This window comes from Peribacillus sp. NPDC097295, from assembly GCF_044761665.1.
GTDB lineage: Bacteria > Bacillota > Bacilli > Bacillales > DSM-1321 > Peribacillus.
The window spans coordinates 1-57,671 of record NZ_JBIWCW010000019.1; the positions used below are offsets into that span (position 1 = coordinate 1).

Annotated in this window: 52 protein-coding genes and 1 riboswitch (1 of these 53 running past the window's edge); of the genes, 36 read left to right on the top strand and 16 right to left on the bottom strand. The window is 38.8% G+C overall.

The window, feature by feature from the left end; all coding sequences use genetic code 11:
• Window positions 1-146: 146 nt before the first annotated feature.
• Window positions 147-1,100, bottom strand: coding sequence for a sensor domain-containing diguanylate cyclase (locus tag ACIQXN_RS18985; protein WP_402970254.1), 954 nt, complete (start codon window positions 1,098-1,100; stop codon window positions 147-149).
• A gap of 415 nt (window positions 1,101-1,515) precedes the next feature.
• On the opposite strand from ACIQXN_RS18985, the gene ACIQXN_RS18990 reads away from it, so the two are divergent.
• The gene (locus ACIQXN_RS18990; protein WP_402970257.1) at window positions 1,516-4,083 is read left to right on the top strand and encodes a DEAD/DEAH box helicase; all 2,568 of its coding nucleotides are present in this window, start codon (window positions 1,516-1,518) and stop codon (window positions 4,081-4,083) included.
• A 70-nt stretch (window positions 4,084-4,153) separates the two neighbouring features.
• On the opposite strand, the gene ACIQXN_RS18995 is transcribed toward ACIQXN_RS18990, so the two are convergent.
• The 3 genes from ACIQXN_RS18995 to ACIQXN_RS19005 form a co-directional block, all read right to left on the bottom strand.
• Window positions 4,154-4,354 carry a YqaE/Pmp3 family membrane protein gene (locus tag ACIQXN_RS18995; RefSeq protein WP_402970416.1) on the bottom strand — a complete coding sequence of 67 codons (201 nt, stop codon included), beginning with the start codon at window positions 4,352-4,354 and terminating at the stop codon, window positions 4,154-4,156.
• Window positions 4,355-4,480: 126 nt separating this feature from the next.
• Window positions 4,481-4,789: a hypothetical protein gene (locus tag ACIQXN_RS19000; RefSeq protein ID WP_402970258.1), complete on the bottom strand. Its 309-nt coding sequence runs from the start codon at window positions 4,787-4,789 to the stop codon at window positions 4,481-4,483.
• Between the two features lie 223 nt (window positions 4,790-5,012).
• The gene (locus tag ACIQXN_RS19005) at window positions 5,013-5,294 is read right to left on the bottom strand and encodes a four-helix bundle copper-binding protein (RefSeq protein WP_402970263.1); all 282 of its coding nucleotides are present in this window, start codon (window positions 5,292-5,294) and stop codon (window positions 5,013-5,015) included.
• Between the two features lie 245 nt (window positions 5,295-5,539).
• On the opposite strand from ACIQXN_RS19005, the gene ACIQXN_RS19010 reads away from it, so the two are divergent.
• Together ACIQXN_RS19010 and ACIQXN_RS19015 are read left to right on the top strand one after the other, a co-directional pair.
• Complete coding sequence (locus ACIQXN_RS19010) at window positions 5,540-5,914, top strand: DUF948 domain-containing protein (protein WP_402970268.1); 375 nt, start codon at window positions 5,540-5,542, stop codon at window positions 5,912-5,914.
• Window positions 5,915-6,011: 97 nt separating this feature from the next.
• Window positions 6,012-6,377 (top strand): DUF948 domain-containing protein, encoded by a 366-nt coding sequence (locus ACIQXN_RS19015; RefSeq protein WP_402970271.1) that lies wholly within the window; start codon window positions 6,012-6,014, stop codon window positions 6,375-6,377.
• A gap of 108 nt (window positions 6,378-6,485) precedes the next feature.
• On the opposite strand, the gene ACIQXN_RS19020 is transcribed toward ACIQXN_RS19015, so the two are convergent.
• Both ACIQXN_RS19020 and ACIQXN_RS19025 read right to left on the bottom strand, forming a co-directional pair.
• A complete protein-coding gene (locus tag ACIQXN_RS19020; protein ID WP_402970274.1) occupies window positions 6,486-6,677 on the bottom strand; it encodes a DUF3934 family protein in 192 nt (63 codons plus the stop codon).
• A gap of 196 nt (window positions 6,678-6,873) precedes the next feature.
• Window positions 6,874-8,202 (bottom strand): polysaccharide biosynthesis protein, encoded by a 1,329-nt coding sequence (locus ACIQXN_RS19025; RefSeq protein ID WP_402970277.1) that lies wholly within the window; start codon window positions 8,200-8,202, stop codon window positions 6,874-6,876.
• 257 nt (window positions 8,203-8,459) lie between these two features.
• Between ACIQXN_RS19025 and ACIQXN_RS19030 the strand changes: the two genes are divergently transcribed.
• Window positions 8,460-8,726 carry a hypothetical protein gene (locus ACIQXN_RS19030; protein ID WP_402970280.1) on the top strand — a complete coding sequence of 89 codons (267 nt, stop codon included), beginning with the start codon at window positions 8,460-8,462 and terminating at the stop codon, window positions 8,724-8,726.
• Window positions 8,727-8,881: 155 nt separating this feature from the next.
• Here ACIQXN_RS19030 and ACIQXN_RS19035 read toward each other — a convergent pair whose 3' ends face one another.
• Together ACIQXN_RS19035 and ACIQXN_RS19040 are read right to left on the bottom strand one after the other, a co-directional pair.
• Window positions 8,882-10,486, bottom strand: coding sequence for an MFS transporter (locus tag ACIQXN_RS19035; protein WP_402970283.1), 1,605 nt, complete (start codon window positions 10,484-10,486; stop codon window positions 8,882-8,884).
• A 289-nt stretch (window positions 10,487-10,775) separates the two neighbouring features.
• Window positions 10,776-11,375, bottom strand: coding sequence for a TetR/AcrR family transcriptional regulator (locus ACIQXN_RS19040; protein WP_402970286.1), 600 nt, complete (start codon window positions 11,373-11,375; stop codon window positions 10,776-10,778).
• Between the two features lie 242 nt (window positions 11,376-11,617).
• Here ACIQXN_RS19040 and ACIQXN_RS19045 point away from each other — a divergent pair, with 242 nt between their 5' ends.
• The 13 genes from ACIQXN_RS19045 (at window position 11,618) to ACIQXN_RS19105 (ending at window position 24,822) form a co-directional block, all read left to right on the top strand.
• Window positions 11,618-13,186, top strand: coding sequence for a class I adenylate-forming enzyme family protein (locus ACIQXN_RS19045; RefSeq protein WP_402970289.1), 1,569 nt, complete (start codon window positions 11,618-11,620; stop codon window positions 13,184-13,186).
• 82 nt (window positions 13,187-13,268) lie between these two features.
• Window positions 13,269-14,432, top strand: a complete 1,164-nt coding sequence (locus ACIQXN_RS19050; protein WP_402970291.1) for an acyl-CoA dehydrogenase family protein — start codon at window positions 13,269-13,271, stop codon at window positions 14,430-14,432.
• Between the two features lie 57 nt (window positions 14,433-14,489).
• Window positions 14,490-15,002, top strand: a complete 513-nt coding sequence (locus ACIQXN_RS19055; protein WP_402970294.1) for an FAS1-like dehydratase domain-containing protein — start codon at window positions 14,490-14,492, stop codon at window positions 15,000-15,002.
• A 14-nt stretch (window positions 15,003-15,016) separates the two neighbouring features.
• Window positions 15,017-15,463 (top strand): hotdog family protein, encoded by a 447-nt coding sequence (locus tag ACIQXN_RS19060; protein WP_402970297.1) that lies wholly within the window; start codon window positions 15,017-15,019, stop codon window positions 15,461-15,463.
• A 5-nt stretch (window positions 15,464-15,468) separates the two neighbouring features.
• Window positions 15,469-16,635 carry a thiolase C-terminal domain-containing protein gene (locus tag ACIQXN_RS19065; RefSeq protein WP_402970299.1) on the top strand — a complete coding sequence of 389 codons (1,167 nt, stop codon included), beginning with the start codon at window positions 15,469-15,471 and terminating at the stop codon, window positions 16,633-16,635.
• A 7-nt stretch (window positions 16,636-16,642) separates the two neighbouring features.
• A complete protein-coding gene (locus ACIQXN_RS19070) occupies window positions 16,643-17,065 on the top strand; it encodes a Zn-ribbon domain-containing OB-fold protein (protein ID WP_402970301.1) in 423 nt (140 codons plus the stop codon).
• Window positions 17,066-17,083: 18 nt separating this feature from the next.
• The gene (locus ACIQXN_RS19075; RefSeq protein ID WP_402970303.1) at window positions 17,084-18,256 is read left to right on the top strand and encodes an acyl-CoA dehydrogenase family protein; all 1,173 of its coding nucleotides are present in this window, start codon (window positions 17,084-17,086) and stop codon (window positions 18,254-18,256) included.
• Between the two features lie 104 nt (window positions 18,257-18,360).
• Entirely contained in the window at window positions 18,361-19,563 is a 1,203-nt protein-coding gene (locus tag ACIQXN_RS19080; protein ID WP_402970305.1) for a CaiB/BaiF CoA transferase family protein, read from the top strand.
• A gap of 35 nt (window positions 19,564-19,598) precedes the next feature.
• On the top strand, window positions 19,599-20,834 hold the full coding sequence (locus ACIQXN_RS19085; protein ID WP_402970307.1) for a CaiB/BaiF CoA transferase family protein: 1,236 nt from the start codon (window positions 19,599-19,601) through the stop codon (window positions 20,832-20,834).
• A 218-nt stretch (window positions 20,835-21,052) separates the two neighbouring features.
• The gene (locus ACIQXN_RS19090) at window positions 21,053-21,196 is read left to right on the top strand and encodes a hypothetical protein (protein WP_402970309.1); all 144 of its coding nucleotides are present in this window, start codon (window positions 21,053-21,055) and stop codon (window positions 21,194-21,196) included.
• A 118-nt stretch (window positions 21,197-21,314) separates the two neighbouring features.
• Entirely contained in the window at window positions 21,315-23,165 is a 1,851-nt protein-coding gene (locus ACIQXN_RS19095) for a CoA transferase (protein ID WP_402970311.1), read from the top strand.
• A 109-nt stretch (window positions 23,166-23,274) separates the two neighbouring features.
• Window positions 23,275-24,054 carry an enoyl-CoA hydratase/isomerase family protein gene (locus ACIQXN_RS19100; RefSeq protein ID WP_402970315.1) on the top strand — a complete coding sequence of 260 codons (780 nt, stop codon included), beginning with the start codon at window positions 23,275-23,277 and terminating at the stop codon, window positions 24,052-24,054.
• Between the two features lie 39 nt (window positions 24,055-24,093).
• On the top strand, window positions 24,094-24,822 hold the full coding sequence (locus ACIQXN_RS19105; protein ID WP_402970319.1) for an enoyl-CoA hydratase/isomerase family protein: 729 nt from the start codon (window positions 24,094-24,096) through the stop codon (window positions 24,820-24,822).
• A 37-nt stretch (window positions 24,823-24,859) separates the two neighbouring features.
• Here the strand turns inward: ACIQXN_RS19105 and ACIQXN_RS19110 are convergent, their stop codons facing one another.
• On the bottom strand, window positions 24,860-25,627 hold the full coding sequence (locus ACIQXN_RS19110) for an IclR family transcriptional regulator (RefSeq protein ID WP_402970322.1): 768 nt from the start codon (window positions 25,625-25,627) through the stop codon (window positions 24,860-24,862).
• Window positions 25,628-25,752: 125 nt separating this feature from the next.
• Complete coding sequence (locus ACIQXN_RS19115; RefSeq protein WP_402970325.1) at window positions 25,753-27,333, bottom strand: amidohydrolase; 1,581 nt, start codon at window positions 27,331-27,333, stop codon at window positions 25,753-25,755.
• Between the two features lie 149 nt (window positions 27,334-27,482).
• Between ACIQXN_RS19115 and ACIQXN_RS19120 the strand changes: the two genes are divergently transcribed.
• The 12 genes from ACIQXN_RS19120 to ACIQXN_RS19175 all read left to right on the top strand — a co-directional run bounded on the left by ACIQXN_RS19120 (window position 27,483) and on the right by ACIQXN_RS19175 (window position 41,918).
• Window positions 27,483-28,235: an SDR family NAD(P)-dependent oxidoreductase gene (locus ACIQXN_RS19120; protein ID WP_402970328.1), complete on the top strand. Its 753-nt coding sequence runs from the start codon at window positions 27,483-27,485 to the stop codon at window positions 28,233-28,235.
• Window positions 28,236-28,298: 63 nt separating this feature from the next.
• Window positions 28,299-29,246 carry an MBL fold metallo-hydrolase gene (locus tag ACIQXN_RS19125; RefSeq protein WP_402970331.1) on the top strand — a complete coding sequence of 316 codons (948 nt, stop codon included), beginning with the start codon at window positions 28,299-28,301 and terminating at the stop codon, window positions 29,244-29,246.
• Between the two features lie 258 nt (window positions 29,247-29,504).
• The gene (locus ACIQXN_RS19130; RefSeq protein ID WP_402970334.1) at window positions 29,505-31,568 is read left to right on the top strand and encodes a helix-turn-helix domain-containing protein; all 2,064 of its coding nucleotides are present in this window, start codon (window positions 29,505-29,507) and stop codon (window positions 31,566-31,568) included.
• A gap of 318 nt (window positions 31,569-31,886) precedes the next feature.
• Window positions 31,887-34,079 (top strand): acetate--CoA ligase family protein, encoded by a 2,193-nt coding sequence (locus ACIQXN_RS19135; RefSeq protein ID WP_402970337.1) that lies wholly within the window; start codon window positions 31,887-31,889, stop codon window positions 34,077-34,079.
• Window positions 34,080-34,085: 6 nt separating this feature from the next.
• Entirely contained in the window at window positions 34,086-34,544 is a 459-nt protein-coding gene (locus ACIQXN_RS19140; protein WP_402970340.1) for a MaoC family dehydratase N-terminal domain-containing protein, read from the top strand.
• A gap of 83 nt (window positions 34,545-34,627) precedes the next feature.
• Window positions 34,628-35,044: a MaoC/PaaZ C-terminal domain-containing protein gene (locus tag ACIQXN_RS19145; protein WP_402970343.1), complete on the top strand. Its 417-nt coding sequence runs from the start codon at window positions 34,628-34,630 to the stop codon at window positions 35,042-35,044.
• A gap of 34 nt (window positions 35,045-35,078) precedes the next feature.
• Window positions 35,079-36,242, top strand: coding sequence for a thiolase C-terminal domain-containing protein (locus ACIQXN_RS19150; protein ID WP_402970346.1), 1,164 nt, complete (start codon window positions 35,079-35,081; stop codon window positions 36,240-36,242).
• Between the two features lie 11 nt (window positions 36,243-36,253).
• On the top strand, window positions 36,254-36,670 hold the full coding sequence (locus ACIQXN_RS19155; protein WP_402970349.1) for a Zn-ribbon domain-containing OB-fold protein: 417 nt from the start codon (window positions 36,254-36,256) through the stop codon (window positions 36,668-36,670).
• Window positions 36,671-36,709: 39 nt separating this feature from the next.
• Window positions 36,710-37,906 carry an acyl-CoA dehydrogenase family protein gene (locus ACIQXN_RS19160; RefSeq protein WP_402970352.1) on the top strand — a complete coding sequence of 399 codons (1,197 nt, stop codon included), beginning with the start codon at window positions 36,710-36,712 and terminating at the stop codon, window positions 37,904-37,906.
• 22 nt (window positions 37,907-37,928) lie between these two features.
• Window positions 37,929-39,095 carry an acyl-CoA dehydrogenase family protein gene (locus tag ACIQXN_RS19165; protein ID WP_402970355.1) on the top strand — a complete coding sequence of 389 codons (1,167 nt, stop codon included), beginning with the start codon at window positions 37,929-37,931 and terminating at the stop codon, window positions 39,093-39,095.
• A gap of 36 nt (window positions 39,096-39,131) precedes the next feature.
• The gene (locus tag ACIQXN_RS19170; protein ID WP_402970358.1) at window positions 39,132-40,607 is read left to right on the top strand and encodes an aldehyde dehydrogenase family protein; all 1,476 of its coding nucleotides are present in this window, start codon (window positions 39,132-39,134) and stop codon (window positions 40,605-40,607) included.
• Window positions 40,608-40,643: 36 nt separating this feature from the next.
• Window positions 40,644-41,918: an MFS transporter gene (locus tag ACIQXN_RS19175; RefSeq protein WP_402970361.1), complete on the top strand. Its 1,275-nt coding sequence runs from the start codon at window positions 40,644-40,646 to the stop codon at window positions 41,916-41,918.
• 89 nt (window positions 41,919-42,007) lie between these two features.
• Here ACIQXN_RS19175 and ACIQXN_RS19180 read toward each other — a convergent pair whose 3' ends face one another.
• Window positions 42,008-42,739 carry a hypothetical protein gene (locus tag ACIQXN_RS19180; RefSeq protein ID WP_402970364.1) on the bottom strand — a complete coding sequence of 244 codons (732 nt, stop codon included), beginning with the start codon at window positions 42,737-42,739 and terminating at the stop codon, window positions 42,008-42,010.
• A 193-nt stretch (window positions 42,740-42,932) separates the two neighbouring features.
• Here ACIQXN_RS19180 and ACIQXN_RS19185 point away from each other — a divergent pair, with 193 nt between their 5' ends.
• From ACIQXN_RS19185 to ACIQXN_RS19195, 3 genes are all read left to right on the top strand, one after another.
• Window positions 42,933-43,814, top strand: a complete 882-nt coding sequence (locus ACIQXN_RS19185) for a hypothetical protein (RefSeq protein ID WP_402970367.1) — start codon at window positions 42,933-42,935, stop codon at window positions 43,812-43,814.
• Between the two features lie 225 nt (window positions 43,815-44,039).
• Window positions 44,040-45,272: a Zn-dependent hydrolase gene (locus ACIQXN_RS19190; protein WP_402970370.1), complete on the top strand. Its 1,233-nt coding sequence runs from the start codon at window positions 44,040-44,042 to the stop codon at window positions 45,270-45,272.
• 319 nt (window positions 45,273-45,591) lie between these two features.
• Window positions 45,592-46,629: a serine hydrolase domain-containing protein gene (locus tag ACIQXN_RS19195; RefSeq protein WP_402970373.1), complete on the top strand. Its 1,038-nt coding sequence runs from the start codon at window positions 45,592-45,594 to the stop codon at window positions 46,627-46,629.
• 378 nt (window positions 46,630-47,007) lie between these two features.
• Here the strand turns inward: ACIQXN_RS19195 and ACIQXN_RS19200 are convergent, their stop codons facing one another.
• A complete protein-coding gene (locus ACIQXN_RS19200) occupies window positions 47,008-47,718 on the bottom strand; it encodes a class I SAM-dependent methyltransferase (protein WP_402970376.1) in 711 nt (236 codons plus the stop codon).
• A 276-nt stretch (window positions 47,719-47,994) separates the two neighbouring features.
• Between ACIQXN_RS19200 and ACIQXN_RS19205 the strand changes: the two genes are divergently transcribed.
• Entirely contained in the window at window positions 47,995-48,153 is a 159-nt protein-coding gene (locus ACIQXN_RS19205) for a hypothetical protein (protein WP_402970379.1), read from the top strand.
• A 189-nt stretch (window positions 48,154-48,342) separates the two neighbouring features.
• Here ACIQXN_RS19205 and ACIQXN_RS19210 read toward each other — a convergent pair whose 3' ends face one another.
• Both ACIQXN_RS19210 and ACIQXN_RS19215 read right to left on the bottom strand, forming a co-directional pair.
• Complete coding sequence (locus ACIQXN_RS19210; protein WP_402970382.1) at window positions 48,343-50,034, bottom strand: methyl-accepting chemotaxis protein; 1,692 nt, start codon at window positions 50,032-50,034, stop codon at window positions 48,343-48,345.
• Entirely contained in the window at window positions 50,024-51,667 is a 1,644-nt protein-coding gene (locus ACIQXN_RS19215; protein ID WP_402970419.1) for a pyridoxal phosphate-dependent decarboxylase family protein, read from the bottom strand. Before ACIQXN_RS19215 ends, ACIQXN_RS19210 begins: the two co-directional genes overlap by 11 nt.
• 186 nt (window positions 51,668-51,853) lie before the next feature.
• Window positions 51,854-51,943: riboswitch (cyclic di-GMP riboswitch) on the bottom strand.
• 434 nt (window positions 51,944-52,377) lie between these two features.
• Here ACIQXN_RS19215 and ACIQXN_RS19220 point away from each other — a divergent pair.
• Window positions 52,378-53,127 (top strand): sporulation protein, encoded by a 750-nt coding sequence (locus ACIQXN_RS19220; RefSeq protein WP_402970385.1) that lies wholly within the window; start codon window positions 52,378-52,380, stop codon window positions 53,125-53,127.
• Window positions 53,128-53,185: 58 nt separating this feature from the next.
• Here ACIQXN_RS19220 and ACIQXN_RS19225 read toward each other — a convergent pair whose 3' ends face one another.
• A complete protein-coding gene (locus ACIQXN_RS19225) occupies window positions 53,186-53,917 on the bottom strand; it encodes a class I SAM-dependent methyltransferase (RefSeq protein ID WP_402970388.1) in 732 nt (243 codons plus the stop codon).
• A gap of 238 nt (window positions 53,918-54,155) precedes the next feature.
• Between ACIQXN_RS19225 and ACIQXN_RS19230 the strand changes: the two genes are divergently transcribed.
• Window positions 54,156-56,120: a GTP-binding protein gene (locus tag ACIQXN_RS19230; protein ID WP_402970391.1), complete on the top strand. Its 1,965-nt coding sequence runs from the start codon at window positions 54,156-54,158 to the stop codon at window positions 56,118-56,120.
• 35 nt (window positions 56,121-56,155) lie between these two features.
• Here the strand turns inward: ACIQXN_RS19230 and ACIQXN_RS19235 are convergent, their stop codons facing one another.
• Window positions 56,156-56,821 (bottom strand): lysozyme family protein, encoded by a 666-nt coding sequence (locus tag ACIQXN_RS19235; RefSeq protein ID WP_402970393.1) that lies wholly within the window; start codon window positions 56,819-56,821, stop codon window positions 56,156-56,158.
• Window positions 56,822-57,114: 293 nt separating this feature from the next.
• Here ACIQXN_RS19235 and map point away from each other — a divergent pair, with 293 nt between their 5' ends.
• Window positions 57,115-57,671: the 5' portion of a type I methionyl aminopeptidase gene (gene map / locus ACIQXN_RS19240; protein ID WP_402970396.1), read on the top strand. The gene runs 190 nt beyond the window's last position; 557 of the gene's 747 nt are visible here — the first part of the coding sequence; it begins with the start codon at window positions 57,115-57,117; the stop codon falls past the right edge of the window.

The following is a 57,671-nucleotide window of genomic DNA, read 5'->3' on the forward strand; positions in this document are numbered from 1 at the left end:
GGGTTAGAAAGTTTATATGAACGATATACAAAACTACGTCAGACTTAAACTGAACCGCCGTATACCGAACGGTACGTACGGTGGTGTGAGAGGTCAGAGGCTAGGCGCCTCCTCCTACTCGATTATGTATTCCCCTAGGGAAAGCATCATGAAGAATAGTAATGAATCCGTTTTTTTCCTTCTTTTGCCGCATACATTGAATGGTCCGCTCTTTTCAGTAATGTGATCATCTCGTTCCCGTGTTCTGGATAGAAGCTCACTCCCATACTCGCTGAAACCTTATGTTCTTTACCACCAATTTGGATAGGCATGTTAGATAATTGCTCCAGTATGTTCTCGGCAATCTGTTTTGTACTTGTTGTAAAATCCTCTGCTTGAGATGAATGTAATAAAATGATAAATTCATCCCCACCAATCCGAGCAACATAACTATCCTCAGGGGCAGATTCCAATAGGCATTCTGCGGTCCGTTTGATAACGATATCCCCCATATCATGGCCAAAAGCATCATTGAAATATTTGAAATTGTCGAGATCGATATAAAGAAGGGACATATCATTTTGGATTTCTTCCTTATTATATTCGAAATAATTAAAAATGAAGTTCCGGTTATAGAGACCTGTTAGCGAATCCCTTATTATTCCATTCTCGATGATGACCGTTTGACTGATTAAGGATGCCAATGATTTTAAAAGCACCTCATCATATACTTTAAAATCATAAGGTTTATTATCGAATGCACACAGTGTACCGATGATCCGATCCTCATTAGTGATGGGGGCGCCCATATAACATCCATTGTGAAGCATTGTCAAAATGGGGTGATTACGGGTCAGGGGGTTATCTTTTATATTGTCAATAACAACTGGTTCCATATTATTTTCGATAACCATTTTACAAAGAATCTGATTAAAGGTTAGAGTATCCCCGCTATTAATTAAGCTTGCATTGCGGTTAAAGGACTTGACGATAAAACTTTGGGATTGATCAAAGATCGTGATAACGAATGTATTGACTTTAATCGTATGAGCTAATAATTCAAATACTTCTTTAGCAATGGAGTCAAAATTCTTGTAGTAATTAATATCATGGAAAATCATTTCTGAATCCCCTTTTCCTAAAGTTTATTGTACTGGATGCATTATGATTAAAGTACTTCAGGTCTGTTGTTTATTAATTGCATGAAGGTAACACTAATTCCGGGTTATTATGTTGAAAGGGACACAGGTTTGCTTAAAATTTGATAGTATAGGGGTAAACCTTCATTATTAACATGGAAATTACATAGCTTATGGTAAATGAGTCAAAATCCATACTATACGTATACCACTTTTTAAGAAATGGAAACAGTACCATCAATCTATCATACATGGTATATTTTATCACTATTTGCATTGTCGAACTTCTTTCTTGCTTTTAATCACATAGTTGATAAAAAAATGCTATGATATATGGCTGATTTATAAAATATTTTTGGAAAGGATAATAAATAAGAAGATTCAAAAGGGGATTATTATGGGAAAATTAGAAAGCGTATACCCAATTTCAATAGACCACACAAAGCAAAAAATTCTCCAGGATATCGATCGTTATATAGAAAATAAAGATATTATGCCGGTCTATGAGACATACCTTTCAGATCGTAAGTCTTATGTCGAACAGATTTGGTTGAATGTTTGGTTGAATAAAGCTTCAAATGATGTGCCAAGAAAAGAGAAAAAAGCTTTTTTAAAAGTACGTGGACACATTACGGAAGGGACCGATCATAAGCATATTAACAATTTATTTCGAAATGAGCTAAGGTCATATAAGCCGTTTGATACAATATCCTGGTTGGACAAAACATTTTTAGAAAACGAGCAAGGATGGGAACAGAGATATCTTAAAGCAAGGGAGGTTTACTTCAAACGGCAAGAGGAGCAAAAGCTCGCACATAAGCGATGGGTTGTTCAAGAAAAACTCGAAGATGAAGCGAACACTTTTTTTGAAAATCATTCCCTTCTTGTGTATTTGCATGTCCGTTATTATATGTCCGGAATAATAGCAACGGATATTCAAAATAAGCCGAAATTTCAATCTGTTGAACCATTTTTACTTGAAGAACGATTGGTGGAAGAGGGTTCGTTCGAGTCTAACGATTACCTTATGGTAACTGATTTTCTCGAAGAATTGACGGGGGATATTCATTCCACATTTGACTGGGCAAAGAGCCATTATGAATATGAAAATTATTACTATCGCTATGAACGGTTAGTTATGGAGTTTATCTTTGGATTTGTCCCTAAGAAGATTCTTGATTATTTATCTAAAGAAGTATTGGAGGATTTTTCAGAATCATATGGCGAAATAGTGACCTTGGAGACCCTTCAAGAATTGCTTCAAGATGATTTGTCAGATCTTTCACAAGCTTGTTTTGATGAACTACAAGAAGAGTACTTATCTGACTTACTCAATCTGGCTCAAATTCCGTTTGATGAAGCTTTGCATCAAGAGATTTTTGAAAAGGACGAGGAAAACAGGGAGCGGAAAAAAGCAGAAATACTGGCAGAAGAAGAGCGCAAGAAAGAAGAAGAGAGAAGAATTCTTGATGATATTTTTGGTAAGGCTTATACTCCTTCGTTAGGAAAACAGGCTAAGTATATTTTGCATATCGGAGATACGAATACAGGTAAGACACATCAAGCCTTAGAGAAAATGAAAAAAGCAGAGAGTGGATTATATCTTGCCCCCCTTAGACTCCTTGCTCTTGAAGTGTTTGATAAGTTAAATGCGGATGGGGTGCTTTGCTCATTAAAAACAGGTGAAGAAGAAAAGCCAGTAATGGGAGCAAAGCATATTTCCTGTACGGTTGAGATGTTTCATGAAAAGGACTACTATGATGTGATTGTCATTGATGAGGCTCAAATGATAGCCGACAAAGACCGTGGATTTTCTTGGTATCGGGCAATCACGAAAGCGAATGCAAAAGAGGTACACATTATCGGTAGCCGAAATATTCAAAAATTGCTACTCAACTTACTTGATGAAGTTGATCTGGAACTGTATGAATATCGGCGGGACATTCCATTAGAGATAGAAGCAAAAGAGTTCGAGTCAAAACACACCAAAAAAGGAGATGCCCTCATTTGTTTTTCAAGGAGGCAGGTTCTTGAAACGGCCTCGCGTGTACAAGCGGGTGGCCATAGGGTTAGCATGATTTATGGGAGCATGCCTCCTGAAAACAGAAAAAGGCAAATCGAACTATTCAATCGTGGTGAGACATCAGTCGTCGTTTCTACCGATGCAATTGGAATGGGGTTGAATTTACCAATCCGACGCATAGTCTTTCTTGAAAATGAAAAATTCGACGGGACAAGAAGAAGAAGGCTGACTTCCCAAGAAGTTAAACAAATAGCAGGCCGTGCTGGGAGAAAAGGGATCTATGACACGGGTAAAGTTGCGTTTACAGCTGACATAAAAATCATGCGAAAATTACTTGAACAGGTAGATGAACCCGTACAAACTTTCACGATTGCCCCGACATCTACAGTATTTGAACGGTTTCAAAAGTACTACAGGAACCTTGGAACATTTTTTGAAATGTGGGAGAAGTTCAGTCCACCAAATGGAACAAAAAAAGCATCACTTTCAGAGGAACGTGAGCTTTATGAACTGATTCGAGATACCGAAATCGAAGCTCGTTTTTCATTAATGGACTTATATGGCTTTCTTCATCTTCCTTTTTCAGCTAAAGAGCCTCGGCTCATACGCCAATGGCTTGAAACTGTCGAGGCAATTGCTGAAAGCAGCGAACTTCCTGATCCCCTTATCAGGACCAGGAACCTAGAAGAGTTGGAGCTTTCATATAAGGCAATAGGACTCCATCTTCTCTTTCTATATAGAATGGGAAAGAGAACTGAAGCTGTATATTGGGAGCGGGTACGGGAAGAAATCAGTAATGGTGTTCATGATCAATTAAAAGATGAAATCATCAATTATCAAAAAAAGTGTAAGCGTTGTGGAAAACAGCTTCCAGATGACTCGCGATTTCAAATTTGCGACGCTTGTTATCATAGTGGACATCGAAAAAACCGCAAATACTAAAAAGATATTAGTAAAAGGAAACCCCCGGATATCAGCCAATTCCTGATATCCGGGGGTTTTAAGGTAGTATTCATTTTTTTCTTTTGGCAATCAGGGCAGCTTGCTGCTTCATGCGATTATCCGCTTTTTTGTCATGAACAACCAAGAGAGCATGAATCAGACCTGGAATGTAGAAAAACAATGTGAGAATTAGATTAAGTAGGGCTTGAATGGGTTTACCGGCAAATAAAACGGCTAATGGGGGGAATAGAATGGCGATTAAATAAAGAATATTGATCACTCTCCAAGTTTAAAGGATACAGCTAATATAACATGTATGCTATTGCTGGGCTATTTAGTCATTTGGCTCGTTACTAAAAAAGAGAATCGGATCCACTTTAAGATGTAATGAGTAGGCTCAATCCACTTTATTCCGTATCTGTTCCAGGATTAATTCCAGATCTTCGACAGGTAGCTCACCAAGGGAATTTTTGATTTGGTCTTCAATCCGTTTCCGGTCAAGCTCCCGGTATTGATCCCACCATTCCCTTAGACCATCCGTATTCTCCAATAAGTATTCAATGTCTATTTCTTCTTGATTATCATCAGATAAGTACCTCATTACCTCACCCAATAAACTGTTGAGACGGCCTACTTCATTTTCATCCCCTTTCTTATCTAATGTCGATCCCTTTTTATTCATAGCGGTAACTTTTTGATTGGCCATCTGCTTAAGCCTCCTATTTTTAAGGATAGTATTCCTTGAATTGCTAAATTCAATAAATAATAAAATGAAGATTTTAGAATACAGAATGGTAATTTTATCAATAACCTCGATAGAATATATTTAAATTCCACAACTCCTTATCTAGATTAAATAAATAATAGCATTATTAATAAGGTATCTAAAAACAAAAAAAGAAGGAACCAGAAATCTACCCTTCATCAAACTATGCTACTAATTTTCTACATTCTACCGCACATGTCAAACAAGCACCGGCACATTTTTGACAATGTTCATGATCATGTTTTTTACATTCATTCCCACAGCTTTCGCATATCTTAACACAAGCAGCTGCTAATTCGGAAACGAATGGTGTATTTCTACTTAACGCCTGTTCCAAGTATGAACACATCTCCGCACATTCTAGGTCCAAGCGAATGCATTCGGCCATCATCTTTACATTCTCTTCTTTTAAGCAAGCATCAAAACAATGGTTACATGCTGTCATGCATTCGTGTAAGGTTTAAATGACTGACTGATAATTTTCGTGTGACATGGGGATTCCTCCTTAATTGTTATCTCTAGATTATCCCTTACTATAAAAACTAATTTTAAAACAGTAAATCCCAGATTCAATAAGACATTATCATACATAGTAAAAAAACAGATCAAGAAGATCGGGACAAGCCAGTCTTTTACGGAATGAAAGGGGGAACCCATGCATAAATTTAAAGAAAAGGAGTGGTTGCATGCATGTATATTAAATTAAGCGTGGCTAGTGTTTCCGGAGCAGTCATTTATTTGATTTATAATTTAAACCAGACGCTTCGAAAAGGGATGGGTACTCTTGAAGAAACCAATAAAACTCTTGAAGAGGTGAGAAAAGCGGTACATGGGCTTACAGATGAATCTAAACAATTAATCCATACTGCAAATCAAATTACAGTCGATGTGAAAGGGAAAATGAGTAATGTAGATCCTTTGCTGGAATCTGCACAAGATGTAGGAGAAATGATTCATAATGTCACACACACAATCAAAGAAGCAAGCAGGAATGACTCGGAAATTCCACCAAATCCTACAGCTCCAAATAATCAGCCAGAGGGAGTACATATCAAAATTAAATAATAATCATTCAGCCGTCCACCCCGAGATCAACTAACATATGCAACGATTGAAAGCCATATGAAGGAACGAATTTTTCAAGTTTAAGGGGGATTATTTCATGGTTATGGAATACAGCGTCGCGGCAATCGCATTAGCTTTTATTTGGTTGGTGGTTTTCTTGATTAGTACACTGCAGAAAGTGATGGTGACGTTAGGGGAGGCCAATAAAACATTGGTGGATGTGAGAGGTGCTATCCAAGATCTTTCTTCCGAATCTAAACAGCTAATCCATACAGCGAATGATATCACCGTGGACGTGAAAGGTAAAATCAAAACAGTGGAACCGTTATTCGATTCAGCTCAAGACGTCGGAGAAGCCATTCATTCTGTGACGGATACGGTAAAGAAAGCCACAACCAATTATAATACGAAGATCTCTCCTAAAAAAATCAATCCGGCTAAACCCAAAAGTAATATTAGATAAAAAAGCACTTCTCTGGATTTTTACATACATTGCATTAACCTCATTGAACAAAAAAGACACTTCCGACTTGGGGAGTGTCTTTCCTTTGGTCTATTATCAGTAGTAGTATTATTTCTCGTTATTATTGCTACTATCGTTCCCTGAGGTTTTGGGCTCGTTGCCATGTTTAACACCTTTGCTTACATATGGCTTGGCACTCTTTTTCTTATTGGCTCCCGTTTTCCAACGATTCCAACCTTTCTTTCCCGTACCTGTCCCTGTTCCCTTGCCTGTTCCAGTTTTAGCTTTAGCCTTGCTCATGAAATCACTCCATTAATGTTGTATGCTTAGTTTAAACCACGTTGCTTGATTAATACCCAAGTATGTTGAAATATACATCAAATAGAGGAATAAGTACAGGGAAAGGAACATTTCTTTTTAAAAACCCTTATATAAATCAATAAAAGTTTAGTGAATACAAGCAAGGTGGTACGGTTTAAAGCGAAAGTAGGATCGATTAATAAACGTTTTGCTTGGATTTTGTCAATGTGAGGCTTATGCCTATTTTTTTGCATATCGTTAAGTAATGCATGAATGTGATTAAGACGGCACCTGTATTCATACCTAAAATAATGCCTTCCATGTTAAGAATCGATTGGGAACCTAAAATATACATGAGTGAAAATGACACAATATGTGCCCAAACTGTATGGATAAACGCATCTTTCACTAATCCTAAACCAATGAGGTAGGCTTGCATCGGTATGATAAAAAAGTGAAAAAGGAAGTAAGGACAAAGCATTTTCAAATAAAGGGAAGCAGCTGTAGAAGAAAAGAATAATGCTGTAAGAGGTTCCGCAAATAAGTAGATGATGAGTACGGCTGGGACTCCATACATCCCCGTAAACCACATTGACTTTTGCAACAAGATTCTAAGCTTTTCTTTATCCTGTTTCTTATGAGCTTCCGATACAGTTGGAATGAGCATAATCATTAAAGAGTGAGCGATAAAAGCCGGAAAAAATCCGATAGTCATCGCAACACCTGTCAACATTCCAAAATGCTCAGTTGCAAGCACTGTGCCAAAGCCTGCTGAAAGAAGGGCAGCATGAATCAAGAAAGGCTGGATTGCATTTGTTACGGCATGAAAAATTCTTAGTCCCATAGTAGGCAGGGATACTTCCATTAGTTTTTGACGGGCATGTTTGCCCGTAGTTCTTAGATTCGTACCACGACCCATGATCCGAACATGTAGAATCAGTATACTGATCAAGTATAAGAATACAAGGAACTCACTTCCTACTAATACGAAAAAAGCCATCAACAATGATTTTTCCTGGTTGAATTGGAAAAGGTTGAAGATGACGAGAAGCAACCCGAACTGAAAGATTTTCTTTAAAAAGTTGGAAATCGCAATCTTCCCCATTTGCTGTACACCCATAAAATATCCTCTTGCAATCGAGGAAAATGCCACAATGGGAATCAAGCCGATCAGCAACCATTTTATATACGGATGAAATCCATCCATAATCGAAGAAAATGAAAGAATCAAAGGCATGATGATACACATGATCAATACGACAACTGTAGCCAATTTAAAGGCATGTAGCAATAGATTATAATGTAAAGTAGGTTTATTTTCTGCGACAAACTTGGCAATTGAAACATGTAATTCAAAACTGGCAATTACATATATCAAAAAGAATACCGGTAAAATGGACATATAAAGTCCCATACCTTCTTCTTGTAGTTCCCTGGCCAGAATCATATTTACGAAGAACTCGATACATTCACCAAAAAACGCTGCGATAATCAAGATGAGCGTTCCTTTATAAAAAGACTGCATGCTGTCACACTCCTCAAAAGGTGTTTGTATAAACATATGAGACAGGCACCGGAATATTCATAATGAATGATAGCGAGTAAGATAAGGAAGTTTAACGTCTAATGGGGCAAGTCAACTACTTATCGTTGACTACTTCAATTAATTCCCTCTCGGTAGATACCCTCAGACAAAAAAGGATTATGGCAAATAAAACTTTGATATGCACTTTGTATTCAAATAAATATTTTGCTATCCTGTATTCAGAGGAGATGAAAAAAATGAAATTTTCAACTATTGATCAATCCAATTTAGACGAATTATGTATTGCATTTGAAAGCTGTTTAACTCAAAATCATATTTCATTTAAATATGTAGACATGACAGAAGAAGATGGAATAATCTCGTTTATATTCTGTAACAACCCCGAGTATGCCAGATCTGTTGAATTAGACGGAAAACAGTTCATAGGGTTAGACACAGATTACATAGCAAATGAAATATTAGTACCAATCTTACCTAGATTAAAAGAATTTGCAGATGAATGAACTCCTCTTAATCTAGGAGCTTTTATTGGTTAAATGGTTAGATTGTTGAAAATCAGTTACCAGCCAAAAATTTAGAATAACAAATAGCACGGCATGAGTTATATCAGGCCATGCTATTTGTTATGGAGTCTTTATGGTGTACTCTGTCAAAGGGATTAGATAGAAGTTTTTGAATCTAAGTTGTCTATTTCCAACTCGATTTTTTGTATCCGTTCGACCTTTTCAACCTTAGTGCCTGGTATGAATAAACTGAGTATAAATGTGATGATGAATAATCCAATTACGATATATGAAATATTCTGTATAGCAAAAGAAAGACCCTCTCCTGAAGCCGTTGACAATAAATCTTCAATCTTTATCCCTAGCGATTGAAGTTCGGTCACAAGTCCTTGATCCGTTACTTTCCCTTCTGATAATCTAGCTTGTTCCACGGCTCCCATGAAATTAGAATCAATACCAGCCTGTTTAGCCTGACTGAGAAGAGATGACTTTGTAAAAAAGTCTGTAAAGGTTGAAAAAATAAGTATTCCTGTAACAGAACCGAAAGGAGCTCCAAAATCACGTATGGTTGAAAAAAGACCTGAGCCGGCTCCATACTGTGCTGGTGGAATCTCGCTTAAAGCATACTTGATGAAAATCGGCGTAATCGCACCTTGACTAAAGCCTAAGATAAAGGCAAACATGGAAATATAAGAAAAAGGGGTTTGGGTATCAATAAATGAAAAGATGAAAATCGTAAGAATAGGAATCAGTAAGATGGATAGGACAAGTTTTTTGTTATTTATTTTATCCGCTAGTTTTCCAAAAATCAGCCCTCCAACAGCGGAGCCCCCATAGATGACCATGTAAAACAATCCTACCTCGACCACATCTCCACCAGGTTTTGTAGAAATAAAAAAGTTCATAGAATAGATGAATGCCTGAAATGCTGCAATGACCAATAGATTAATGATCACAACCATGGCGAATAACCGTCGTTTTAACAGTGACAGCTCAACTATAGGGTTGGCCATTTTATTTTCGGCTACCCAAAGTGAAATAGCAGCTACAACACCTAAACCGAGAGTTCCAAGGGTATAGGGAGAAGAAATGCCAAAGCTTTTCACCAATGTAGAGACCGATAACATGCACCCTGTAGTTATAATTAATAACAAAACACCCAGAAAATCAAAGGAACGTGTTCCATTCCCTTTCGCTTCTTCAACAAACACTTTTACTACTACAAAACCAATTATTGAAAGTGCACCACTAATCCAATAAATGATAGGCCAGCCATATTGCTGTACCAAGTACCCTGCAATGACGGCTCCGGTCATGGAGGCTACGGCCTGAACTGCTGATAATATTCCTGTAGCCATTCCTCTTTTTTCAGGAGGGAAAATTGTTCCGATATAAGCAATGGCTACAGGTAAGATACATGCAACTGCAAAACCTTGTATAACACGGGCACCTAAAAAGAAGGAGAAACTAGGACTTAAAGCGGCTGCGAATTCAGAAATTGCGAAAATCGACATCCCGAATAATAGAACCCGTTTTCTTCCCAATTGGTCAGCAACCCTTCCCATTACGGGGTAGAGGGCTGTGGAAGCAATATAAAATGACAAGATGATCAAGCCTGCCAAGTATGTCGGGAGTTGAAAATGTTCAGAGATGCTTGGAATTGCAGGAGCTTGAAAAACCATTGCTTCAATTGCTATAAACGATCCAAACACTAATGCAGCAAACTGACCCCATTGAGACCTTTGTTTTCCATCCTTCATCATATTCCCCCAGTTTTAATATAGTCATAATCGTACATACTGATTAAGAAAAACACATGATGTAAACGCTTACAAATTGAAGCCCTGATTTTTTCTTCGCGAAATCACGTGGATGAAAATGTACTTGCTCGTTACCTGAATTATAGATTGTTCATGTATGGATTATCAATCATTAAAAATGCCGAAAATGTTGGTAAAACAATTAAAAGGGGGATTCTTTCTGATAAGAACAAATTACACAACAAAATAAGCTTAATTTTCCATAAACTCTCAAGTGAGTTAGGATGATCTATTCATTGCGAGTAAACAGGGGTAGGAAGGGTTTCATGGTAAGAATCTTCGTGAATTCGTGAGCTATATAAGTAGACGAATACTTCATATCAGTATGGACTATCCAGTGATAAATGAATCCTCCGAGAACTGAAGAGAGGTAGCTAGCAAAAAAACCTGGATTAAGTTGTTCTTCACATTCTAGGGCCTTAATTTCCTTTAAGTAAAAGTTATACATAGTTTGAGAGAGTTGAATTATAAACTGTGGTACCCTTTCATGATTCATCAAGGTTTTAAAATAAGCGGAGTGATTCTCTATATAGATGAAAAGCTGAAGTGTTTCAATGGAGGGACCACTTATTGGATTTACATCCGGGTAGTTTTGAAGGGAAGTTTCACGCATGCATTGAATCATCCCATCTAGAAGTTCATCAATTATACAAGCGAGTAATTCCTCCCTGTCTCGAAAATGAGCATAAAAGGTAGATCGATTTACATCAGATCGATTAACAATATCAGTAATGCTGATAGCTGACAGTTCTTTTTCTTCAATCAATGAAATAAGAGCATCTTTTAATGATTGTCTTGTTCGTCTAATTCTACGGTCCACTTTTTTCATATCAAGCTCCTCTTTAAAAAATATTTTATACTTTAAATTTCTTTGAAGGGATTCTTTGAATTCAAAATACAAGGATTGACTATATCCTAAAAAAGTATGATTCCAGGGAATTTTATTTTCCGAATATTTAATTTTTAATACATTGCTATTTTAGCAATTTTATATTATTATTAACGCAATGGCAATAAAAGGTAAAAAATAAAAAAGAAAGCGGTTACAAAATTGTGAGGGAGGAACTAGTATTGAATGCTTATTTGTTATTAAATATTGCCGCAAGCATAGCACCTGAGCAGGAAATCATAAGTTTTGGGGAGAAAAGGAAAACCTACTCTCAATTAATTGACCGCACAGGCCGTTTAGCTTCAGCCTTAGAATCATTAGGGGTAGGGCGTGGTGATCGAGTTGGTATCATTGCGACTAGCAGTCCTGAAATGATTGAGGCTTTTTTTGCTAGCTTCCAATTAGGTGCTGTAATCGTCCCCATTAATTATCGTTCAAAAGCAGATGAGTTGGAGTTTATGATTTCTGACGCAGGTATAAAAGTTCTCCTGATTGAAGGTCGTTATACGAAATTGATTGCTCCATTGTTACCTTCAAGTGGAATTGAAACAACAATTTGCTTGGACGGGGATCAGGGTATAGGACTGAATTATGAAGAAATAATCAACAGTGTGACTCACCCGTATTTGGATTTTGCAGATGTGGAGAGACATGATTTGGCAATTCTTTTATATACGAGTGGCACCACGAGTAGACCAAAGGGGGTCATGATTACAAATGGCCAGTTAACTACTTATGTAATGGGACATTCAGAAGCAGCTGATGGAACGGATAGAGGGTCAACTATAATTTCCGTACCGAGCTATCATGTTGCTGGTGCGACTAGTATTTGCAATGCCGTATATACGGGGCGACGCTTGATTTTATTAAGGCAATTTGATGCTGGTGAGTGGCTTCGTGCTGTAGAGGATGAAAAAGCAACGCAGGCATTTTTAGTGCCGACCATGCTTAGTTGGGTGCTGAATCATCCAGATTTCAACACGACTGATCTAAGTTCACTTGAAAGTCTTTCTTATGGTGCTGCTCCCATGCCATATCCAGTCATAAGACGTGCAATCGATTCTTTTCCTCCAAGTGTGAATTTTGCGAATGCATTTGGAATGACCGAGACCACTTCTACAGTCTGTGTACTAAACCCTGAAGATCATAGGCTAAGTGGAACGAAGGAAGAAATCGATAAAAAGATTCGACGGCTTTCCTCAGTAGGTAAACCCTTGCCAGGAGTGGATGTAAAGATTTTAAACGATGAGGGTATGCCTGCGGAAGTAAATAGAATCGGACATGTATATGTTCGAACGGGAAGGACAATGAAGGGCTACTGGAAACGGCCTGATGCCTCGAGTGAAACACTTGTAGATGGATGGGTCAATACGAAGGACATGGGGTGGTTGGACGAAGATGGTTACCTTTTCTTAAGTGGACGCAGTTCAGATATGATTATTCGTGGCGGTGAAAATATTTCTCCCTCCGAAATTGAAAACGTATTTTTTGAACATCCTGAAGTAGCTGATGTCGCTGTGATTGGTATCCCCAGTCTGGAATGGGGAGAAGAGATAATGGCAGTCGTCATCCCAAACAATCCAGAATCTCCACCGACAACCGAAGAACTCATCCTTTATTGCAAGAACCATTTAGCCAGCTTTAAACGACCGACAAAAATTACATTTGCAAGAGAACTCCCCAGAACATCAACTGGTAAAATCCTAAAAAGAAATCTAAGGGAACAGTTTATTACCAATCCTATCAACTAAGGCACACCCTCATATAATCCATTCTAAGAATGCTCGCTATCTAGAACTTTATGTTGTGAAAAATTGTAAAGAGGTGATCGATATGCGTTTTGATTTAACCGAGGAACAAGATCAACTAAAACAGGAAATCCGTTCATATTTAGACAATCAAATAACACCACAACTACTGGATGAATTAAAAGAGAATCCAGATGGGGGTCCACTCTGGCATCAATATATTCGTAATCTAGGTCAAGATGGATGGCTTGGTATCGGATGGCCAGCTGAATTTGGAGGGCAAGGAAGGACTCCTCTGGAACAATATATATTCTTGGAGGAAATTAACCGAACAGGTGTTAATATTCCATTTATTACCTTAGAGACAGTCGGACCAACTCTGATGAAACTCGGGACAAAAGAACAAAAAGAATATTTCTTACCTAAGATTTTGAAAGGTGAAGTCGAAATCTCAGTTGGTTATTCTGAACCACAAGCTGGGACAGACCTTGCATCCCTAGAGACGAGAGCAGTAAAAGAAGGAGATTCTTACGTTATTAATGGCCAAAAGGTATTCACCACTAATGCGCATGTAGCCGATTACATTTGGTTGGCGGCCCGTACTGATCCGGACGCTCCAAAACATAAAGGAATATCGATATTTTTAGTACCTACAAATACTCCAGGTTTCTCAGTCACACCCATGAACCTGATGGGAGAAAGAACGAATGTCACTTACTATGATAATGTCCGGGTTCCTCTCGAGGCTCTTGTAGGGGAGGAAAACAAAGGGTGGCAATATATCACAACACAGCTTTCCTTAGAAAGGCTAATGCTGTCAACTTATTCGAAGATGGAACGGATGATTGAGGAAACGACAGAATGGGCAAGTGATACCATGATAGATGGGACACGCGTCATTGACAATCCGTGGGTAAGTGACCGCCTTGCTGAATTGACCGTCGAAATAGAGGTTCTTAGATTACTTAATTACCGTGCTGCATGGTCTCACTCCAATGAAAAGAACGCAACTTTTCGTCCATCGATGAACAAAGTGTTCGCAGCAGAGCTCAACCAGAAAGTATATGATACCTGCATGCAAATCATGGGAATGTTTGGCCAGTTAGAAACAGGATCAAGTCATGCAGTTTTAGACGGAAAAGCTGAATCGTATGCTAAAAGCCATCTTGTTTTTCTTTTTGGCGGGGGTGCAAACGATTCTATGCGTGATCTTGTTGCAAGATTCGGTTTAGGCTTGCCTCGAACATGACGTGAATGATAAAGGAATGATATAGAATCATAAAGACAAAGAAGGAGGAAATACAAGATGCCATTGACTGAAGATATGATAAACGAGTTTGTTGGGGTGTATTCCGAAAGAATAGAGGGTCCAGATGAGGTTTGTAAACCAATGATTCGACATTGGTGTGAAGTGATGCAGGATACAAATCCATTATATGTGGATGAAGACTATGCTTCAAAAACAAAATTTGAAGGCATCATTGCTCCCCCAATGCAAGTGCAAGTTTTTACGATGAATCCACTCTGGCCAGAAGCCAAGCGGGAACCGCATTCGCAAGAACGATTACTTGCATTACTGGAAAAGGAAGGATATACGTCGATCGTTGCAACTGAACAGGGTCAAGAATATTTTGAACCGATCAAGTTAGGAGACCGAATATCCTATACCGTTTCAGTGAATAAGGTATCAGCAGAAAAGCAAACGGTTCGTGGACCAGGTTATTTTGTTACCTTTCTCTATACATTCGTCAACCAACGTGACGAACTAGTATGTAAACAGACTTTCACTATTTTAGTTTATAATGCAATTTCTAAATAATAGGAGGAAAATGAATGTCTATAACAAGTGCATCATCAATTAGTTGGAATGAAGTTGAGGTTGGGTATGAGTTACCGGTGCAAAAAAGGGAAATAACAGCGGCATTGGTAGTGGCAGGAGCTATTTCGGCAACACACGATTATACAGACGTACATCATGATTATCATGCAGCACGTAAAGCTGGTGCTGACGATGTATTTATGAATATTCTTACAACTAATGGATTGATTGGAAAGTACTTAACGGATTGGTGCGGACCAACCGGAGAACTCAAGAAAATTACAGTGAGGCTGGCTGTTCCCAATTATCCCGGTGATGTGATGTCAATTAGTGGCCGTATAATCAAAAAATATGAATCTGATAATAAGAAACTAGTAGAAGTAGAGTTTATCGGTAAAAATAAGCTGGGGAATCATGCCGTGGGCACTGCTGTCCTAGCACTAGATCATGTGAGGGGGTAATATTTGTGGAGAGTGTATCGGATAAAACTGCGATAGTCGGCATTGGAGCTACAGAATTTAGCCGTAACTGCGGTCGAAGTGAACTTCAAATGGCTTTAGAAGCCATTTTAGATGCAGTTGAGGATGCTGGACTTAAGGTTGAAGATATTGATGGAATGGTCAATTATACCCTAGATACTGCTGCTGAACAGGTTGAAATCGTTCGAGCATTAAGGATACCGAACCTAAGCTTTTTCAGTAAGACCCCTTATGGTGGTGGTGGAAGTTGTGGAACAGTTGCGCATGCGGTCGCTGCAGTTTCGGCAGGTTTAGCGAATTATGTGGTATGTGTACGATCGATTAGGGATGCTTCAGGGATAAAGTTTGGCGATTTTGAACCTACAAGAGTCTCAACTGATGTGTATATGGGGATGTATCACCCTTATGGACTATTAACCCCCGTTTCGTGGGATGGTATGTTTGCTCAGCGTTATATCCATAAATATGGGATAAAGGATGGGCAATTCGGTTCTATTGCATTGGTTAACCGCGAACATGCGAATCGTAATCCACATGCGATGTTCTATGACCGTCCTTTAACCATGGAAGAATATCTCGATTCACCAATGAATGTGGCTCCTTTACGCCGTCATGATTGTTGCTTAAGTACAGATGGGGCCGTTGCGGTAATAGTCACAACTGCTGAACGGGCAAAACACCTGAAGCAACGCCCAGCCTATATTTCTGGTGCAATCCAAGGGACTTCAACTAACGGGGAAGTCATGACTAGTTTCTATCGTCCTGATATAGCGGAGTTCCCTGAAATAGCGCAATATGGAAAAGACTTGTTTAAGATGGCTGGTGTAACGCCGCAAGATATCGATGTAGCTCAATTTTATGATGCTTTCAGCCCTTTGGTTCCTATGCAATTAGAGGCACTTGGCTTTGTGGGACCGGGAGAAGGAGTAGGGTTTTGTGAGGGAGGCGACCGAATTAGACTCGGAGGCGAGCTTCCCATCAATACAGCTGGCGGTCTAATGTCCGAAGGCTATCTTCATGGTATGAATCTTATCACGGAAGGTGTTCGCCAGATTCGCGGAACTTCAACCACACAAGTAGAGGATGCGGAGCTTACCTTGGTGACAAGCGGTCCAGGTGTTCCTTCAAGCGGTCTAATTTTAAAAAGGAGGTAGAGAGTATATGGTTCGTTACAATAAGGAATACCCAATCCCTAAACCTATGATGAGTGAGGATACAAAAGAGTTTTGGAAGATTCTCCTTGAAAAAAAAGAACTTCATATCCAAAGATGTAAGCGTTGCCAAATTTATATGCACCCACCGAGACCTATTTGTTACAACTGTAAAAAATTCGATATGGAGTGGGTACCTTCAAGTGGAAAAGGGACTATTTACAGTTACGTCGTTTACCACCGACCTGTACACCCAGGTTTTGAAGTTCCTTATGAATGTATTCTTGTTGAATTAGAGGAAGGGGTCCGCATCGTTTCTAATATGGTAGATTGTGAGCCTGATGAGATATATATAGGTATGCCTGTAGAAGCAGTGGTTGAACAAATTTCCGATGATCTTGTATTACCCAAGTTCAAACGTCAAAATACATGATAAAAGAGGTGGGATTTGATGGAGTTTGCTTTAAGTGAAGTTCAAGAGGTGTTCAAAAGCACAGCACAAAAATTCTTTAAAGAGAAATGTACGGTTTCTACTCTAAAGGAGTTTGAAGAAAGTAATAATGGTTATTCTATATCTCTTTATAAAGAAATGGCCGATTTGGGATTACTCGGATTAATAATCCCCGAAGAATATGGTGGAGCTGGTGGTAATTTAATGGATTTAGCCCTTGTGATAGAAGAAGCAGGGTATGCTACCCTGCCAGCCCCTTTTCTATCAACTATCTCGTATGGAGTGCTTCCCATTATTAATCATGGTACAGAAGCGCAAAAGCGTGATTTGTTACCTAAAATCGCAAATGGAGAGCTTATTTTCACAAGTGCTTTATCGGAGTCCCAAGCCCATTACAATCTTAAGCATATAACTTCCTTTGCAGACAAGAGGGGAGGAGAATATAGCCTTTCTGGGTCAAAATTGTTTGTTCCATTTGCAGATTCTGCTGATTATCTCCTAACTCTAGCCAGAACGAAAAAGAATTCGGGCGGAAGTAGTGAAGGATTAAGTCTCTTTCTAGTCAAAGGAAGCCAATCTGGAGTTCAAACTTCCTTATTGCCATCCATTGGATCTGATCGATTATTCGAAGTAGGCCTTCAGGAAGTGAATGTCTCAACCGGAGACATTCTTGGTGAAATAGACAATGGATGGATATTGACACAAAAAACAATACAGATGGCAACTGCTCTTCAATGCGTTGAAATGGCTGGCGTACTCCGTAGGGCCTTGGAAGTGACAAGAGATTATGTGAAAGAACGTATGCAATTTGGACGCACAATTGGTAGTTTTCAATCAGTCCAACACCGGTTGGCTGATATGTATACGATGGTTGAGGGAGGACAATTAGCTGCTTACCAAGCTATATGGAAATTGGAAGAAGGTGCTTCTGCAGAAAGAGAAATATCCATCGCCAAGACATGGCTTAGTATGAAAGGACAAGATGTTTTGGTGGGTGCCCATCAATTACACGGTGGAATGGGGCTCGACGTGGACTATCCCTTACAATTCTGTTTCCGTCGTTTTAAAAGTATGCAATTGAATCTTGGACCTGCTTCCATGCATTTGAAGAAGATCGGTCAATCTCTTACACAAAAATCAGTTACCGATGCATCACTTCAATATCTTAAATGAAAATGTTTGTACTCAATGATGAATATATGGTGTACAGCTCTAGTTGCAAACTAGAGCTGTGAATTTAATAATGTTTCCCTATGAAGATGAAGGGTGTGAAAAATATGAGGGAGCAAGCCCTTTCTGGCCTCAAAGTTTTAGACCTATCAAGAAATATTGCGGGACCATATTGTACTAAGATGTTGGCAGACTTAGGTGCCGAAGTAATAAAAATTGAACAGCCAGGAAAAGGTGACCCATCAAGAAAAGAAGGTCCTTTCCCCAATGATGAACCTAACCATGATGCAAGTGGGTTATTCGGGTATCTTAACAACAATAAAATAGGAATCACATTGGATTTAAAAAGTGAACGTGGAGTGGAAATCATTAAAACTCTAGTTAGGGATGCTGATGTTTTGGTGGAGAACTTCAGCCCCAGGGTCATGCCAAGTTTGGGGTTAAGTTACGACGTGCTTAAGGAAATAAATCCAAACCTAGTCATGACATCCATTTCAAATTTTGGACAGCAAGGAGATTATCGTGATTTTAAAGGTACGGAACTTATAACCCAGGCAATGAGTGGATTTGCGTATCAAATTGGAGATGAATCAAGAGAACCACTTAGGGCTGGAGGGGCATTAAGGATGATGGAGTACATTTCAGGAGCATTTGCAAGTATGTCAACACTCGCAGCAATTGCCGGAAGACGGAATGGAAACAAAGGAAAACATGTAGATGTTTCGATTACAGAATGCGCAGTATTACAAACTCCCTATCGTACAGTCCAAAATTCCTTTCCAAGTAGCCCGTCCATATTTACAAAGCGATATGTTACGTTACCAAGCATTGAAAAATGTAAGGATGGATATATTGGCATTAGCATCCTGACAGGCAAGCAGTGGCAAGATTTCTGTTGTATGACGGAAATGTATGATTGGGTTGAAGATCCGAGATTCATGGAATTATTCAATCGAATTAAACATAGGGACGAATTTCGCGGAAGAGTAGATAAATGGCTAATGGAACATACAAAGGAAGAAATCTTCAAACTAGGTGTTGAATGGAGAGTGCCAATCACTGCCATTCCGACATTTGGTGAGATGCTTGATTTTCCACAATATAAAGAGCGTGAATTCTTTGTTTCCGTCAATCATCCTATCATGGGTGAGGTGGTCCAGCCAGGGGCACCTTACCGCTTGTCTGAAACTCCATGGGAAATAAGAAAACCAGCTCCATTATTAGGAGAAGATAATGCATATCTCTTTGGTGAAATATTAGGATTTACAGAAGAGGAAATCCAACTGCTGGACAGAGAAGGAGTTATATAAGTAAATCATGTTGGATAAAAGGAGGAACTGAATCTATGTCATCCTTACCTTTGGAAGGAGTTCGAATATTAGACTTGACCATGTGGTGGTCGGGTCCGATCTGCACCTCGTATCTTGGTGCATTGGGTGCAGAAGTGATTAAAATCGAATCGGTGCAGCTCCCAGATGGATTCAGGTATTCCATGTCTACGCCAGGAGAAGATTGGTGGGAGTTGGGGCCTCAGTTTAATGGCGCAAATATGAATAAAGTGGGCATCACACTTAATTTAAATGACCCAGAAGGGATTACGCTATTCAAAGATCTAGTCACTAAAAGCGATGTGGTGATTGAAAATTTTACACCACGTGTCATGGAGAATTTCGGCCTCTCCTATGAAACCCTTTGTGAAGTCAATCCACAAATCATTATGATGTCTATGCCTGCATACGGTAAAACTGGACCTTATCGAGACCAACCAGGCTTCGCTTTCACTTTTGAAATATTGTCTGGTATCGCTCAAGTGAATGGTTACCGTGACGATAATCCCATGATTGTAGCAGGTGTAGCTGACGTAATCTCAGGTTTCCATGCTTCTAATGCGCTTTTAGCTGCATTGGAGTACAAAGCAAGAACAGGTAAGGGGCAATCAGTGGAAGTTGCGCAAGTTGAGGGTTGTGCTAACTTAATGGGTCAGCCAATAGCGGATTTCTCCATGAATGGACGAAATTGGGGGCGTATGGGGAATAGACAACCGAATATGTCACCCCACGGAATATATCGTAGCAAGGGGGATGATGCATGGGTGGCGCTTGCTGTCACTACAGAAGACGAGTGGCAAAGCTTCTGTGATGTCATAGGAAACCCTTCTTGGACAAACGATGCACGATTTCAAACTATGGAGGGAAGGTGCGAACACCAATCAGATTTGGATAGATTGGTAGAAAACTGGACAAAGGAATTAAATAATGAAGAGATAACAAATCTTCTGCAAAATTCTGGAGTGAGTGCAGGTCCTGTACTACATGTAGACGAGATAGTCGAAGCCCCATACCTAAAAGATATGTTTCAAACGGTTAGCCGGGAATTCACGGGTACACAAGATTTCCCGACATGGCCAGTTAAGTTTTCTGGACGACGCCTTGATCATCATACTCCGGCCCCCACACTTGGGCAACATAATGAGTACGTGTTAAAGGGTATTTTGGAATTAACGGAAGAACATATCGTTTCATTGAGAGAGAAGGATATTATCGGAGAGAAGCCGTTGACTGCAAGAAAAAAAATTAAATAAGAATTTTCCCTAAACGGGTAAAAGTAGGAGGTGGAGGATTTGTCACTTAAAATTGGAAGCAAATATGTTTGTGTAACATGCCAAAGCGAATTCATCGTAATTAAGGCAGCACCTGCAGATATGAAATGTTGTGGAAAAACTCTGGATAGTAAATAAACTAATTAAATCAACTAATATAGTCGGAAAATAAATACTATCATAAGTAGAGGTGAGTATCAGTGGCAAACCAACTTGGCAAAAGGATGGAATGTAAGCAATGCGGAGTTGAGATTCTATGTATAAAGGCAGGAGAAGGAACTATTCAATGCTGCAATAAAAATATGGATATGAAAAACCCGGTTGCCTTACCCACAGCTGATTAAAAAAATCTGAATGCTATTTTTAAAAAATGTAAAACGAAAAATCAATGGGTAAAAAAGCGAAATAATAATAGTAGACAATCATCGGATATTGGAAATTGAAGAAAGGCGTGTAAAGGCGATGTTTCAAAAATTGGAAAACGAGCTCTTGACAGGAATCCGGATTCTTGAACTTACAGAAGGTCCTTCTGGTGGATACGCAGGCCGGATGCTTGCAGTGAGTGGAGCACAAGTTACCAAGTTGTCGATGAAATCACAAGCGATTTCTTCTTTTCGGGATACCGACAAAAAAGTTTTGCAAGCTATGAATTATCAAGACCTGGATAAAATATTGGATCGTCTTCTTTGCGAATCGTGGGATATCATATTGTGGGATAGCCATGGATGTAATATGTTGGATCAAAAACTAACTACCTTCCTATCTGATTCAGAGTTCTGTAGTATTGGTGTTCGAATAGATTTTCCACAAGATATAGAGCAGGACGAAGAGCATGCTCTTCAAGCCATGGGAGGATGGATGGATTTAACTGGTGAACCATCCAGAACTCCTTTGGTTATTGGGGGATTTCCTGCTTCTTATCTTGTTGGAGCCCATGCTGCAACTGCTGGATTGCTTGCCTTTTTGGAGAAAAAGTGGACAGCTCGGGGACGCTTAGTTAAGGTGCAAGCGCTCACCATTGTCGTTAGTGCTCTAGAAGGAGCTTATTCTAATTACATTTCAACAGGGGCATCTAGAAGCAAATCAGGGAACCGACACCATTCATTATGTCCAATGGCTATCTTACCTGCCGCAAATGGCTGGGCGTTTGTGGGAGCCCCAGTGGATGAGAAGTGGGAATTGTTAGAGGAGTGGGCAGGAATATCCCATCGCTTAGAATGGTCTGATGCAAAAGGGAGAATTGCAGACTGTGATTGTTTGGAAGATTCTTTATCGAAGTGGACTTGCACAATGACTCAGGAGGAATTGTTCTTTACAGGACAAACATTCCGGATGCCTTTTGCTAAAGTCCAATCTCTTGAAGATGTGAAAAACTGTACCCAGCTAGCAGCCCGTCAATTCTGGTCGAATTCAAAGAGGATTAGTCTACCTTGGAAAATCAACTCCAACCCCAAACCATTTAAAAACGAGATTGGTAATGCTAAGAAGATATCATCTTGGAAAGAATTAAGAATCTTGGATTTAACAGGAATGTGGTCTGGTCCATATTGCACGCGATTGTTTGCAGATTTAGGTGCGGAGGTTATTAAAGTCGAGGCACCCCACCGTCCGGACGGTATTCGGTCAAATAAAGGTGCATCGTCCCCTTTTTTTAGAGAACTGAATCGGAATAAAACTGGGATTCAATTGGATTTACGATTAGAGTCAGATTATCAACTATTTCTAGATTTAGTTGCTACAAGCGATATCCTCATAGAAAATTTCAGCCCACGCGTTATGGCCAACTTTGGATTAACTAAGGAGAAATTATGGAGGTATAAACCTGACTTGGCAATTGTATCTCTGTCTGCTTTTGGCCAGACTGGTCCATATCGAGATTTTGTAGGATATGGCCCTACCCTGGAAGCCATGTCTGGGCTGGCGTCAATGACTTCTTATTCTAATGGCATTCCTTTTCTCCCTGGATTTTCCTTAACGGATTTAGGAGCAGGTATCCATGGTGCATTCGCCCTTGTTGCTTCCCTGATAAGGAAGGAAAACGAATGTACTGGATTACAAATAGATCTTTCTCAATATGAGGTAGCATGTCAGTTTACAGCTGATTATCTGATTAATGGTGAAATCCCCGCCAAGCAGAAAGAGCCTGTACATGTGAACAGTATTATAGATATAGTCAATTCAGGTCTATTAACCCCTTTTTCTTTATCTGGTGGAGATCCTGTACTTGGTTTACCTTGGGAGAGTAAAGGTTGGAATGCTTCGAAGTGTCCGCCCCCAGAACTTAATTCACGTGTCAGTGAATTGTTCGGTTAGCTTGTTCATTCATTTCATTAACTTGAAATAAACGAAAGGCAATACATGTGTCAATGTATTCGTTGTGGATGTTACATGATAGCGCATTCATATGGAGGAGGTTGAAACTTTGAAATATCATTATCTTAAGGTCTGGATTGAAGATCATATCGTGTACGTGATATTGAATGACGCTGAAAGGCAAAATCAATTCAATTCACAGCTGTCACAAGAATTAAAAAGCATTGCGCGTGAAATTATTGAAATGAATGACATTAAAGTCATTGTTCTCGGTTCCAGTGGTTCCGACTTTTCGATAGGGTTAGAGGCTCCATTTGAAACGGTGGTGCCAGAAAATGAATCCTATGGGACTGTTACTCTAGCAAGTGCAGCGATTGAAGAGTGGTCTCGTTTACCCTACCCAATCATTGCCGCTCTTGATGGTCAATGTTCTTCACTTGGTTTAAGTTTGGCTTGTGTTGCAGATATCAGGTATGCATCGGACAATGCTTTTTTTTCAGTTCCAGAAGTAACTTGGGGGTGCGTTCCGGCTGGAGGCATTACTCAACGTTTGCCGCGATTGATTGGTAAAGGTCCGGCAATGTCTATGTTACTTGGTGGAGAAAGGATAGAAGCATCCCAGGCACTAACACTTGGTCTAGTAAACAAAGTGATAAGCAGTGCCTCTTTGTGGGAAGAAACATGTAACGAAGCAAAGCGGCTAGCCAAACTATCCACTCTGTCGATGCAATTTACAAAGGAATGTCTCTTAAGAGGCAGTGAATTGCCATTGGAACAAGCTCTCCGTTTGGAACTTGACATTTATATGTTGCTCCAAACAAGCCATGACCGAATGGAAGGTGTCCAAGCTTTTTTAGAAAAGCGCCCGCTTCAATTTAAAGGAGAATGATAAAAATCAACCAATTGAATTTAGTAAAAGGGGTGGCTTATGGAATCTATCGATTCAGTAGTCCGTTTAGAAAAAGAAGGACCCATAGCTCTAATTACATTAAATCGTCCTGATCGTTTAAATGCATTCAATGTGGCAATGAGGGACCAATTATACGAAATAATTATGGCTATTCGAGATGACCCGACAATAGATGCTGCTGTATTATGCGGAGCGGGAAAGGGGTTTTGTGCGGGTGCAGATTTAACTGAATTCGGGACCCATCCTCCTGTATTAAGAAAACGGCAAGTTAGGCTACAAAGGGATTTATGGGAGGAAATTCGTCGTATGACCAAGCCGATTGCAGCGGCCTTGCATGGATTTTCAGTGGGATCGGGTTTAGAAATGGCTATGCTTTGTGATTTTCGTTTTGCAGCTCCTGGCACAAAATTGGCTTTACCTGAAGCACAATTGGGGATGATACCTGCAGCAGGAGGCACCCAGAGCCTTCCTAGACTACTACATCAAGGCTTAGCTTTGGATTTTGCCATGGGTGGTCATCGAATTACGGCAGAAGAAGGATATCTTAAGAAAATGATCAGCCGTATTGTGCCTAAGGATGAATTAATACAGTTCACTGTAGACTATATGCGGAAAGTTGTTGAACATAAAGCAAATTCATCAAGGGTAATTAAGTCCTTAGTTACTAATGGCTTGGATATGTCATTAGCTGAGGGACTGGCAAGGGAAAAAGTACTTATAGCGCGTACCTGGAATAAACACAAGTAGGAGATTAAAACACAAATCTCCTACTTGTGTTTATTGATTAATGCTTCCTGAATTCCATTGAAATCTTGTTTGCGGTATCGAGAACTAGATTGATCAATTCTTCTCTTCTTTCAGGTGTCATGCGTGTCATAGGTAGATATATTCCTAATGTGGCGGCGGGTTCATCAGCAAGTCCCCAAATAGGTGCAACTATACCCGCAGTTTCAGAATCGTATTCTCCAAAACTGGTGGAGTAACCTGCGTTTCGGATTTTTGTCAATTCAGTTTTCAATTGTTCAGGATACACCGTATTTTCAGGTGTGGAATTATGTAAAAAGGTCCTTTTGAAATAGTTATCAATATCATCCGGGGACATGAATGCCATAAGTAATTTACCAGTAGCGCTATAATATAAATCCATTTCATCATTTAAGGGAATTGTAACCTTCATGGGATGGGAGCTATTGACCCCTAATAAGAAGATGTTCTTATTTCCTGATCGAATAGATAAATAGATGGACTCAGTTGTATGTTTAGCCAGCTCCTGAATGAACGGCTGAGAAACGGTAATAATATCGTTCACTTGAAATTTTCGAATCAATTGAAAGAGGATAGGACCTGGATAATATCGCTTTGTTTTCGAATCCTTGACCAAAAATCCCCGATCTGCCATTGTGGCAGCCAATCGGAAAGCAGCGGTTTTACTGATGCCAGTTTCCCTTTCCACATCTACGAGTCCTATAGAATCATATTTTAGAAACAAAGTGAGCAGTGATATTGCATTATCTACCGTACTTAATCGATGTATGGTCTTATTTGAAGACATGTATTCCTCCATTAATCTATTCTGTCTTATTTTCTTAGACGAGCATGTAACTGGCTTTAATTATTTTTATAAGCTAGAGATAGTTCAATTATACTATAGTCTAAATATTGTGACAAACTGATAAATCAGCGTTTATTCTTCTGCAGCAAGTTTTTATAAACTAATATCCCGCGTATCCAAGTGCAAAGAACATGTATGTCAACTAAACTATCAACCTTACAAGTAAGCGGATTTTGATCTAATGCTATTATATCGGCCTGAAAACCTGGCCGAATCATTCCCTTTTTTTTCTGCCAACCAGCAGCTAAGGCAGCTCCAGTCGTATACAATTTTAATGCTTGCCAACGTGAGGTTTTTTCACTCGTCCCTAATGTTTTCCCTGATGAAGTAGCACGGGTGCAAGCGGTTTGAATACCAATCCAAGGATTAAAAGTAGCGACCGGGGCATCCGAACCAGCTGCCATCGGGATTCCATTTGAAAGTAGGCTATTCATTCTGTATAGCCAACTATGTTCTGAAATCTCCACCTCGGAAAGATAACGGTCGCCATGGTCATGAACCAGGCTTGGATTTGTAACTACGATTATATCTAATTCTGAAATATCCGGTAAAAAAGCTTCAGGGCAAAGGCTGAGGTGCTCGAGTCTATGTTGGATTTTTTCTTGAGGAAATAGATCAGTCGCATGGCGAATTGCCTCTAAAGCAGACCAGACCATTTCAGGATCCACAACGTGTATGGCCAAAGGCACACCACGAAGAGTAGCCTCGATAGCCAGTCGTGAGAGTTCAAAGGAGTCTGGATACAGTTGTGGCAGAGATTCCATTACGACCTTGATTGGTCCCATTTCCAATGCATTGGAAGATTCAAGCGTTTTATTATTTTTAAGGAAATTTTTCATAATATCATAATTCTTCATTTCAGTCATCATTTGAATCGCGATTACCCAATCACTTTCCATTTGCCTAGACCAGAACTTTAAGTCAAATATACTGTTTGTCGGAGTAGCATCTTGTACCGACGTTATACCTTTACTAAGTAGTTTGGTTTGTAAATTCTGTGCCCCGATATGCAGTTCTTTGGAGGTGAGAGGGGGAATCACATCTTGGGATAACCAAGCATCCCCTCCATAAATAAGACCAGTGGGAGTTTTCGTATCAGGATCTCGTTCCACAGTGATTCCTATCGGTTCGGAAAATTCTGTCCCTATTCCCGCTAGTTCGAGAGCCTTACTATTCAGGATGGAAGCATGCCGGGTCACATGTCGTAAACGAACGGGATGATTTGTAGTAGCTTTATCTAAGTCCCAACGTGTCGGATACCGTTTATCTGTTTGGTGAAAAAAATCATATCCGGTTGCGCGAATCCATGATCCTACGGGAAGAGACTTAGAGCGTTCCCGAATGGTTAGAATGATGTCTTCGATGTTTGTTACATCTTCTCGCCCACAAGGAACGGAGAGATTTTGACTTATCTGAGCACGCAAATGGCAATGGGCATCAATGAGTCCTGGTAAAATTGACATTCCATTTCCATCGACTCGTTCACCGCCAGGAGCTAATGGCCAATTTTTATTATCATCGTGTCGGATAAGTTCTAGTATCTTGCCGTTTGATATGACAACTCCCTTGGCATAAGGACAAAGCGGATCCATTGTGATTACCGAAACATTTTCAATTATTAGGTCGGCGGGAACCATGTGAGACATAAATCAAAACCTCCGTCCTTTTATTAGTTTTATAAAAGATACCTGATCACATTAATATACCATATTTTAGAAGATTGATGAGGTTATCTTTGAAGAGTATCTTCAGCCAATAATATTAATACCATTTAGAACTATAGGAGGAGAAGAGTATGAGATTAAAAGATAAAGTGGCTTTAGTGACTGGTGGATCATCAGGTATTGGACGAGGAATCTGTCATGCTTTTGCGAAAGAAGGAGCATCTATATTATTTGTAGGTTTGAATGAACAAAAAGGAAAAAATACTGAGAGAGAATTATTAGAATTAGGTTGTGAGGCGAAATATATTCAAGCAGATTTAACAGATAGAACCGTTTTACCAAACTTAGTAGAGAAAACAATTGAATATTTCGGTAAATTGGATATATTAGTAAATAATGCTCATGCTTCAAAAAATGTGACTTTTGAAGAAACGACTGAGGAAATAATGGATTTATCATTTGATACAGGATTTTGGCCAACATATATTTTAATGAGGAGTGCCTTGCCCTATTTAAAAGAGTCTAAAGGGAAAATCATTAATTTTGCTTCTGGAGCAGGGCTTGAAGGATTAAGCAAACAAACATCATATGCGGCAGCTAAAGAAGCCATTCGTGCGATTTCTCGTGTGGCAGCTAATGAATGGGGAAGGTATGGCATCAATGTCAATATAATTTCCCCTTTAGCAAATTCACCCGGAATCGAACGCTGGCATGAAAACAACCTCAACTCTTATAACAAGATGATAGAAACCATTCCACTTAGGCGGCTGGGTGATTGTGAGAACGATATTGGCAGAACGGCAGTGTTTCTTGCAAGTAGCGATGCCGATTATATCACAGGTCAAACTCTTATGGTAGATGGTGGATCGGTCAAGGTTAGGTAAGCATAAATTAGACCAGTTGCCTTTGAAATAGAACCGCTTCAATTAGTTGAAGGGAGTGTAAGAATGATTAATAGGATGACTGACCAAATTTATCAATTAAAAGTACCCATTCCCTATGATATGGGGCATGTTAATTCCTATTTAATAAAAGGGGAGGATGGTTTAACAATAGTTGATACTGGGGATTACACGGAGGAAGCCATAATGTTATGGACTAAAGTGCTTTCAGAAGACATACCAGTAAAAAAGCTGGTATTGACACATTGTCACCCAGACCATGTTGGTTTAGCTGGATGGTTTCAGAAGCAATTCAACATGCCAGTATGGATGTCAGCAAATAGTTATGAAGAGTTGCTAAGGATAAGAACGTCCTTCGAAGAGCAAAAATCATCCACTTCGCATACATCCTTACTATATTTACATGGGCTACCTACTTCCACGAATCAGGATAATGAATTTAATAGGATGAAATCCTATGAATTCGAACCTAGTCATCTCTTTGAAGATCATGAGAAAATTAAACTTGGAGATACAATCTTTGAAACGATATGGACTCCAGGACATTCTCCAGATCATTTTTGCTTTTATAATCATCAAAATGGGATTCTCTTAGCAGGCGATCATATTTTGAATGATATAAATCCAATTGTTATGTCCCAAAGCATTGGAGATAATCCATTAAAGGATTATCTCCACTCCCTTGATAAAATCAAAGAATACCCTACCCGATTTGTACTTACAGGACATGGTGAACCAATAACAAACCTATCAAGACGAATTGAAGATATGAAGATACATTACCAGAAGAGATGGAAGCAGGTATATGAATCAATTCTTGAACAAGGAAGTAGCGCCTATCAAGTGTCTCAAATCATATACGGTAAAGAACTCTCACTTCACCGCTCTATGTCTGCTTTTATCCAAACTATTACAAATTTGGTTTATTTGGAGTCTATCGGGAATGTAAAGATGGAACAACATGGTGGAAGGGTATACTTTTATCAAAACTAAAACTGTATAAACAGAAACTCTTACAAAGTTTTCATGTCACTAAGTAAGAGTTTCCAGAGTATGATTTCTTACTAGTTCTGCTTACCTTTCCCTTTAGTATCCTAAAAGTTGTTGTGGTCTCAGGTGTAAGTTACATCGTTCAAATGAAGGAGAAAAAATATTTTTATGGAATATAAAGTGTAAGGTATAATTAGGATTTTTTATATGACTTCTTGTTATTAATAGTAAATAACGGCTTAAGTAAAATAGGAGGTCTTCATGCAGAAAAATATACACGGTATGGAAAACCTAACAATGGAATCATCTAGCCAATCGGATGGTACTATGCATCGTTTCCCCTGGTCAGATAAAATAAAGAACTTTTTGGTACTTTGCATTTATGAACCAAACAACCAATATTATGATTTTAATAAAACTTTCAAACTACATAAGCTAAAAGGTTCGACTGGTTTTCAAATGTTCAAAGAGGGCATGAATACATCTTTTGTAATTTGGGAAGAGGCGTATAAGGAAAATGAAGAACTGTTTTTCAAGTTAAGGGTTGCCGCACGAAATGAAACGATTTCGCAAATAGCCCAAAATATTGTTTTTTACCTTATAAGTAGATATGAAAAAATCGCTTCAAAAAGTGACACTATTTTATATGATAAACAATTAATTGAAGATGCCATTTATCAAATGGAAAATAAATTGAAAAAAGATACTTTCTTGGCTAAGGAGTCTGTTTGGCATGATTTTTACAGCTGGTTTAGGCTTCGAATAAAAGAATGGGTTCTTGAAGAAATACTCAATTTAATAGGCTTTAATGAGCTGGAAAGTCTTGATGATGATGAACTGAATAAATTATTCTATCATCATCTTACTAATAATTTTGCTAAAGAAACCGGTTTTGTATCGAAAATGATATATCTAGTAAATGGTTATGTACAAGAATGGGTTAAATTAATCATCATTCAGTTCAATTTAGAATCTTGTTCTATTGAAAGAATAGAGGAGCTTCTTTGTTTTAAAAAAGATTTCTGTCCTACAGCTGATTTATTATTAACTAATATCAGGGATTTCTCTTCAAGTTTTACTATCCATGATCATCTACTGGTGATGAATAATGCTCCGTATCAATCTGTCAGAGACGCCATTTATAAAAAGAACTTTCAAAAAGTCGGAAAGACCCCCTGGCCATCCACTCCTATCTTAAGAGGCAACACGGAAGGTTTTATACAAATTATACCTAAAGCCAGTCACTCCTTACATCTCAATCAGAGTCTAGTCGAGGAAGCATGGGACCAAGTACAGTTATTGTCGGACGCGGATGTGGATGTATTCGATGCACTTTGTAGCCTTTTTTTATCTAAGGCCAGGCATAACGAAGATATTATAGAAATTTATTTGAATGATTTACTTTCCATTAGAGGGTTAAAACCAAAACTTGGTGGAGATGGGCGAAGAGGGGGATATGAAGCAAAGCAACGAGAGCAAATCTTGAAATCGCTTACAAATATTCAAAGCATATGGATTAACATCCATAAATCCGTCGTCTATGAAAAAGGTAAACCTGTCCATACAATGTTACAAGGACGGACATTTATTTTTAAAAATCATATGGGTGAAGAATACTCTATTTCTGAAAAAACATGCAAAAAAAAGATAACGTTTACAATTGATGAAGTTTTCGCTAAATTCTTGAATGGTTCTGGAAGGCAAGTTGCACTTCTTTCAATTAAAGCGTTGCAATATAATCCGTATAAACAGCTTTGGGAGAAACGACTTACAAGATATTTAAGTTGGCGTTGGAGGACACAAGCTAGAAAAGGAACCTTCTTGCAACCGAATAAAACAAGTACATTATTGGAAGCAATCGGTGAAAAGCTGAATACCCGTACACCATCACGTACTAGGGAACGTTTCGAAAAGGCACTGGACATATTACTTGAAGATGGCGTCATCGCCTCATGGCATTATGAGAAGTGGGACGAATCTATTGCCGATTTTAAGGGGTGGGCAAATATATGGTTAAATTCTATGATATTAATAGAACCCCCTGAAATTATTAAGGATCAGTACCGTTCAATCGAGAAAAAACAAAAAGTTCAAATAGAAGGCAATCATGGGCAACTTAAATCTACTAACCAAAAGAAAAGTGAACAATTAGGTGAGCTCATAAGAATGACCAGAAAAAATCTTAATCTTACTTTATTTCAATTGGCAGAAGAACTGGAAGTTTCCGCTCCTTATGTGAGTAATATTGAGAGAGGAATAAAAATTCCATCCAATAAAATTCGGATGAAAATGCTTAAATGGTTGGAAAAACATGAAAAGCAGTAGGCTGGTAATATATAAAGATTTTTTAGGAGTCTCTTTTTAGGGGGTTCCTTTTTTTATTTTCCTGAAAAAAAGTTATGCGTTTATCTTGTTCAGTTGTCGGGGCTATCCACAAGGGATGTCGGGGTTATAAAGAACAATATTTTTTTTGAAAGATCTTGAATCCCTTGTTGTATAAAAGGTTTGCTAACTGTTTTAAATAAATTTACCTCCTAATGTTTATATGAATTTAGTAATAGTTAATTTTCTTATCATTTTTTCTCTACATGTAAGATAAAACCAGAGAAATACTTTATACATTACGAGGTTGGGGGAGAATATATGATTAATGAAAACCAATTAAATCTTTCAAATCAATCGCTCGATCCTTTATTTAATCCTAGGTCAGTAGCTATACTCGGTGCTTCTGCAACGAAATTCAAAATTGGAAATTTACAAGTCAAAACCCTTTTAGATGGTAAGTTTATCGGTGAGATTTACCCCATTAATCCTAAAGCAAAAGAAATCGAAGGCTTAAAGTGTTATCCATCTTTATCGGATGTCCCAAATGATATAGACTTGGCCATCTTTTGTTTGAGTGCTGAACAAGTTCAGCAAGGTTTAGAGGAATGTGGAAAAAAGAATGTTAAAGCGGCCATCATTTTTTCTGCCGGTTTTTCTGAAACTGGTAAAGAAGGAATAGAAAAACAAAAGGTTCTCACTGAGATTGCTAGGAATAATGGTATCCGAATAATTGGCCCTAACTGCGTTGGTTTAGTCAATTTGTCTAACGGGTTAATAGGAACGTTTTCACCAGCGATTTTATCAGTTCCTTTAGATGGTCAACGAGGTGTTGGATATGTCTCACAAAGCGGGGCGTTTGGTGTTTTAACCTATATGGCAGCTGCCCAGAATGATCTTAGTTTTAATTATTTTGTAAGTGTGGGAAATGAAATGGAAACCGAGTTTGCTGACGTAGTGGAATATATGGTTCATGATCCAAAGGTAAGTATAATCAGTGGATACTTAGAAGGGGCTAAAAATCCAGATAAATTAAGAGATTTGGCTAAGCAAGCATTGGACAAGAATAAACCGATCATTGTCATGAAAACAGGTCGCAGTACCGCTGGAAGCAGAGCTGCCGCCTCCCACACTGGCTCACTCGCTGGATCGGATAAAATATATGACGCTTTCTTTAAGCAATCAGGCATCGTAAGGGCTGATGATTATGAGGATATTATTTCTTTTTCTAAACTTTTTCTCTCTAATAAATTGCCGAGCGGGAGAAATACGGTAATCATCACGAGTTCTGGTGGGAGGGGAATAAACGAAGCAGACCGTTGTGAAGCAAATGGTCTCACTATCATCCCTCTAAGTGAAAGAACAAAGGAAAAAATCATGCTTAAAATCCCGACTTTTGCAAGCGCTTCCAACCCGGTCGATTTAACAGCTGCTGCCTCTGTTTCCAATCCGGAATTATTTATCGCCCCATTAAGGGCCCTTATTGAAGATCCTGAAGTGGATAATATTATCTTTACTGAATTCCCTAATTATTGGGATGCCGATCATCCCTTGTTGAAAGAGTTCATAGATCTTTGTAAAGCTTCAGACAAATTTATATTCATTACCTCTTTCCCGCTGGTAGGAATGTCAATCCCTCAAGGTATAGAAGAGCTTGTTAAAAATGGTATTCCCGTGGTGCCGGGTAATTTAAATCCTATCAGGGGGTTTGCTAAATTAGTCGAATACAGTGAATATTATCGAAAAAACAAGGAATTAAATGCATTTGAGCAGCTTGAGATACCTAAGTTGATAGAGAAGCAAGAGATAGAAAGACTATTGCCTGCTGGAAAGACACTGAGTGAAGCAGAAGCAACCGCTATATTGGATCATTATCAAATCCCAACTACTAAGAGGTTTTTAGCTAATACAGCTGAAGAAGCGTCTAATTATGCAACAAAAATAGGATTCCCAGTCGTTTTGAAAGTGGACTCCCCTGATATTCCGCATAAAACAGAGGCAGATGCCATTCGACTGAATGTGACAGACGAACAGGAAGTCATAGAAGCTTTCGCTGACATAACCCGTAATGCACTGAAGTATAAACCAGACGCTAGAATCAATGGAATTTCCGTACAGGAAATGCTCCCGAAAGGCGTGGAAGTAATCATAGGGGCTAATAATGACCCGGTTTTTGGCCCTGTTATCATGTTTGGTCTAGGAGGAATATTTGTAGAGGTCTTTAAAGATGTCTCGCTCAGAGTTGCACCGCTTTCGAGAAAAGATGCTCTTGAAATGATTGAAGAGATTAAGGGGAAAGCCATCCTCAAAGGAGCGCGTGGAAAAGAACCCGTTCATATCGAATCCATCATTGATGTACTACTAAAGGTTTCCGCCTTGGTTACTGATCATAAAGATTCCATCAAGGAGCTGGATATAAATCCTCTAATAGTTTATGGAGATGGAATTAAAGCAGCAGATGCGATGCTTGTTATCGGTAACGAAGCAGAAGTGAAAACAACGATTAGGGGGTAGCAAACAATGGAGTTGGATTATTTAAAGGGTTTAACTGGAAATCAATTTGTATTTGAAGTCGAAAAAAGGCATATACGTCAATTTGCAGAGGCAATCGGTGATTCCAATCCTTTATATGTGGATGAAGAGTATGCTACAAAAACGATATATGGAGGCATTATTGCCCCTCCCACTTTTCCTATAGCCATAGGGCAAGATAGTGGAGAGAGCTTGGACCTAAAGCTTGATCAAAGAAGAATGCTGCATGGTGAACAGGAATTCATCTATGAACGCCCGATTCGTCCGGGGGATAAACTTTATTGCCAGATGAAGGTCTCTGATGTGTATGAACGTGAAGGGAAAAAAGGACCGATGCAGTTCGTGGTCCTCGACACAGAAATGAAAGATGAATCGGGTAAGTTGGTTGTGATAAGCCGTACGAACATTATCTATAGGCCTTTAAAAGCCAAATCATCTACAGTTTAAGCGGGATTATAAGGTTTTTAATGAGTAGTCGTATTACAGTCGTCCAGGGAAAAGGAAGAGTTCCGATGAGGGAGGAAAAGGAAATGCTGAATTATGAAGGCTTACAAGTAGGACAAAGACTTAAGTCACTCACCAAGCCAAGTGTAACAAAAGTGCAATTAGTCAAATATGCAGGTGCTTCAGGTGATTTCAATCCGCTTCATACAGATGATGACTTTGCTAAAAAAGTAGGAATGCAAGGGGTGATTGCTCACGGAATGCTAGTCATGGGCTTTCTAGGAGAGTATGTAATGAACTTGGCAGGAGATATCGCAGTGCCATCTAACTTTAAAATGAGATTCGGTGCTATGACTTTACCAGGAGACCAAATTACCTGTTCAGCATTTGTGAACAACGTGTATGAAGAAGAGGGGAAACGCTTTGTAGAACTGGATCTTATTGCAGAAAAAGAACCAGAGCATGTTGTGGGATCAGGTCAAGTCATCTTGCAATTTCAATAGGATCAGTTTTTAACAATCAAAAGGAGGCTTTTTTATGGGAAGTATAAAAGATCGCTACGCCATTGTCGGAGTAGGGGAAAGTGAACGATCCAAGAATTCTGGAACAACGCCCCTTCATTTGGCATTGGATGCAGCACGGGCAGCGTTGAATGATGCTGGTCTTCAAGCGAAAGATATTGATGGATTCATGAGTTATTCCGAACATGATTCTTGCACTTCACATCAGTTAGCCACGTATTTAGGGGTTCGTCCGAAATATGTAAACGATATCATGGGTGGAGGAAGCAGTACGGAGATGTTAATTGCTGATGCTGTTGGTCTAATTGAAACAGGGCAATTAAATACGGTATTAATCTACCGCTCTATGAATGGGAGATCTGGCGTCCGAATGGGCGGGGGAGGTTGGGATGTGAATCTGCTCCAATCGGCCATTGAAGGTGGAAGCTTTATCATTCCTTACGGAGCGGGTAGCCCATCACAGTGGTTCGGACTTTTTGCCACTCGTCATATGCATGAAACCGGGTTGACCCAGGAGCATCTTGGTCATGTCTGTACGAGCTTTTATGAGCATGCCCAAAGAAATCCAAAGGCGTATTTTTACGGAAAACCTTTAACTATGGAAGAATATAAAAATACACCATATTTAAGTTATCCGTTTAATAAGCACGACTTCTGCATGGAATCAGACGAAGCAAATGCAATCATCGTCACTTCAGCAGAGCGAGCTAAAAATGGTAAATCTAAACCAGTCTACATCATGGGCTTATCTGCAAGGCAATGTGTGTCACATGCCCATTATTGGAACAACTTAGATGAAGTAGCTTCTGACTATGTTGCACCTGAAGTTTATAAAATGGCAGGGGTTAAACCCGAAGATATACAGGTTGCGTCCATTTATGACTGTTATAGCTGGGTGGTGCTACGTCAATTAGAGGCTTATGGATTCGCTCCACGAGGTGAAGTAGGGGATTTTGTAGCCGAAGGAAACTTGCGCATGGGTGGGAAATTACCATCGAATACTGCTGGAGGAATGTTATCAGAAGGCTATACACATGGGATGAATAACGTTTTGGAAATTGTTCGACAAGTCCGACATGAATATAAAGGGACAGATCGCCAGGTGGAAAATTGTGAAATAGGTATATGTACTGGCTGGGCTGGTCCTGATATCGCCGGCGCAATGATTCTTAGAAACTAGGAGGGAAAAAGATGGAATACCAAAAACCAATTCCGGTAAAAACCCAAGATAATACCCCATATTGGGATGGGGCAGATCGTCATGAACTCATTCTACAAAAGTGTAATAGCTGTCAGGAATATTCGCATCCTCCTGGACCAAGTTGTGCAAAATGCGGAAGTACGGAACTAAGCTGGGAAAGTCAAGGTAGTGACATAAACGGGAAAGTTTATTCGTATATCATTTCCTATCGTCCATTTCTACCAGGATTCCAAGATGATTTACCACTCATCATTGCGATTGTTGAATTGGATAAATTGCCTAATGTTAAATTAATCGGGAATATTCTACAGTGTCCAACCGAAGATGTTCAGATAGGAATGCCGGTCAAGATGATCTGGAAGGAAATGACCGAAGACCGTTCCTTGCCACAATGGATCCAAGCATAAAGAAACAAACGATGACTGCTAGAAGGGGAGGAAAGTACAATGGATTTTTCATTTTCAGCGAAGGAAGAAGAATTTCGCCATGAATTAAGAACTTGGCTTGAACAGAATTTACCTGAAGGTTGGTTAGAAGGATCTAATCAAGTTTCCAAGGATGAACGTGAATATGCCGCTTTCTTAAGGGATTGGCAAAGGAAATTATATGAAGGTGGCTGGGCTGGAATAGCTTGGCCGAAAAAATATGGTGGCCGGGAAGCTACATTGATGGAAGAAATTGTTTATCAACAGGAAATGGTTCGGGTTAAAGCACCGCCTCTTGTAAACTATGTAGGGCTTAATATGGTGGCACCAACTCTTATGCAAATTGGTACGGAAGAACAAAAAGAAAAGTATATCCAAAGAATCCTTACAGGAGAGGAAGTTTGGTGTCAAGGATACTCCGAGCCAAATGCTGGATCGGATTTATCAGCTCTCCAAACGAGTGCAGTAAAAGATGGAGACCGGTGGATCATTAATGGTCAAAAGGTATGGACAAGCTTTGGGCATCTAGCGGATCGCTGCTTTTTACTTGCTAGAACAAATCGTTTTGATAAGAAACATAAAGGGATTACGGTGTTCCTCTTGGATATGAAACAACCAGGAGTGGAAACCCGACCTATCATTCAAATGGATGGCCAGCATGATTTTAATGAAGTGTATTTAAATGATGCAATTGCATACGATGCTGAAATAGTTGGAGAAGTGGATGAAGGATGGAAGGTTTCAATTGCTCTTCTTATGCATGAGAGAACAGGTATTGGAGCACAGGTCTTCACTTTGGAACAGCAATTTAATGACCTTGTATCATTGACAAAAGAACTGAAAGAGGATGACAAGCCGTTAATGGAGGATCCGCTTGTTCGTAAAACAATGATAGATTTATATACTCGTTCCCGTGGTTCGCTATTAAACTATTATCGCAATTTGACCAAGACATTAAAGAATGGTCATCCAGGAGCAGAGGGTTCCATGGATAAGTTATTGGTAAGCGAACTTACCAAGGACTTGCTTTCTCAATCAATTTCCTTACAAGGTCATCAAGGCCTTCTCTGGAAAGAAGATGCCATTTCAGGTCAGTCTTATTGGCAAGATAATTACCTTTATTCATTCGGCCAGACAATTGGCGGTGGAACGAGTGAAATACAAAAAAATACAATTGCTGAAAGAATTCTAGGCTTACCAAAGGATATGGGACGCTAAGTCTAAATAGGGGTGATGAAAAATGGATTTTTCTTTAAATCAAGAACAAGAGATGTTTCGGGGATATGTCCGAAAGTATTTAGATGATGCAGGTCAAACAAAAACGGCTCGTGAATTCATCAAGGGTAGTTTGGCACCATTACAAGGTGTTCAAAGAGGGATGGCTGAACTAGGTTGTAGTAGCATTAATATTTCAGAAGAATATGAAGGAATGGGTTTAGGACCTTTGGATCTCATACCTGTACTTGAAGAATCCGGTCGTTCGTTATTACCTGGGCTATATTTAGAAACGAGTGCATTGGCTGTTCCCTTATTAGAAAAATTCGGTACGGATGAACAAAAAGAAAACTATCTACCTAATATAGCGAATGGGACTAAAACATTTTCTCTTGCATGGTTAGAGGAGGGTGGAAGTTACAGTCCTTCTGGAATTAACCTTTCTGCAAAAGTAGAAAATGATCAAGTGATAGTAAATGGGGTAAAATCGCTTGTTCCAGATGCCGAGTTAGCCGATCATTTTATCGTAATGGTACGTACAGATACTGGTAAAGGTACAGAAGGGATTTCGTTAGTTATTGTCGATCGCACTAATCCCAACCTCACCATCCAACGCCAAAGAAACATGGATGAGACGCGCAGCTTAGGAGAGCTTACATTTAGTAACGTTAAAATTCCAAGAAATCAAATGATCGGAACGCTCCACCAGGGCTGGGATATTCTCCAAGAGGGGTTACTTTCCTTCAATGCCGCTCTTTCGGCTGTTATTGTGGGAGCGATGGAGAAAGTAGTCGAGATGGCTACCGAGTATGCAAAAATTCGTGAACAATTTGGGCAGCCCATCGGAAGATTCCAAGCTATCAAACACAGAATAGTAGATATGAAAACGGACTTGGAGACAGCTCGGTCCCTGGCATATTATGCGAATTGGGCCCTGGAAAGTCAGGCAGCCGATCGTATCCAAGCTATTGCCTGTGCGCGAATATTTGCAACGGATGCCTTTATTCGTATCTCCGCTGACAATATACAAATTCATGGTGGCATTGGTTTTACTGAAGAAATGGATTGCCAGCTTTTCGTAAAGCGGGCCCGATTCTATGAAAATTACTTAGGCCGTTCAGAACAGTTTTATAAACAAGCGGCAACAGCTTTAGGTTGGTATGAAGAAAGTGAGTTTGTAATTCCAGTTTAAAGTGTTTCACCTAATAAGAAAGGGTGGCGATGAATCGTGAAAATAGCAAATGAAATTAGAGATTATCAAAATGTTATTAATGGGAATAAAACTCTTTCTTCTTCGGGGAATCGGATAGATAGTATCGATCCCTCGACTGGAAAGGTTTGGGCCACTATTCCTTGCAGTACGGTTGAGGATGCTGAAGCGGCAGTAATGGCAGCTCGAGACGCTTTCGAAGGGTGGTCCTCTCTATCTGCTATAGAGCGCGCAGATTATTTGAGGAAAATTGGTGATTTGATCGTTCAACATGGCGAAGAGTTGGCCGAGTTAGAAACAAGGGATAATGGTTGGGTGATTAGGGAAACGACCTATGGACTCATACCAAGCTTAGCGAGTTATTGGTACGATGCAGCAGGAGCGACAGCTGTTGGGAGTAAGGGAGAAACTGTTCAATTGGGATCAACAAGTGTTGGCTATACTTTACGTGAACCATATGGGGTCATAGTTGGAATCCTTCCTTGGAACTCACCTCTTTTTACTTTTACTGTTAAAGCAGCTTATGCGCTTGCTGCGGGAAATACCATCATAATAAAACCATCAGAACTGGCCTCTGTCTCTTCATTGAGGTACGGTGAAATAATTAATGAAATTCTTCCGCCTGGAACACTGAATGTGGTATCAGGGGATGGAGTGGAAGTTGGGAACACATTAGTTAGCCACCCACTTGTAAATAAAGTTAGTTTAACGGGATCTGGAGCTACAGCCCGAGCAATTGCCCAATCAACGGCAGGTAATCCAAAACCGATGACGTTTGAATTGGGTGGAAAATCCCCTAATATCGTATTCGAGGATGCTGATCTTGAAAAAGCGGCCCAAGGGGTTACACTCAACGGAATTTTCACTGGAAACGCTGGTCAATTATGCGTAGGTGGGTCGAGAATCCTTATACAGAAGTCGATTTTTGAAAAGATGATTACTAAAATGAAAGAAGTCATGACCGATTATAATAAACTAGGGGATCCTATGCATCCAGAAAGTGCGATGGGACCGATTGCTAATAGCATACATTATGAAAAGGTGTGCTCTTATATAGAGTTAGGAAAAAAAGAAGGTGGAGAAATTATCCTCGGCGGTCGTCATGGTGGACATCATCTTTTGCCGGATCTACCCCATTTAGCGGAAGGATACTGGGTTGAACCGACATTGATCAAGGTGACTAGCAATTCACTTCGAATTTGCCAAGAGGAAATATTCGGCCCAGTGGCAACGGTAATCCCTTTTGATACAGAAGAGGAAGCGATTGCTATGGCCAATGATACGTCTTATGGACTTGGAGCTGGAGTTTGGACGACAAATCTGAATCGAGCACACCGGATGATCCGTAAATTAGAGTCTGGAAATGTCTGGGTCAATACATACCGGACAGTAGGTCCTGAATTACCTTTTGGAGGGCAAAAAAGTAGCGGATACGGTGTGGATTCGATTTTAGAATTTACACGTGAGAAAACATGCTATATCGATATCGGGTAAGCTTGAAAGTCATAGGAAAAGAAAAGGCGGTCTTATATGGAACAAGGAGCTAAAGGTGTATTCTATGGTTGGTATATTGTATTATGTGGCTTCTTTATAATGTTTGCCGCATACTCCATAATAAATTCGTTACACAGCTTATTCATGGTTTCAGTCACTGAAGATTTAGGGATAAGCAGGACGACTTTTTCCATTGCCCTTTCGATTGCAGGTCTAGGCGTGGCAGTAGCTTCACCGTTCATGGGAAGGCTATTGGCTAAGGGGAATATGAGATTGATCATGTCCATTTGTGTAGTGGTGGCAGGCTTGGGATTCATGTCATACTCGTTAGCCAATTCGGCTTTATACTTTTGCATTGTTGGATTTATGATTGGTATCTGTGTGGCTGGTTTTTCGAATATCCCCATATCGATCATGGTAACGAACTGGTTTTATGAGAAAAAGGGAAAGGCCATGGGTTTTGCCTTTGCGGGTTCTGGAATAGGAGCTGCTGTGCTTAGCCCTGTCCTGACTACCATCATCACAAACTATGGGTGGAGGACCGCTTATGTTATAGCAGGACTTCTGCTCATTGTCTTAACACTGCCTTTTGTCTTACTCTTTGCCAAGAAAACCCCTTCTGAAAAAGGACTTGTTCCACTTGGTGCTGATAAAATGAAGTCCACGGAGAATATAGAAACAGAAAAGAGCGGCTTAACGATGGGCGAAGCGAAAAAGACAGCTATGTTTTGGATCTTTGTGCTAGGAATCGTTTGTTTCGCATTGGTAGCAGGCGGCGTACAGATGCATATTCCCGCTTATTTAATAGACATTGGTCATCCAGCCATCTTTGCCGGCACGATTTTTGGTCTGCTTTCTCTCGCAAACACAGTGGGAAAATTGATTCTAGGTGCTGTATTGGATAAGTTCGGAACTGCTGGAGGAGCAATCTATGTAGGAATATGCATGTCAATTGCTATGGTATCCCTTCTTTTGGCAAAGGGACAAGCTTTCGCTTATGTATTTGCCATTGCGTTTGGGTTCAGTGTGGTCATTTCAACATTAGGGCCGCCTTTCATGACAAATGATATTTTTGGAAGCAAAGATTTTGGTGCGATTTTTGGAATCGTACAGGTCTTCTTTGTCGCAGCAGGGTCATTGGGTGTCATTGTTTCTGGCTTGATCTATGATCTCACTGAAAGCTATCGGGTAGCTTGGTTCTTCTTCCTTGGTCTATTTATCTTCGGTATGTTATGCGTACTGGTTGCCAACAGCATGAAAGGAAAAACGAAAGATAAATTTGAATTGGTGTCAAATAAAGAGATTATATGATTCTTTGACTTTTCCTAAAAACGCATATAAAAAAGACACTGTTATCATATTAGTGTCTTTTCTTTCGTTACGGAATCATAAGGTTCAAATTAAAACGTCTTTCGCCATTCATCATCTTCCAAAGGCACACCATCCGTGCTGATATAACTTACAATAAGTTCACCATGCTTTAGGACATCATCGTTTTTAATCGAATGGATAATCTCTTTAAAATCATTTTCATCTGTATCCCGTTTTTTACGATGAATGGTAAATAGGACAGTTGGTGCTACGTCATACTCTTTATAGCTTATTGGGTTATTAGGGTCAATATTTAGCTCTTTTCCAATCTCCCTTTCATAGAGTACAACTAACTCATTAGAATTTCCTATTTTAGCTTTGATTTCATCATAGTTGTTACTATCGGTTATTTTTTTCATTTCTTTAGATAGCTTAAGATTTCCTAGTTTGTCTTCAAAATATGGTTTCAGTTCTTTTTCTGAATCGTCTCTCCATTTTGCTGAAATAAAGGAATCTGCCATTTTTCCTGTATGAACGTTAGAATACACAAGAAAGTCCGTACCGGACTTTGCCTCTCGAACTTTAGCTGCGTATTCAAACTCCTCAAAGTTGCCCATGTTATCATACAACACATCGTAAATTTTCGTTTCATTCTTAAATTTTCGCTCTAAATATTGTTCAGCTTGAACTCGGACTTTCTTTACTTCATCAGCGTCGCCTTTCATACCCTGTGTGAAAGAATACATCAAAATGACTATTCCGGCCAAAATAAATAGAAAAATTATAAGTAAAATCAATAAAATTTTCTTCGTCTTACTCACGGTATTCCTCCGTTTTCCATTTCTTTTATTTTCATTATATTCTAACATTGGTAAAACACAAAACTTAACTATATTTTATGAACCATCATGACACAGTGCTTAAAACACTTTTCTTCTGTTCTGAAACCTCTACAATAAAGCAATCTTTTGATACAATGACTTTATCAGTAGTACCTCATAAGGAGAGATAGTCTTGGAAACCTTTCAAAGGGAAATGAATCATAATCGGGAAGAATTTAGAAGAACTAAATGGGCCAAACATCGTGAACAGGTAACAGGATTATTCGATACCGTTTTTTCAAAACAAGCTTCGGTTGATAAGATTGGAATTATTGGAGCGGGCAATTGTGATGATTTGGATTTAGATCATCTGGCTACCAGATGTAACTCGATTTATTTATTCGATATAGATAAAGAAAGCATGATAAATGGAATCAAGAACTTCTCAGAAAGTACTCAATGCAAAATTCAACTAGTTGAATTTGATGTAACCGGGTTGGGGAAAGTGAATTTCGAACAAACCCTGACTTCTATGTTGTTGAACGGTGAAGGGATCGAGAATGTTTTAGAATACCTATTGAAAACGAATGAGCATTTATCAGAAATCATACATAAAGAATTCGCTGAATACATTGGTTCTTTTGATGTTTTCGCAACATCGGCAATTTATACCCAATTGTTTTATAATTGGGCGGTAGATACTCTTGAAAAAAATAAACACAACTATGAACAAATGGAACTAATCAGAATTAAAGATGGATTTTTGGATGTAAGAGATCAAATTGTCCTGAATTTACAGAATTTAGCTTTCAAATGTTGTACTACAAAAGGCTTCTATATCACATGGACCGATATTTTGAAGATGAAACCTGAATATACACAAACTACCAATCAAGGAATTAACGCTATTTTTTCATTAGCTTCCAATGTCGGGTATGGGGCCGCTTTACTTGCCATACAGGATTATATGGGAAAAGTGGATCGTCGAGAATTTTCCTTGTGCCATTGGTTATGGGAATTCAATGAAGATAAGCAGTATTTGACAATCGGTCTTCTGGGAAAAATGAAAAATTAGAAATTCTTGTTAAGAAAGAGAGAGCAGATTTATATCAGCTTTTTCTCTCTTTTATTTTCCTTTCATCCCTTAAACCAATGGAAATAGATAAAAGGTATAAAAAAAAGTGTAAACAATTAACCTTTTGTCTAATGAGTGTAACAGTTTGTGGAGTTATAATAGAAGGAATAATCCGAAAATAAAGATAAATAACAATCCGAGTTTTTCGAAGGGAGATATGGCACTATGAAAAAACAGAAGCTACTGATTAATGGTAAAAGGTTAAGTGATTCGCTTGAGAAATTTGCGGATTTCGGACGTACTGAAAATAATGGAGTTACGCGCCTGTCATTGACGGAAGAAGACCGTTTAGTTAGAGACTATTTTGTTTCATGCTGTGAAGAGTTGGGAATGTCGATTAAAGTTGATGACATGGGCAATATTTACGCGACTTTGGCAGGCGTGGAGAACAAGCCGCCAATCGTTATGGGTTCTCATATGGATACCGTGAAAAAAGGTGGACGATTCGATGGGATTCTAGGAGTGGCTGCTGGGGTGGAAGTGGTTCGTACCTTAGTCGATAATAATATCAAACCAGAAGTCCCAATTATGATTGTCAATTTCACTAATGAAGAGGGAGCAAGATTTGAACCTTCTATGATGGCTTCAGGCGTCCTTTCTGGGAAATTCGAAAAAACTGCGATGCTACAAAAAACGGATAGTAATGGGACTACTTTTGAAGAAGCGTTAAACTCAATTGGCTATGCAGGAGATATTGAGTCACGACTAAAAGAGGCCACAGCATTTTTAGAATTACATATCGAACAAGGACCTATACTTGAAAGAGAAGCGTTGAAAATTGGTGTAGTGGAATGTGTTCTTGGAATGGTCTGCTATGAAATAGAAGTGATTGGAGAATCAGATCATGCTGGAACCACTCCCATGAATATGAGAAAAGATGCCTTCTTTACTACCAATAGTCTTGTCACAGAAGCCATTCAAAAGTTGGGTCTTCTTGATGATGATTTAGTTTATACTATGGGTAGGCTAAATGTGTATCCTAATATTCATACGGTCATCCCAAATAAAGTGGTTTTTACGATTGAAGCGAGACATAAGAATCAACAAGTTATTGAACGGGTAGAAGATATAATAAAAGGACTTGTACAGTCAGGATCGAACGATGGCTGCGAAGTTAAGGCCACGAAGTTATGGGGTCGCGACACCGTTTGGTTTGATGAGTCACTTTGCGATTTGTTGGAACAATCCACTAATTCATTGGGATATTCCTACAAAAGGATGGTAAGTGGAGCTGGTCACGACGCTCAATTCATAGCTAGTTATATCCCCACTGCGATGGTTTTCGTTCCAAGTGTGAATGGGAAAAGCCATTGTGAAAACGAACTTACATCGTGGGAAGATTGTGAAAAAGGTGTGAATGTTATTTTAGAAACGGTTCTTGCGATATTAGCTAAATAAACAACCAATTGTTTTACTTCTATATCCTAAACAACAGGGCAGGTTTCATTTGAAATCTTGCCTTTTTTATTGTAATCAATCGTATGGAGAAATGTACCTTTAAAGTTACTAGGCAGTAGGAGTGTTTAATGAATATCAATAGGAAAATAATGGTTTTTGTATTAGACTATGTTAAAGCAAAAGGTTGATTTATCGTTAAGCGGTATGATGACTCCTGCCCTACATCTATTAAATTATCTTTATTTATTTTACAAAGATATAAAACAGAACATACATTCGTGTTATAATTTATTTGATAATACTAACAAGGGGGATAGATATGAAATTAAAAAACATCAATATTGAAGAACGAATGAAACACTATAATGTGCAAGGTTTAAGTATCACATTGCTTGAGGGCGGTGAAATCAGTGGAACAGAAGATTGCGGTATATTAGAAGTGGGGAGCAATAGAAAAACAAATGAAGATTCTATTTTTAGTGCATGTTCAATTAGTAAGTTCTTAACAGGAATACTTGCTATGAAGCTAGTAGAGGAAGGACTAATTGATTTAGATGGTGATGTGAATGAAAGTCTTATATCGTGGAAAGTACCAGAAAATGATTTTACTAAAAATAAAAAAGTGTCATTGAGGAACTTACTAAGTCATCAATCTGGAATTAAAGATCCTGAAGGTAGTTTTCCTGAACTAAATTCGAAAATAGGGGTTCCTTCGATGGTTGAATTATTAGAGGGGCAAACTCCTTATTGTAAAGCTCCTATTGACGTCAAGTGTGAACCAGAAAGTGAATTCCATTATTCGGATGCAGGTTTTTGTATCATTCAGCAACTTATAGAAGATGTTACGAAAAAACCGTTTCATCAAGTTATGAATGAGCAAATATTTGAACCATTAGGAATGGCAAATAGCCATTTAATTACAACAATGTTGGAAGGGGATAGACAAAATTTTTCTTGTGGTCACAACAAAAACGGTGAATTAGTAGATGGAAAATATCCTATATATCCTTATCCAGCGACTTCAGGTTTATGGACAACTTCTTTGAATTTAGCTGAATTAGTTCTTGAGTTAATGAATGCTGTAAAAGGTGAAAGCAAGGTTGGCATTTCGGAAAGTTTAGCAAAAGAAATGATAACCCCACAAAGAGGTAAAGGTTGGACTGGATTAGGTGTGTTTCTTGATGGTTCTGAAAAAGAACTAGAAATCTCATCACTTGGTTGGGGAGTGGGTTTTCAATGTATGATGGTGGCGTTTCCCTATATAGAGAAAGGTGCTGTCATCATGACAAATGCAGAACTGGGTGTTCATCAACTCGAAGGTATCATAGGAGAAATATATAAGTCTCTTTTGTCTTAAAATAAGGGGAGAAATATATAAGTCTCTTTTGTCTTAAAATAAGGGGAGAAATATGCAGATAGCCTTAGAAAATCCAACTCATATACCTGAAATTGTGTCGTTCTTCAACGAAAATTTAGATAGCAATAACAGTAAAAAACATGAGCTTGGTGATATATTTCCCAGCTCAATTTTTATTTTCTATAATTACGAATAATCTTGGCACTTAGAATGCAAAGTCTCTCAGTCTTAAAAAAAATCGTCCTTTCAAAATGTTGGTGTGGTAACTTTCATTTTACAAGAAAAGACGGTTTTTTTGTATGCCTATTTTTATATAAAAAGGGCTATCTCCAAAAGTCATTATCAATGACTTTTGGGACAGCCCCTTTACTTCATGCATTATTTTCTCACTCTGAACACGCGGTAACCTAAACTGTTGCCATAGGTAAGGGTCAGACGATAATGCTCTTCAAAGATCTGGTTAAAGTCTTCATTTGAGGGCAGGACCTTGGACTCAGATGCTTTAGAATTCTTTAATTCTTCTAAAACTGTATTGGATTTTAAGATGTTCACCTGTGCAAACCCTCCTTTATTAAAGGCACTTATCCATTCAGGTTGTGTCAAGATTGATTTAAGATTATAGAAATTCATGATTTCATTCCGTTGTTCCTCAGGTAAAATGACTTCTGCTGTCATATCTATAGAAATCAATGTTCCACTAGGTTTAAGTACACGATAGTATTCACGAATGGTTTTTTGAATGCTAGTGAACGATGTCGAGGATTCAGCTATAATAAAATCAAAATAATTTTCGGGGAATGGCATTTCTTCAATGGAATTCATATATACATGTACGGGTAAGTCAACTTGTTGGAATCTTTTCCTGGCTTGTTTCACCATATCGGGATGAAGATCCAGTGCATGAACCTGACAACCATAGGTCTCAGCCAAATATTGTGAAGTCTGGCCAAGTCCACAGCCAGCTTCAAGGATAGTATCATGTTCATCAATTTCTTCATTTTTCAAAAGACTTTTGGTCAGCTCGAAACCACCTGGATGAGCACCTTCCAATTCATAGAAGGCTAACGCGTCTTGATAAGAAAGGTTCATTTCTTTTGTCTCCTTTGCCATGTAATTGATTTATAGTATGTCATGGAAGCAAAAGAGGATAGAATAAATAAAAATGCTTTTAAAACTTAGTGGGTGTTTATCTACGCAAGCTAGTCCCCTTATGCATATCATGTAGAATCGAATATAAGGGGAGTGTTTTTAAAAAATATGGGATACAACAATCAAAACTATTTTAATAAGTGCAGCCAAGGAATCGGGAGACCGGTGGAAATCCGTACAAATAGAGGAACTGTTCATAGGGGAATCATTCATAGGGTGACACCAAACAGAGTTTACATCCGCCCACTTGATAACCGGGGCAACCTTGGAGGATTTGGTTATGGTGGATATTATGGAGGGTTTGGATGGGGAGCGGCTTCTGGATTCGCCTTTGGAGCAATAGCTTCGCTAATCTTTCTTGCATTTCTTTGGTGATTTACGAGATTTATCAAAAAACCTGATAGGCATTGGCCGCAGGTTTTTTCTTTTGAATTTACTTGTCGGAAAAAGAGGAGCTACAACTTTACAAGGGGTTCCTGAATTCCAATAATAAAATCCCTCCTAATAGTAGTATCAAACACACTATTATTAGGAGGGATCATTTCATTTGTAAAAGGTATTCTTTTATAGTCTGAATTTCTGAACAGCTTCACGTAAAACTCCAGCCATATTGGCAAGATTATTGGAAGATGCAGCAATTTCTTGTATTGTTGCAGTCTGCTCTTCTGAAGCGGCAGCGACATTTTGAACATTTCCTGAAGATTGAGTGGAGATAGCACTTAATTCTTCCATTGAGTTGGATATATTTTGCATACCCTTGTTCATGTCTTCTATCGAACTATTTATGGCTAGGATTTTATTACTTACACCGTCCACTGAGTTTAAAATATTTCCAAAAGCCTGACCAGCCTTCTCGAAAGTCGAGAGTCCTTCTTTCAGTGAGTCGTATCCTATAGACATAGATTCAACTGCATTGTTTGACTCAAGTTTAATCGTTTCAATCCTGCTACTAATTTCATTCGCAGCATTTTTCGATTGATCAGCTAGTTTACGAACTTCACCTGCAACAACAGCGAATCCTTTACCATGCTCCCCAGCTCTTGCAGCTTCAATGGACGCATTCAAAGCTAGCAGGTTCGTTTGATCGGTAATTTGAGTTATGAGTGTCACAATATCGCCAATTTCCTTCGTGTAATCACTTAATTGATGAACGATATCAGACGTTTTCTTAATCGTATGATACGTAACGTTCATTTTTTCGACAGATGATTCTATGATCTTATTGCCGTTTATTGCAATTTCAGAAGCACTTTCAGAGCTTTCTGTCGCGTCATTTACGCTTATGGTGATTTGTTGCATTCCATTTGATATATGGGAGACGCTTTTATTCATTTCCTCGATATGATGTGATTGATTTTCAGCTCCGGTTGCTACTTCTTGCATGGATTCGGTTACTTGAGAAACGGAAAGACTCGTTTCTTCCGAACTGGCCATTAATTCTTCTGAAGTAGCGGCCACCTGTTCAGCATTTTCTGCTATTTGGTTTATAAGCCCATTTAAATCAAAAACCATTTTTTGAATTCCTGTTGAGAGCTGGGCGATTTCATCTTTTCCATTGATATGCATTTCTTTGATGGATAGATCTCCATCCGCAACTTCATTCACGTAGTTTCTTATGGAGATTAGCGGGTTCGTGATTTTTTTACTGATAACGTAAGCAATCACAAAACCTAATCCGACAAAAATAAATGTTAAGGCAATGGAAATCGTGATAACCATCGACTTAAGGTCCTTAATAAAAGAAGCATCCATATCTATTCCAAAAATCATGTTCGTTCCTTCAAAAGGAATGAAAATCGACTTATGAGTGCCGAATTCATCATCATAAACCGAACTATATTCGATTGTTCCATTAGTTAGGGATTTCCTCATTTCATCTGAGAAGGGATACTCCGTACCATGGTCATCGCTATTACTTAAAGCGACAATATATTCTTTGCTATCAGTTTTTGCAAGTACATAAGTATTTTCAACGTTATGCTTTTGTTGATAGTTTTCTAAAATCGTTTTTAGTTGCGGGTATTTATCTTTTTCCTCGCTGTTTGCCCCTTCTACAAGTGTAGTATCAATGTCTTTCAAAGAATCTTCAGCAATCAGTTTTAAGCTCTTTTCAAACTGTACAATGACATGTTGATTGATGATGTTCATTGATAAAAAATACAAGGTAAGGCTAAAAAGGATTGAAAAGACAGCAATAGGAATGACAAAACTAAAAATATATTTAATAAGTATCGAGTTTTTCACCTTAGAGAACATATACAGTTTCCTTTTTCTCCATTCTTTCTACAGCATTTTCAAATGCTTGTACAATGTGGTCTAAATGTTCGACTTCTGTATAAGGGGAAATGGAGAAGAATTTCGCCGCATAGATAGGGAAACGCTCATCTGAATTGACAGCATCGACTAGACATTGTCTTTTCGTATCTCCAAAGAATACTTCTTCTCGATGTTCACCAAGAATTTCAAATAGTTCATAATTCAAATCATTTGTTTTTTGAATTTGTTCATGAGTAGCTTCTCCATTCAGTTCAAGTTCCCAATTAGCTCCATCTTCATATATTCTAATGGTAGTAATAGGCCCGATGTTCTCGGAGTTTGTAATACTCATATTGGGAATTCTAGCTGCCAGTTTCTTTCTGAAGGCAAGATTGACTCGGACATAATTTGCAAGAATCTGTTGGTACCCTTCAACGCCAAAGGAGAGTAACGCTGCATAAATGGCAATTGAGCTTCCCATACGGGAACATTCCAAAGTATATCCTGTATGATAACTACCGTAGCCACGGTTTCCTACATAAGGAGTCTCGAATTCTTCCAGATCAAGTAAACCTAAATCACTTCCGTTTTTAACCAAAAATAGACTAGTTAAATAAGGTGTTTGTCCGAGTTTTTGAAAGTCAAAACATAGGCTGTCAGCTACATATAGGTATTGCATCCGTTCATTGATAGCACTCAGGGCTTTCAACACATCTTCTTCAAAGGCAAGTGGGTTCTGTATAAAATCATATTCACGGAACAGACTGTAAAAACCACCTAAAGCCGAATCGGCATGTATGTGAATTGGTTTTAAGTTGTATTTTTTTTCCATTTTAGTCGTTATAGCCTTAACGGATTGAACATCATCAATACCAAAACAATCAGTCGTACCTGTCGTTGCAACGATATAAACAGGAATGCCACCATTATTGATGGTTTCCTCCAGCTTCATTTGCAGATCTTCCATATCCATGGAATGATCTTTCCCAGCTTTAACACGGATCAGATGATTGCTTCCGATTCCAACCGCTTCCACAGATTTTAACAAGCTATAGTGAGCATTTTCGGAGGCGAAACAATATAGGTTATTGGGAACACCTTCTTCTTTTGCTTTCGGAAATTGTTTCGCAACAGCAACCCTTAGACCGCTGAATACCGCTCCTTGGCCACCCCATGTTGTATAACCCCAACTTTTAGTGTGATCATATCCAACGAGTTTGGACATCATGGTTATGACTTTGACTTCTGTTTCAGCAGCAGCCGGTCCATATACATCCCAAAGATTGTTTCCGTTTAATAGAGTGTTAGTCAAATTGCCAATAATGCCCGGAATGCTGGCCATAGGTAAAACGTTCGTGACAAAATTCCGAGTATGATAAGGATGACCTTTTGTAAGTTTTATGAGTTCGTCCAATACCAGATCCATCTCAAGGCCGGTATTTGGCGTTTTTTCATTTTCAATAATATCTTTATAAAAGTCATCGCTCTTTTCCAGGATAGGTCCTAAAGTTGACTTATTTGGATCTTTCGAGCTGTCGATGGCCATAATGACTTTTTCTATATAGGATAAAAATGTTACCTGTTCAAATTGATTACCATCTTCACTTGGAAATAGGTGTTGTACGTCTTTCATATTCATAGTTTCTCCTCCAAATAGGTACTTAAATTATAAATAATATTAGTTCTTATAGCCTACGTGATACATTTAAATGCAAAAAAAAATATGGCTATTTAAGAAATAGGAAATCCTAACTAAAAAAGTTCATTAAAAAATCTATTTAGATGAGACTGTTAAGTACTATACCTATTAAAGAAGATATATCGCAACCCAGCCGCCATAGAATTCCAATTCCCCCTTAGACCTGTGGCTTTGCGCCCTCACCTTTCAATGAGTTTGCCTATAGTTATGTTAAGAAAACAAATTCCTCATGTGTATATATCGTCACTCATTTTGTATTGTTGAGAACTTATTTAAAAAAAATTACTAGTAAAATTTAACAATAATTTTCATAACAAAGAAAGGGCTATTAAAAGGTGGAAATAAAGGGAATTAGTTTTGGCATGTTTAAAAATTATTCCAAGTGAGAAAGATTTGAGGATTGGAGAGTAGAAGACAGTTAGCTTTAGAAACTATATGAATATATTAAAAAATACGGAGAATTATGGTATAGGATAAAAATAATCTAAAAGATAAAAGAATTAATAAAAAGTGAATGAATAGTCAGCAACCTATTTGATTATGAAAGAAAGCAAATTAATAATATAAAACATAATTTATTGGTGGTTAGTATTTTTCTCCTATGTTACATTTTATTCATAAGGTGAAAATTGGAGGTCGTGTATATGTTAAAGAAGCTACTGAGTTCAATTGGAATGGGTTCAGCTAAAGTGGATACAAAATTATATAAAACGAATTTTATTCCTGGAGAATTACTAGAAGGAATAGTGGAAATTCAAGGAGGGCAAGTAGAACAAAGGATTGATGAGGTTTATCTTTCCGTCTTTTGTAACTATACGATTGAATCGGATGATGGAAATCATGAAAATGATGCAGTATTAGGAAAGTATAAATTGTTGGATTCTTTTGTTATTAATCCTAATGAGTCTAAAAGCATTCCATTTAGTATTTCCATACCTAACGATGTGCCTATCACGACTGGAAAGACCAATGTGTGGCTACAGACTGGATTAGATATAAGTATGTCAATTGACCCACAAGATCGGGATTATATCGAGATTCAACCGCATCCGCTTGTAAATGCCTTTTTGCTATCAGTGAAAAGCCTTGGTTTCCGTTTACGTAAGACGGAAGCTAAAAAAGCACCAGGTTATCTTCGAGGAAGACTACCGTTCGCACAAGAGTTTGAGTTTGTACCAACAAGTGGACCATTTAGAGGTCGATTAGATGAATTGGAAGCGGTGTTCTTTATTTCTGAAGATCGAGTTGATGCCATTATTCAAGTAGATAAAAAAGGCGGCTATCTTGCAGAAATGTTTGATATGGATGAGAGCCATGTGCGTTTTTCATACGGAACGAGCGATGTCCCAAGATTGAAAGAATTATTGAATGAACTAATCAATAAATATAGCTGACTGGAGACACCTAGTAATCTACTAGGTGTTTTTTTCACAACAAGGGCTCTATCTGGGGCTAATATGGATATGCCTTGCTCGCCCTAAACACCCGGTAACCAAGACTATTTCCATGAGTGAGCATAAGACGATAATGTTTTTTGATGATATCATTTAAAGTTCCCTTGAAAACCGTTGAGTTGCTTGTGCGTTGGTTGGCAGCAGAATATTTTTTTAACTCCTCTAAAACTGTACTAGAATGAAGGATTTCCGTTTTTTTAAAGCCTTGTTCTCTGATGGCACTTACCCATTCCGCTTCAGTCGGGATGTTTTTTAGTTTATAGAAATCCATCAATTCATTCTTCAAGTTGGGACGCAATGTAATCTCCGCTGTCATATCAATCGAAATCAAGATACCCCCAGGTTTTAGCACCCTGAAATATTCAGCAAGGGATTTTTTGATATCGGTAAAACCTGTAGTGGATTCCGCTATGATGTAGTCAAAGTGGTTTGCGGGAAACGGTAATTCTTCTAAGGAGCCGATAAAAACCTGAATGGGTAACTGCGCTTGGTGAAATCGCTTGGCTGCGCGTTTAACCATCTGTGGATGATTATCCACTGCATAAACGCCACAATTAAAGGTTTCTGCCAAGAATTGCGATGTTTGGCCCATCCCACATCCTGCATCCAGAATTGTAGTAAGCGGGTCAATTCTTTCGTTCATAAGGATGCTTATTGTCAAGTCGAAACCACCTGGATGAGCACCTTCGATTCCATAGAAGGCTAAGGCGTCAAGATATGATTGATGCATAACTTTTTAACTCCTTTGCTGTAGTCACACATTTATTTTATGCTTTAAAATGAAAGAGTGACTACATTCAGCTTCAATATATTTGTATACGGTAACGTGTTACATCAAAGTAACCCTATGAGCGGGACGGTTATAATATAGGGAGATAAGTTGATTTTAGAGTATACTCTTTATTGAATGAAGGATAAAAAAACAGATATGGATGTTTTGAGTGAACTCCATGGAAGAAGGCAAAAAAATGAATAAGACGATTGGGATTTTAGCGCATGTAGATGCTGGGAAAACAACATTTTCCGAACAGCTTCTTTATAGCATGAATAGCATTAAACAAAGGGGGCGCGTTGATCACCAGAATTCTTTCCTTGATAGCCATGACATCGAGAGGCAGCGAGGGATTACAGTGTTTGCGGATCAAGCCAGGTTTACTTACCATGATTCAAATTATTATTTAATTGATACCCCGGGCCATGTCGATTTTTCCCCAGAGATGGAACGGAGCATTCAGGTGATGGATTATGCAATCATCATTGTCAGTGCAGTGGAAGGGATAGAAGGGCATACGGAAACGGTTTGGGAACTTCTGAGAAAACATCATGTACCCACGTTCTTCTTCATCAATAAAATCGACCGTGTAGGTGCGGATGTGGATACAGTGATCAAAGATATTCAACTGAATTTGACTAAGGATGTCTGTAACATCACAGATTCTTTCGTACATGGTGAAATGAAAGAAGAGCTTGTTGAGTTTGTCGCTGAACGTAATGAATCTCTGCTGGAGACCTATATAGACCACGGTTATGACAAAGATTCGTGGCTTACTACGATGAAAGATTTGATTCGTGATAATAAATTGTTTCCTCTTGCCTGTGGTTCAGCTCTTCAAGGGGTTGGAGTAGAAAGTTTTTTGGAAAAAATAGATCAGTTAACTGCCACCGACTATCGAAATCAAGAACCATTTGCTGGGCGTGTCTATAAAATTCGGCATGATGAAAATGGGACGAGAATCACTTTTATCAAAGCCTTGAGCGGAACTTTAAAAGTCCGAGATGAAATCGAGTATGGAAAAGCAGAAGATTCAATTTCCGAAAAAGTCACACAAATACGCGCCTATAATGGCAGTACGTTCAAAAACGTCAATCAGGTTGGGGCAGGGGAACTCTTTGCGGTGACAGGTTTATCAGTGACTTCAATCGGTGACGGTCTAGGTGCGTTAAAAGAGAAAATTATATATGAAATGGTACCGACGTTAAAGTCGAAAGTTACATTTGAACCTACGATAAATATTAAAGAAGCATTGCGCCATTTTCAAACGTTGAATGTTGAAGATCCTTCCTTGGATGTATCATGGGAAGAACGCTCACAAGAAATTCACATATCCGTTATGGGGACTATACAGTTAGAAGTCTTGGTACAGTTGGTCAAGGAACGTTTCCTATTAAATATCTCATTTGAAAAACCAGAAATCCTTTATAAAGAAACGATTGCAACAGGAGCTATAGGATACGGGCATTTTGAGCCTTTAGGACACTATGCAGAAGTCCATCTCCAATTGAAGCCGGGAGAAAGAAATAGTGGCATTACATTCGAGAATGCATGTCATGCTGATGATCTCACCGTTGGCATTCAAAATGTAATTCGTCATCATCTCTTTGAACGAGAACATCATGGTTTACTAACGGGCGCTCCAATTACCGATATACAGGTTACACTACTGACAGGAAGAGCTCACAATAAACATACATCAGGTGGGGATTTTAGAGAAGCTACATATCGAGCATTAAGGCAAGGGTTGGAAAAAGTAGAAAACATCCTGCTGGAGCCTTTTTATCAGTTTAAAATTAAAGTGGTCCTGGATCAGATGGGTCGTGTACTATCTGATATTCAACAGGCACACGGAACTTTCGATCCACCGAAAACAGAAGGTGACAAAGTGTTTTTAACGGGGGTGGTACCAGTCTCCACATTTATGGACTATAGTGGCCAGTTGGCTTCTTTCACACAAGGGAAGGGATCCATTAACTTGACCTTTGCCGGGTATGATCGTTGCCATAATCAAGATGAGGTCATCGAACGGAATGGTTATAATAAAAATGCAGATCCCGATTATACCTCATCCTCCATTTTCTGTGCCAAAGGACAAGGGTATACGTTAACCTGGGAAGAGGCTGAGAGGAATATGCATGTTTATAAGAGGGAGTCTTAATTAAAGTGCAAAAAAGAGGAAAACAGATGTCGCAACTAAAAAGCTTCATTTGTTTCCTCTTCAATGGCAATTGCCGGTGTGCTATTTTCAAGGGTATCCAGAATCTTCTCTACCTTATCACTATAGGAAAAGTCCCCGTAGCAATAAGGATAGCGGAAATTATCCTTATTTCCCCCACAATCATAGAGTTCGGGATCTTTTTCGACTTGAAGGGCAGAAAACTCCTTTGCTAGCTCTTCCGTATGTTTACCACCGGAATTGGCAATAAAATCAATATATCCAGTCCCCATGTTATAAGATTGGATGATTGTAGAGAAGTCCACATTCTTTTCATTTCCGTATTCGATAACTCGCTGGAAATGTTTCACTCCATATTTAATGCTTTCATTAGGATCGGTAATTGTATTCGGGGCGAGGCCAGCTGATTCAGAAGCCTGCATGGGGTCTCCACCTTTTCCTCGACTTTCCTGTTGCATCACAGCAATTACTGTCAACGTTTGATCTTCCAGACCATATTTCTTCAGTTCATCATGAATTTGCGTACTATATTTTTCAACGATTGCAAATGAGTTCATCTTATTCAGTGGTGTCGATAGATTGACTGAAAAGGTCATTTGCAATACTTGCTTTATAAACAATAAGGCAAAAAATATCATAACTATTACAAGTATAGCCTTTGGTTTCTTCCGTAATCTCCTCATATTCTCTCCTATTATCAAGTTAATCTTCTTCTATTCTAACAAATAGAATGAACAAAAACTATTTTGCTATTCTATTAACCTTCCTTAGGAAGAGAAAATGGAGTGCTACAAAAATTTCCTCGATTATACTGTTTGATTTCTTAATCTAAGTAAAACCATTGTGAAAATCCCATCCCTTTTATTGTACTGTTGTTTTAAACCGGTTTTCTGGTTGCTTTTTATATAAAAAAAGGCATATGATAAATAAGGAGAATCAACCAGAAAAGATATTATAAGATGAAAGAGGATTTTAAATGATTACTTTAAAAAGTGAACGAGAAATACATTTGATGCATGAAGCGGGTAAGCTTCTTGCTGAGACGCATAGAAAAATTGCAAAAATGATCAAGCCGGGCGTTACGACTTGGGAAATTGAAGAGTTTGTGGAAAAATTCTTGGCGGAACACGGAGCAACGCCAGAGCAAAAAGGCTATCAAGGGTATAAATATGCGACTTGTGCTTCCGTTAATGATGTAATCTGTCATGGCTTCCCCCAGAAGAAACCGTTGAATGAGGGAGATATCGTAACGATCGACATGGTAGTGAGACTTAACGGAGGATTAGCTGATTCAGCTTGGACCTATAGTGTTGGGGAAGTTTCCGAGGAAGCACAGCGCTTGATGGACGTAACGAAAAATGCTCTATATAAAGGTATCGAAGCTGCTCAAGTAGGCAATCGTCTTGGAGATATCGGGCACGCCATCCAATCGTATGCTGAAGGGGAAAAATTCTCGGTCGTACGCGATTTCACAGGGCATGGAATCGGAAAAACGATGCATGAAGATCCAACCGTATTACATTACGGTAAACC

Excerpts from the sequence above, each read along its gene's own strand:
- ACIQXN_RS18985 (WP_402970254.1), bottom strand. The coding sequence starts at position 1,100 with ATGATTTTCCATGATATTAATTACTACAAGAATTTTGACTCCATTGCT.
- ACIQXN_RS18990 (WP_402970257.1), top strand. The coding sequence starts at position 1,516 with ATGGGAAAATTAGAAAGCGTATACCCAATTTCAATAGACCACACAAAG.
- ACIQXN_RS19000 (WP_402970258.1), bottom strand. The coding sequence starts at position 4,789 with ATGGCCAATCAAAAAGTTACCGCTATGAATAAAAAGGGATCGACATTA.
- ACIQXN_RS19005 (WP_402970263.1), bottom strand. The coding sequence starts at position 5,294 with ATGACAGCATGTAACCATTGTTTTGATGCTTGCTTAAAAGAAGAGAAT.
- ACIQXN_RS19010 (WP_402970268.1), top strand. The coding sequence starts at position 5,540 with ATGTATATTAAATTAAGCGTGGCTAGTGTTTCCGGAGCAGTCATTTAT.
- ACIQXN_RS19015 (WP_402970271.1), top strand. The coding sequence starts at position 6,012 with ATGGTTATGGAATACAGCGTCGCGGCAATCGCATTAGCTTTTATTTGG.
- ACIQXN_RS19020 (WP_402970274.1), bottom strand. The coding sequence starts at position 6,677 with ATGAGCAAGGCTAAAGCTAAAACTGGAACAGGCAAGGGAACAGGGACA.
- ACIQXN_RS19025 (WP_402970277.1), bottom strand. The coding sequence starts at position 8,202 with ATGCAGTCTTTTTATAAAGGAACGCTCATCTTGATTATCGCAGCGTTT.
- ACIQXN_RS19030 (WP_402970280.1), top strand. The coding sequence starts at position 8,460 with ATGAAATTTTCAACTATTGATCAATCCAATTTAGACGAATTATGTATT.
- ACIQXN_RS19035 (WP_402970283.1), bottom strand. The coding sequence starts at position 10,486 with ATGAAGGATGGAAAACAAAGGTCTCAATGGGGTCAGTTTGCTGCATTA.
- ACIQXN_RS19040 (WP_402970286.1), bottom strand. The coding sequence starts at position 11,375 with ATGAAAAAAGTGGACCGTAGAATTAGACGAACAAGACAATCATTAAAA.
- ACIQXN_RS19050 (WP_402970291.1), top strand. The coding sequence starts at position 13,269 with ATGCGTTTTGATTTAACCGAGGAACAAGATCAACTAAAACAGGAAATC.
- ACIQXN_RS19055 (WP_402970294.1), top strand. The coding sequence starts at position 14,490 with ATGCCATTGACTGAAGATATGATAAACGAGTTTGTTGGGGTGTATTCC.
- ACIQXN_RS19060 (WP_402970297.1), top strand. The coding sequence starts at position 15,017 with ATGTCTATAACAAGTGCATCATCAATTAGTTGGAATGAAGTTGAGGTT.
- ACIQXN_RS19070 (WP_402970301.1), top strand. The coding sequence starts at position 16,643 with ATGGTTCGTTACAATAAGGAATACCCAATCCCTAAACCTATGATGAGT.
- ACIQXN_RS19075 (WP_402970303.1), top strand. The coding sequence starts at position 17,084 with ATGGAGTTTGCTTTAAGTGAAGTTCAAGAGGTGTTCAAAAGCACAGCA.
- ACIQXN_RS19080 (WP_402970305.1), top strand. The coding sequence starts at position 18,361 with ATGAGGGAGCAAGCCCTTTCTGGCCTCAAAGTTTTAGACCTATCAAGA.
- ACIQXN_RS19085 (WP_402970307.1), top strand. The coding sequence starts at position 19,599 with ATGTCATCCTTACCTTTGGAAGGAGTTCGAATATTAGACTTGACCATG.
- ACIQXN_RS19095 (WP_402970311.1), top strand. The coding sequence starts at position 21,315 with ATGTTTCAAAAATTGGAAAACGAGCTCTTGACAGGAATCCGGATTCTT.
- ACIQXN_RS19105 (WP_402970319.1), top strand. The coding sequence starts at position 24,094 with ATGGAATCTATCGATTCAGTAGTCCGTTTAGAAAAAGAAGGACCCATA.
- ACIQXN_RS19110 (WP_402970322.1), bottom strand. The coding sequence starts at position 25,627 with ATGTCTTCAAATAAGACCATACATCGATTAAGTACGGTAGATAATGCA.
- ACIQXN_RS19115 (WP_402970325.1), bottom strand. The coding sequence starts at position 27,333 with ATGTCTCACATGGTTCCCGCCGACCTAATAATTGAAAATGTTTCGGTA.
- ACIQXN_RS19120 (WP_402970328.1), top strand. The coding sequence starts at position 27,483 with ATGAGATTAAAAGATAAAGTGGCTTTAGTGACTGGTGGATCATCAGGT.
- ACIQXN_RS19125 (WP_402970331.1), top strand. The coding sequence starts at position 28,299 with ATGATTAATAGGATGACTGACCAAATTTATCAATTAAAAGTACCCATT.
- ACIQXN_RS19130 (WP_402970334.1), top strand. The coding sequence starts at position 29,505 with ATGCAGAAAAATATACACGGTATGGAAAACCTAACAATGGAATCATCT.
- ACIQXN_RS19135 (WP_402970337.1), top strand. The coding sequence starts at position 31,887 with ATGATTAATGAAAACCAATTAAATCTTTCAAATCAATCGCTCGATCCT.
- ACIQXN_RS19140 (WP_402970340.1), top strand. The coding sequence starts at position 34,086 with ATGGAGTTGGATTATTTAAAGGGTTTAACTGGAAATCAATTTGTATTT.
- ACIQXN_RS19145 (WP_402970343.1), top strand. The coding sequence starts at position 34,628 with ATGCTGAATTATGAAGGCTTACAAGTAGGACAAAGACTTAAGTCACTC.
- ACIQXN_RS19150 (WP_402970346.1), top strand. The coding sequence starts at position 35,079 with ATGGGAAGTATAAAAGATCGCTACGCCATTGTCGGAGTAGGGGAAAGT.
- ACIQXN_RS19155 (WP_402970349.1), top strand. The coding sequence starts at position 36,254 with ATGGAATACCAAAAACCAATTCCGGTAAAAACCCAAGATAATACCCCA.
- ACIQXN_RS19160 (WP_402970352.1), top strand. The coding sequence starts at position 36,710 with ATGGATTTTTCATTTTCAGCGAAGGAAGAAGAATTTCGCCATGAATTA.
- ACIQXN_RS19165 (WP_402970355.1), top strand. The coding sequence starts at position 37,929 with ATGGATTTTTCTTTAAATCAAGAACAAGAGATGTTTCGGGGATATGTC.
- ACIQXN_RS19175 (WP_402970361.1), top strand. The coding sequence starts at position 40,644 with ATGGAACAAGGAGCTAAAGGTGTATTCTATGGTTGGTATATTGTATTA.
- ACIQXN_RS19190 (WP_402970370.1), top strand. The coding sequence starts at position 44,040 with ATGAAAAAACAGAAGCTACTGATTAATGGTAAAAGGTTAAGTGATTCG.
- ACIQXN_RS19195 (WP_402970373.1), top strand. The coding sequence starts at position 45,592 with ATGAAATTAAAAAACATCAATATTGAAGAACGAATGAAACACTATAAT.
- ACIQXN_RS19200 (WP_402970376.1), bottom strand. The coding sequence starts at position 47,718 with ATGAACCTTTCTTATCAAGACGCGTTAGCCTTCTATGAATTGGAAGGT.
- ACIQXN_RS19210 (WP_402970382.1), bottom strand. The coding sequence starts at position 50,034 with ATGTTCTCTAAGGTGAAAAACTCGATACTTATTAAATATATTTTTAGT.
- ACIQXN_RS19215 (WP_402970419.1), bottom strand. The coding sequence starts at position 51,667 with ATGAAAGACGTACAACACCTATTTCCAAGTGAAGATGGTAATCAATTT.
- ACIQXN_RS19220 (WP_402970385.1), top strand. The coding sequence starts at position 52,378 with ATGTTAAAGAAGCTACTGAGTTCAATTGGAATGGGTTCAGCTAAAGTG.
- ACIQXN_RS19225 (WP_402970388.1), bottom strand. The coding sequence starts at position 53,917 with ATGCATCAATCATATCTTGACGCCTTAGCCTTCTATGGAATCGAAGGT.
- ACIQXN_RS19230 (WP_402970391.1), top strand. The coding sequence starts at position 54,156 with ATGAATAAGACGATTGGGATTTTAGCGCATGTAGATGCTGGGAAAACA.
- ACIQXN_RS19235 (WP_402970393.1), bottom strand. The coding sequence starts at position 56,821 with ATGAGGAGATTACGGAAGAAACCAAAGGCTATACTTGTAATAGTTATG.